This is a genomic window from Luteimonas sp. AC640a (genome assembly GCF_979256585.1).
The window spans coordinates 1-54,905 of sequence record NZ_CEEDOV010000022.1; the positions used below are offsets into that span (position 1 = coordinate 1).

Below are 54,905 nucleotides of genomic sequence, written 5' to 3' on the forward strand. Positions count from 1 at the left end.
GAGTAGGTCATCGCCAGGGTTTTTACCCAAAACCCCCGCCGGTATTCCGGCGGGGGTTTTTCTTTGGGCGCTGTTTGGAAGGACGACATAAGCACCGTGATTAACTCGGCCGCAGGTCCGTTTGCGCGACGCTTGAGTCCGCGCGGACGCGGAGATAATCTCGATCCGAGTGCAGTGCCTCTAGCAGCCGCCGCGCGAGGCTCTTATACGGGGCAGGCGCAGGGAATGGCCTTCCGCAAGTGCTGACCGGATCGCAGATCGCGAGCAAAGACGTGGAAGTATGCGTGGGCCAATCGGGCCGCCACTCGTCTGACGAAAGCGGATCTCACGATTCGCACTGGCGGGCTTTGCACTGCGCGGATGTCGAAATACTGGATATCTGCGCCTTGAGTCGGGTTTTTGCACCGGGCACGCTCACACATAAACCGGAGGAATCGACGCACTATTTGATAAGTTCGCGTATGTGGGTCAGATCGTTGGCGATTGTCTCAACGCAGCGCAGCTGCATGTGGCGATAAGTCGGCGGCTGATCCTCGCCAAGCGAGGTCAATTCGGCGCCGCCGCATCAAATTGATGGATTGCGCGATAAGGCTGCGAAGATGGCGCATTGACCGGGCGCCTCTGAGTGATTGAATTGAGTGGATTTACAAGAGATGCGCCTGTCCGTTGCGTTCCGCTTCTGCTGGGCGAGTTGATACGATTGCCGGCCGCGGGCCTATAGCTCAATGGTTAGAGCAGAGGACTCATAATCCTTTGGTTCCAGGTTCGAGTCCTGGTGGGCCCACCATCTGCTGTCTACGCCGTGAATTTTCCGGCGTTGGCGGGGACACACGTCCGATTGCAAGGTCGCGTTCGCATTCCCACATGGACTCCAGATCGCGGCAGGCTTTTGACCTTGCTGGGAGCGGGCGTAAGGGGCTAATCGCGCCGGCGCACTGCCTCCAGATCCTGACTGTGCGCCCTTGATGCCACGCAGACGGTTCGTGTGTTTCGCAACATCCTTACACCCGCACGGCTACATTGCGTCGGACCTGAATACGATCCGGTGGGCTTTCGGTGCGACGACGCGATGTTCTGAAGACGGCACTGGCTGCTCCCCTGATGGGCGGTTGGTGGCCGATGCTGGCTGTAGCAGCCGAAGGTGTGACGCCCACGTCGTTCGATACCGACACCGTGGTGCAGCTTGCCCGTGGGCTTGCGGCGGGTGCGTATTCGCCACCGGACACAAGCTTGCCGCCGGCGCTCGCCGGCGCGAATTACGACCAATACCGCGACTTCCGCTATCGCGCTGACAAAGCGCTCTGGCGTGACCTGCCGGGTGTCGATTTCCAGGCCCAGTTCTTCCATCGTGGATTCCTGTTCAAGCCGCGCATCGAGATCCATGTGGTCGAAGGGGACGAGTCGCGCGAGCTCCCATTCTCGACCGCTCTGTTCGATTACAGCCCCAATCCGACGCCTGCGCTCGACGAGACCACAGGTTTTGCCGGCTTCCGTCTGCATGCACCGTTGAACAGCCGCGCGTATTTCGACGAGCTATGCGTATTCCTCGGCGCGAGCTACTTCCGTGCGGTTGGCAAGGGGCTCGCGTATGGCCTGTCGGCGCGCGGGCTTGCGCTCGGCAGTGGCGATACCGGACCGGAGGAATTTCCGGTGTTCCGTGCGTTCTGGTTGCACCGACCTGGGCCCGGCAGCACGACGATCACCATCGACGCGTTGCTGGACGGCCCCAGTGTGTCCGGCGCCTACCGCTTCCGGATCCAGCCGGGCGAGGACACCGTGTTCGAGGTCGACGCGCGTCTGTTCCCGCGCGTGGATCTGGTCAACGCCGGTATCGCGCCGCTGACCAGCATGTACCAGTTCGATGCGGCCGATCGCACCGGCATCGACGACTACCGTCCCTCCGTGCACGACTCCGATGGTCTTGGCCTGCTGACCGGCACGGACGAGCAGGTTTGGCGACCACTCCACAACCCGTCTTCGATCCAGCACAGCGGCTTTCAGGACAAGACGCCGCGCGGCTTCGGCCTGATGCAGCGCAAGCGTGGATTCGACGACTTCGAGGACGCCGAGGCTGGATACGAAAGGCGACCCTCCGCTTGGATCGAGCCGCTCGACGACTGGGGCAGTGGTGAAGTGCACCTGGTGGAGATTCCCACGGCCGATGAGTACCAGGACAACATCGTCGCGTTCTGGCGACCGACAGAATCCTTGAAAGCCGGCAGCGAAAGCCGGTGGCGCTATCGACTGCACTGGACTGCGACCAAGCTATGGAAACCGGCGCTCGTGCATGTCGCCGCGACCCGGATCGGCGCGCGTCCCGGCGAGGACCGTTCGATCCGCTTGGTCGTCATCGACTTCGAAGGTGGCGACATCGGCAACGAAGTTCCGCAGATCGAAGTCGCGGCGAGCACTGGGGGTGTCGCCAACCCGGTCGTGCATGCGAGGCCGGGTGGCGGCTGGCGCGTCGGCTTCGAATTTGCGCCGGACGGACGCACGAGCAGCGAACTGCGCGCGCGATTGCATCGTGGCGGTGCTGCCGTATCCGAGACTTGGGTCTACCGGTGGAGCGCATGAGCGTCGTCGACCTGCCGGCGATGCCGCAAACATCACCGGTGCAGATGCCGATCCAGTCGCTGCGCGAGGGGCAACTGACCACGCGACCACTGCCCAGTGCGCCGACCGGTATGGCTTGGCGGCGCGCGTTCATCGTGACGACCGCTGCGGTGTTGACCATCTTCGCGACCTATCAGATCTGGTGGTTGCTGCGCATCGGCGGGATCGATCTGCTCGAGGGCCTGTTGCTGCTGGTGTTCGTGCCGCTGTTCGCGTGGATCGTGCAGTCGTTCGCGAGTTCGCTCGCGGGCTTCGTGCTCGTCCTGATGAAACGCCCGGCGCGCCTCGGCATCGATACGAAGGCGCCGCTGCCCACGCTCACCGTGCGCACCGCGTTGCTGATGCCGACCTACAACGAAGATCCAGAGCGTCTGCTCGCCGGACTGCAGGCCATCATCGAATCGCTGCAGGCGACGGGTCGCGGTGACCACTTCGATCTGTTCGTACTCAGCGATACGCGCGATGCGGACATCCAGCGGCGCGAACTGATCGCCTTCGAGCGGTTGCGCAATGCAATGCCACAGGCGCGGCTCTATTACCGTCTGCGCGAGGATAACCACGAGCGCAAGGCCGGCAACATCGCCGACTGGGTGCGGCGCTGGGGCGGTGCGTATCCGCAGTTCCTGATTCTCGACGCCGACAGCCTGATGACCGGTGACACGCTGGTGCGCCTGGCGGCGGCGATGGAAGCCAACGACGACGTCGCACTCGTGCAGACGCTGCCGGTGATCGTCAATGGCGCGACGGTGTTCGCGCGGATGCAGGAATTCTCCGGGCGTATGTACGGCCCGGTGATCGCGCACGGCGTTGCCTGGTGGCACGGCGCGGAGAGCAATTACTGGGGCCACAACGCGCTGATCCGCACCGCGGCGTTCGCCGCGCACGGTGGGCTGCCGGAACTGCAGGGCCACACGCCGTTCCGCGGCGCGGTGCTGAGTCACGATTTTGTCGAAGCCGCGCTGATCCGGCGTGGCGGCTGGGCGCTGCACATGGTGCCGACGCTCGAAGGCAGCTACGAGGAAGGGCCGCCGACGCTGACCGACATGCTGGTGCGCGATCGCCGCTGGTGCCAGGGCAATCTGCAGCACGGCGGCGTGCTGCCCGCGCGCGGCCTGCACTGGGTCAGCCGCTGGCATCTGCTGATCGGCATCGGTCATTACCTCACCGCGCCGCTGTGGGCGATGCTGGTGCTGATTGGACTGGCCGTGCCCTTGCAACACGGCGCCTTCAGCGAGGGCATGTCGCCGGCCGAATACTGGATGGCGATCGACGACGGCCGTTTTCTCGGTGTGTTCGTGCTGACGATGGTGATGCTGTTCGCGCCGAAGATCCTGGGCTATATCGCGACTCTGGTCGATCCGCGCATGCGGCGTGGCGCCGGCGGCGCGGTGCGCGGCTTGGTGAGCCTGTTGATCGAGAACGTGCTGGCTGCGTTGATGGCCCCGATCACGATGTACGTGCAGTCGCGCGGCGTGGCCGAGGTGCTGGCGGGTCGCGATTCGGGCTGGGACGCACAGCGTCGCGACGATGGCCGCCAGACCTGGGGCGACCTGTGGCGCAATTATCGCGGCACCACGCTACTCGGCGTGGTCATGGGCATGGGTGCGTGGATGATGTCGCCGGGCCTCGCCTTGTGGATGTCGCCGATGATCGTCGGGCTCGTCGGCTCGATTCCTATCGTGCGACTCACATCGTCGCGTCGCGTCGGCCTGGCGTTGCGCAGTGCCGGCCTGTTCTCGACACCAGAGGAGCATTCGCCGCCCGACGTACTGGTGCGCGCTGCAGCGTTGCGTGCCGAAGCACATCCGCCGGAAGTTGCGACGACCTCGCCGGTGGCCCGCAGCTAGGCGCACGCGACGGAGCGCTTACACTGGCGCTTCCGACCGTTTCCCGATTGCGCATGGACTCCCAGACCCCCGCATTGCTCGACTGCATCGAACACGAGACCGGCTCCGCACCGGCGTGGAGCGTGATCTGGCTGCACGGCCTCGGCGCCGACGCCAATGATTTCGTCCCGCTGGTGCCCGAGCTTCTGCGCAAGCATTGGCCGGCGATCCGCTTCGTGTTTCCCAATGCGCCGGTGCGTGCGGTGACGATCAACAACGGCGTGCGCATGCGCGCCTGGTACGACATCGTCGACTTCGATCTCGCCAACCGCGCGGATGAAGCAGGAGTGCTCGAGTCCGTCGCGCAGATCGATGCGCTGATCGATCGCGAAGCGACGCGCGGCATTCCGGCTTCGCGCGTGATTCTTGCGGGCTTCTCTCAGGGCGGCGCGGTGACGCTCGCGGCGGGGCTGTGTCGGACCGTGCCGCTGGCCGGTCTCGTCGCGTTGTCCACGTATCTGCCGGCGGCGCGCAATGCCGGCGCGGCACTGGTCGACGGTGCTGCACGCCAGCCGGTCTTCATGGCCCACGGCACGCAGGACCCGGTGGTGCCGCTGGGCGCTGGCGAACAGAGCGCTGCCTGGTTGCGTCAGGCCGGCTTCGACGTGGCCTGGCAGCAATATCCGATGCCACATTCGGTCTGTGCTGAAGAGATCGTCGCCCTCGGCGACTGGTTCGACGCGCGGTTCGCGGTCGGCTGAGATGGCGGCGCCGGCAGTCGACGGCCTCTGGCTGCCGGACCTGTGCCGGCTGCCGCGTTTGCTGACGATGCTGGGCCTCGCCCAGCTCACCGTACTCGTGGTGCTGCTCGTGCCGAATCCCGCGGCGCCCTGGGATCTGTCCGCCTTCGTCTCCGCGAGCGGTTACGCGTTGTGGCTCGCGCTGTCGGTCTCGGTCTTGCTGTGCGCATGCCGACGACCGCTGTCGCGGTTTCCGGTGCGTCTGGGCGCGCTGATCGCGGTTGTTCTGGCGATGGCGGTCGCGGTGGTCGCCTCGGCGATCGTGCACGGCCTGTTCGCCAGCGTCGGCGGCCCTTCGGCGTTGCCGGGCTTCGGTCGATTCGTCGGCGGCAGTGGCGCAGTGGTCGCGCTGCTCACCGGTATCGCGCTGCGCTATTTCTACGTGATCGATCGCTGGCAGGGCCAGGTCGCCGCGCACGCGCGCGCCGAGGCCGATGCGCTGCAGGCGCGCATTCGTCCGCATTTCCTGTTCAACAGCATGAACATGATCGCCACGCTGTTGCGTCGCGATCCGGTGGTCGCCGAACGCGCAGTGCTCGATCTGTCGGATCTGTTCCGTGCTGCGCTCGGTGCAGGCGAAGGCACGTCGACGCTGTCGGAAGAAGTCTCACTGGCCGAGCGCTACCTTTCGATCGAGCAGTTGCGCCTCGGTGATCGTCTGCACGTGGACTGGCACAAGCAGGATGACCTGCCATGGACCTTGCCGATGCCGCGTCTCGTACTGCAACCGGTGCTGGAAAACGCGGTGCTGCATGGCATCTCGCGATTGCCCGAGGGCGGCACCATCGATGTACGTCTGCGCGTGGATGCGGGCGTGCTCGAGATCGAGGTCGCCAATCCGTCGTTGCCGCCCGACACCGCACCCGCGCAGGGAGCCGGTCACGCCCAGCGCAGCATCGCCCAGCGTCTGGGTTTCGCATTCGGGCCACGCGCACGCATGCGCTACGGGTGGAACGATGGGCGCTATGCGTGCACCATCCAGGTGCCGGTACCGACAGACGGTGCCGCGCCGGTCCCGGGAGGACGCAGGCCATGAAGGTCGTGATCGCCGACGACGAACCGCTCGCACGCGAGCGCTTGCGGGTGCTGCTGGCGCAGCTCGCCGGCATCGAGATCGTGGCCGAGGTCGGCGATGGTCGCAGTGCGCTTGAAGCCTGCGCGGCGCACGATCCGGCGCTGGTGCTGCTGGATATCGCGATGCCGGGCATCGACGGGCTCGAGGTCGCGCGGCATCTCAGTGCATTCGAACCGCGCCCTGCGATCGTGTTCTGCACCGCCTACGACGCGCACGCGCTGAAGGCATTCGAGGCTGCGGCTGTCGACTACCTGGTCAAGCCGGTGCGCCCCGAGCGGCTGCAGGCGGCGGTCGAGCGTGCGCGCACCTTCACTGCCGGGCGTGAAGTCGCCGGCGACGCCGACGGACACGGCGACAAGCGACGGACGCATCTGTGTGCGCGCCTGCGCGGCAGCCTGCGGCTGATTCCGATCGAGGACATCCGCTATCTGCAGGCCGAGGAGAAGTACGTTGTCGTGCATCATGCGCGCGGCGAGGATCTGGTCGAAGAGTCGCTGAAGTCACTCGAGGACGAGTTCGGCGATCGCTTCGTGCGCATCCACCGCAACTGTCTTGTCGCACGGCATGAGCTGGTCGAACTGCGGCGCGATCTCGACGGTCACGTGCACGCGGTGCTGCGTCACGGCGACCGACCACTGGAAGTCAGCCGCCGCTGCGTGTCGCAGTTGCGCGACACCGTGCGTCAGCTCTGATCACGCGGCAAGCGGGCCCGGCGGCGATCGCCGATAATGCGCGGATGGATCGACTGCGTATCGCCACCCGCAAGAGCCCGCTCGCCCTTTGGCAGAGCGAGCACGTGGCCGCCGCCTTGCGCGCGCGCCATCCTGCTCTGGACGTCGAACTCGTGCCGCTGAGCACGCGCGGCGACGAGGTGCTGGACCGTTCGTTGGCGGCGATCGGCGGCAAGGGCCTGTTCCTCAAAGAGCTTGAAATCGCTATGCAGGCCGGCGAAGCCGACTGCGCGGTGCATTCGCTGAAAGACGTGCCGATGGCGCTCGAGCCCGGTTTCGTGTTGCCGGCGATCCTCGCGCGCGCCGACCACGCGGACGGCTTCGTCAGCAATGATTTCGACGGCATCGACGCGCTGCCGCTCGGCGCACGCGTGGGGACGTCTTCGCTGCGCCGTCAGGCGCAGTTACGCGCGCGGCGGCCTGATCTGCAACTCGTGGATTTGCGCGGCAACGTCAACACGCGTCTGGCCAAGCTCGACGCCGGCGACTACGACGCCATCGTGCTCGCCTGTGCGGGTCTGCAGCGGCTGGGTCTGGAGGCGCGTATCCGCGCGCGACTCGACGCGCCCGACTGGTTGCCGGCGCCGGCGCAGGGCGCGATCGCGATCGAGTGTCGCGACGACGCACCACGTCTGCACGCGCTGCTGGCCACGCTCGACGATGCGCCGACGCGTCGCTGTGTCGAAGCCGAGCGCGCAATGAACCGGGCGCTGCATGGCAGCTGCCATGTGCCGGTCGCCGCGTACGCCTGGCTGGATGGCGAACGGCTGCGGCTCGAAGGGCTGGTCGGGTCGGCGCAGGACGGCAGGGCGGTGCGCGCCGGCGGCGAGTCGTCGCATGCCGAGGGCGATGCGCTCGGGGCACGGGTCGCGTCGCTGCTGCTGGAAGCCGGGGCGGGCGCCTTTCTGCCGGGCTAGGAGATCGAACGCCCTCAGAACGTGCGGCGCAGCTTGAGCGAACCTTCGGTATCGGTGCTGCCGCGGCCGCCGTTGCCCAGCGTGTCGTGGCGCAGTTCGAAGTCCGAGCGCAACGTCCACTGCGGAAACAGTTCGTAGTCGAACGCCAGCCTCTGCCGCAGGAACGTGTTCTCGCGCCCGGTCTCCACCTGCACTTCCTGGGTGAAGGACGCGCGGCTGCCGAGTTCCTGCGAGAGCTGCACCTGGCCGGTCGCGATCGGGCCCATCGCCGCGGTGCCGAAATCGGTATAGGGCTCGATCCGGACACCGGTGCCGAACTCGATGCGCAGCAAGGTCTCGGGGCTGCGGATCGCTTCGAGGCCGTAGCGGGTGTCCCACTTCACGTGGTTGCCGCCGGACCGGATGAATTCGCGGCTGGAGAACGGCGAATGCAGCGGTGCAAGGCGCCGGTCGGGCAGCTTCACCAGAGGATGGGCGACGGTCCGTGGGCGCACGCCAGGCGCTTTGGGCGACCAGATGCGCTGACGCGCGACGCCGGCCGTCCATTCCGCGTCCCGGCACGAAAGCCGGTAGCAGGGACGGCGCAGCGGCACCTGCCGCGTTGCGACAGCGGCGATCGCAGGCAGCTCCGGTGCGGCGGGGAGCGGTTGTGTGTAGATCGGCAGGCCCGCGATGGCCAGCCACCAGCCAGCAAGCATTTCAGCCATTCATGTAAGCGGTTACAGCTCGATTATGCCCAAGCCTGCAGGGCAGTTGCCATCACCAGCGGATCGCCGTCGAGGCAGGCTTCAGGAATCGTGACCGGCATCGCGTCCCAGGCCTGCACCTTCGTCGAGGAACAGCCGGTGTTCCAGCGCGGCCGCGGTCAGCAGCGCTGCCGCCGCCAACAGCAACGGGGCTAGTGGCGGCAGCGTTCCCGTCATCGCCAGCAGCCAGCACAGCAGGGGCATGCCGGCGGCGAGTCCCACCACCGTCACACGCGCCCCCCGGAACGGCGGCGGGGCGATGCCGGACGCCGGCATCCGGTCCACCGCGCGCCAGTACAGTCCTTTGCACAGGGCGATGCAGACGCCGAGCCCGGTGAGGGTCGCCAACATCGTGCGACCGTCGTTGCCGGACACGAACAGGCGATCCATCAGCACGTACAGCAGAGCCAGGCCGGTGCTCATCGCGAGCAGCAGATGCACCGGCAGCACCAGCGGTTGCTGCCAGGGCGCGGGCGCTGCCGGCGCGGCAAATCCACTCGCGATCGCGGCCACGGCGCCGAATGCGGCGAGCAGCAACAGCACGCCCAGCGCGGCCAGGAGCGTTGCACGCGTCGTCCATGTGCCCGCGGCCAGCAGCACCAGGAGCAGGACGGCGATCGCCAGCGTGATCAGGATCAAGACCCGTGCACGGCGCGGCGCGGCTGGGGTCGCGGGGCGCGCGAAGCGCCTCGCACACACGCCCGCGACGATCAGCATGATGCCCAACAACAGACCCAGCAGCTGCAACTGGTGGAGGGTCGACGGAGCTTCGGGGCGCAGTTGCAGCAGCGCGGTGGTCATGCCGCTCCACATCAGCAACCCCAGGCCGGCACCCGTCAGCGGCATCGCGGCGATCCTCAGCATCTGGCGCATCCTGCAGTCCGGTCGGGTGGTCGCCGGCCAGCGTGCCACGTGGCCAGGGCGCTGCACAGTCAGAACGGAAAGAAGCGCGGGATCAGCAGCGTCGCGGTGATCAGGAAAATGATGTTGAGCGGCATGCCGATCTTCACGAAGTCGCTGAAGCGGTAGTTGCCGGCGGTGTAGACCATCGTGTTGGTCTGGTAACTGATCGGCGTGGCGAAGCTGGTCGACGCGGCGAAGGCGACCGCAATGAGGAACGGTTTGGGATCCACGCCCAGCGAATCGGCGGTGGCGATGGCGATCGGCACCACCAGCACGGCCGAGGCGTTGTTGCTCATGAACTCGGTCAGCGTCGAGGTCATCAGGTACACCGCCGCCAGCGTGGCCGTCGGGCCGTAATGCCCGACCAGATTGATCAACTGGTTGGCCGCCAGCGCCGCGCCGCCTGTCTTCTGCAGCGCGATGCCGAGCGGGATGATGCCGGCCAGCAGCAGGATCACGCGCCAGTCGATCGCCTCGTAGGCTTCGTCGGGATCGAGCAGGCGCAGCACCACCAGGGCGACGCAGCCCAGCAGCGCGGAGGCCACGATCGACATCCAGCCGAGCGCGGCGGCCGCGATGGCGGCCGTCATGACGATCGCCGACAGCGTGGCTTTCGTCGTATCCACCTTGCGTTGCGCGCGCGCGCCCAACACGATCAGGCCCCGGTCGATACGCAGGTCGTCGATCGCCTTCGCAGGCGCGTCGAGCAACAGCACGTCGCCGACGTTGAGCGGCACATGATCCAGCGGTTGGCGAATGCCGAGCTGACGCCGGTGCAGACCATGCACGCGGGCGCGATAGGTGTGGCCAAAGCGCATGCCCGACAGGGTGTGGCCGATCAGATGCGAGCCTGGCGCCACCATCGCCTCGACATGCAGGCGTTCGGCGTTGACGTCACCGTCGAGATCACGGGCCACGTGGTCGAACTTCAGCTTCAGGGTTTTACGTGCGGCATCGATGTCCTGCCACAGGCCGCGCAGCAGCAGGCGGTCACCCGCCTCGACCCGCACGTCTGGCCCGCGCGCGGCAGCACCATTGCGCAGGACTTCCAGCACCGCTACATCGGCGCTGCCCTCGGCCAGCACCTCGCTGCGCCGACGTCCGATCACCGCAGCGCCGTCTGTCACCAGCAACTCGGCGACATAACGGCCGATGTGGTCGGCAGTGTCGCTGCCGGGCACACCGCGATCGGGCAGCAGCAGGCGGCCGACCGTCATCAGGTAGACCATGCAGATGCCGACGAACACCAGCCCCAGTGGTGCGAACTCGAACAGGGTGAAGCCGACACCCGCCGCCTCGCGCGCCATGGAATCCACCAGCAGATTGGTCGAGGTGCCGATCAAGGTGCACACGCCGGCGGCCTGCGAGATGTAGGACAGCGGGATCAGGAACTTCGACGGCGCCCAGCGGTTTGCCGTCGTCGCGGCCAGCACCAGCGGCAGGAACACCGCCACCGTCGCGGTGTTGTTGACGAACGCGGCCACACCCGCCACCAGAGTCATCATCACCAGCAGGAACAGCCATTTCCAGCGGATGCGCGCGAGCAGATCACCCACCGCGATCAGCGCGCCATTGCGCTGCAGGGCGCCGCTGAGCACGAACATCGCCGCGACCATCACCGTCGCCTGGTTGCTGAAACCCGACAGCGCTTCGGGCAGCGTGACCACGCCCAGTACCAGCAACGACACCGCGACCAGCAGCGCGACCACGTCCACGCGCAGTTTCTCGGTCACGAACAGGAACACCGCGCCGGCCATCACCGCCAGCGTCAACCACAGATCCACGCTGCCTCCTTTGTCATTGCGTTCCCCGACTGCCGCACGGTGGGCAGGCGAGCAAGTCTGCCTGCGCAGCTGCGGGTGCCGGGTGAGGCGCCTTGTGGTCGCCGCGAAGCGTCATGGTACGAAAGCGGATGGGATACTGCGCGTCCCGATGTGTGAGGACCACCCATGACTGCAGCCGCTCCCGGACCCGATACGTCCGGATCCGTCGACGTGCTCGTGATCGGCGGCGGCGCGTGCGGCGCGCTGGTGGCCCTGCACCTGATGGATCAGGACGGCCTGCGAATCGCGCTGGCAGAACCGCGTGCCGCACCTGCCCGCGGCGCGGCGTACTCGACACCGCGCGGCGAGCATCTGCTCAACGTCAATGCCGCGCGCATGAGCGCCTTCGATTGCGCACCAGATGATTTCGTCGCCTGGCTGCGCACGCAGCCCGAGTCGCACGGTCTCGATGACGCGGCGCTGGCCGTCCAGTTCGCGCCGCGGCGCGCGTATGGGCGGTATCTGCAGACCCGGCTCGACGCACATCCGGCGCGCGCGTCGGTGGCGCTGCACGCCGAAGCAGTCGTGGATCTCGAGCGCGACGGCGCGGGTTTCAGCGCCACCTTTGCCTCCGGCGCACACCTGCACGCGGGCGCCGTCGTGCTCGCCACCGGCAACCTGCCTGCGGCGTTGCCGGGCGGCGCGCCTGCCAGAGACACGGTCGACGCCTGGGATTACGCCGCGGTCGCGGCGATCGCGCCCGATGCCGACATCGGCATCGTCGGCGCGGGCCTGAGCATGGTCGATGTGCTGTTGACCTTGCAGGCGAACGGCCATCGCGGACGCGTGCTCGCGATCTCGCGCAATGGACTGATGCCGCTGGCACATGCGCCGGGCACCGTGCCGCAGCCCGGCGGTGTGGATGCGCTGATGCCGCTCGGCGTGCGCGCCCGCATGCGCCTGCTGCGGCAATGGGCGGACGAGGCGGTCGCGCAGGGCCGGCCCTGGCAGGACGCGGTCGAGCGCCTGCGGCCGCACGTGCGCGCGCTGTGGCAGGCGTGGCCCGAGGCCGAACGTCGCCGTTTCCTGCGCCACGCGGTGCGGCAATGGGACATCCATCGCCATCGCATCGCGCCCGGCGTGGCGGCAATCGTCGATGACATGCAGACGTCGGGCCGGTTCTCGTTGCAGGCGGGGCGGTTGTCGCGCATCGAGGCGCGCGACGGACGTGTGTGCATCGACTGGACACCGCGCGGTGGCACGCCGACGTCGACGATGGTGGATGTCGTCGTCAACGCGACCGGCATGGAGAAGCGTCTGACGCGCGCGCCGGGTCGGCTGCTGCCTGCCTTGTACGCGCGCGGTCTGGTCGCGCCCGGGCCACTCGATCTGGGGCTCGCGACGTGCGGCGACGGCGAAGTGCTCGATTCAAACGGTGAGGTCGTGCCGGGCCTCTGGACACTCGGCGCGACCCGCATCGGCGATCTGTGGGAAACCATCGCCATGCCTGAGCTACGCGGGCAGGCCGCGCACGTCGCGGCCGGTGTGCGGCAGGCGCTTGCCGGCGACTGAGCGCTACAGGCAGTACTGCTGCAGGCGCCGGATTTCTTCGCTGGTCAGTTCCGTGTCGCCGCCGGTGCCGAGCTTGGCGATGTTGCGCCTGATCTGCGGGCAGGGGTCCTGCGTATAGCCGGCACCGCCGAACAGCTGACCGATGCCCTTGGCGATGTCCTCGGGTGTGATCGGTCCCCGCATCGCGAAGCGGCCGTCCGCAGCCGGCGGCGGTCGACGCTGTAGCGCGTCATGCGCGAAGTCGACAGTCGGCGCCTGCTGGCGCGCCCAGTCTCCGGCCTGTTCGAGCAACGCCGCAGCGCTCGGCAATGGGGCATCCGCATTGCTTGTGGGGCTCGCAACGTCCACGGCCTGCAGCGCACGGCGCGGCGTGCGCCCGCGTGGCGAAGGTGGCGTCGTGTCGGGTGTGGTGGGTGCGCGTGCCGGAGGCAGCAGATCTGGCGGGAGCGCGGGTGCCGACCGCTCGATCCAGGTCACCGTCAGTGCGTCCGTCTCGCGATCGGGTGCCGTCTGCCGCAGGCCCATCAGCCACCAGGCAAGGCCGACATGCACCAGCACCGTCGCCCCCAGCGCGATGCCGAAGGTCTTGCCGCGCATTCCCTGCGTCATGTCGTTCCGGTCCAACTCCGATGGCGGAGTCTAGAGGCGCGCGCTGGCCCGCTGCGTTAACCACCGGTTATCCGCACGACGGTCACGCCTTCGCTGCCGACTGGCGCCATAATCGGCCGCATGGACCGATACGAACGCATTCTCTCGCTGCATCGCATCCTCAAGACCTCGCGCTACCCGGTGACGGTGGCCAAGTTGCAGGACGAGCTGGAATGCTCGCGCGCGACGGTCTATCGCGATCTGGCCTTCCTGCGCGACGCGTTGATGGCACCGATCATCGGTGACGGCGACGCGGGCTTCCGCTACGACAACGACGAGGGCGGGCGCTTCGAACTGCCGGGCCTGTGGCTCAGCTCGGAGGAACTGCACGCCCTGCTCGCGGCGCAACAGCTGATGTCGCGCAGCAGCGGCGGCGTGCTGTCGAGCGCGCTGGCGCCGCTGCAGTCGCGTATCGAGAAGCTGCTCGACGAGCATTCGGCCGGCAAGCAGTGGCCGGTGCAGCGCGTGCGGGTGATTCCACATCGCGGCCGCCGCATGGACGAGCACGCATTCCGCAACGTCTGTTCGGCGGTGCTGCAGCGCAAGCAGCTGTCGTTCGAATACCGCGCGCGCTCCACCGACGAACGCACCAAGCGCACCGTGTCGCCGCAGCGCATCACCCATTACCGGGACAACTGGTATCTCGATGCCTGGGACCAGGACCGCGACGCGTTGCGCAGCTTCTCCGTCGACCGCATCACCAACGCGCGCGTGCTCGCCGCCGATGCGCGCGACATCGACGACGCCGAACTCGACACGCATCTGGCCGGCAGCTACGGCATCTTTTCCGGCCCGCCGAAGGGCATCGCGACGATCCTCTTCAGCGCCAAGGCCGCGCGCTGGGTCGCCGACGAACACTGGCATTCGCAGCAGCAGGGCCGGTTCCTGCCCGATGGCCGCTTCGAGCTGAAAGTGCCCTACAGCGGTGCGCGCGAACTGTTGATGGACGTGCTGCATTACGGCGCCGATGCCGAAGTGATCGAGCCGGTCGCGCTGCGCGAACAGGCGCGTTCGCTGCTGATGATGGCCCTGCAGAAGTACGAAGGCTGAGCACCTGCTCGATGTCCGACTGCGCTTGCCAGCTGGCGCGCGTGCGGTGCTCGGAATGCTCACGTACCACGCGTACGCTGCGCTTCCTGCGCTCCGCCACACGCCACCTGGCGGCGCTCGCAACGGACCTTGAACAGGTTCTGGAGCCACAGCATGACAATACGTGAGCCTGTCGCCCTGGCGCTGGGCGCCGGTGGTGCGCGCGGTCTGGCGCAGATCGGCGTCATCGAAGTGCTGGAGGAGCGAGGCTTTCCGATCGTCACGATTTCGGGCGCGTCCAGCGGCGCGCTGGTCGGCGGTGTCTATGCGGCCGGGCGCCTGCGCGAGTTCGATGCGCGCATCCGCGCGATGTCGCGGCGGGATTTCATCCGCCTGCTCGATCCCGGCTTCCGTCGCGCGGGCGTGCTCGCCGGCAAGCGGCTGGTCGAAACGATGCGTGAGGTAGTCGGCGATCCGCTGATCGAAACATTGCCTATCGAGTTCACCGCGGTCGCGGTCGATCTGCAGCGCCAGCGCGAAGTCTGGATCCAGGACGGCCCGCTGTGGGATGCGCTGCGTGCCTCGTTCGCGATCCCCGGCGTATTCACCCCGCATGTCGTCAACGGACGGCCGCTGGTGGATGGTGGCCTGCTGGCACCGTTGCCGATCGCCGCGACGCGACTCTCGGACGCGACGCGCCTGATCGCGGTCGATATGCACGGCTGGCCGACACAGCCGCCCGGCACGCCGGCGCGGCAGGGCGAAGCGCAGGACGACACGGACGCCGCGCCGCGCGGCCTGATCGAAGTCATGTCGCGCTCGCTCGACACCATGCAGGCGCAGATCTCGCGCGTGCAACTGGCGCTCGATCCGCCGGAGCTGGTGATCCGCATTCCGCGCGATGTCTGCCAGTTCTACGAATTCTGGCGCGCCGCCGAGCTGATCGACGTCGGTCGCGCCCAGGCGACGCGCGCGCTGGACGAAGCCGGCTACTGAGCGGCTGGCCGGCCGCATGTAAACGGTGAGCATCTCTCCCTCCGGGAGCCGTCGACGCGCATCGCGCGTCGGGTGAGGGCGGGCTTTCAAGGGGTTTCAGTGGTCCGGCTCCAACTCGCCGCGCGAATCTTTTCTTCGGACAGCGCCAAGGGTCGCAGCCCATGAGATGCGCGCCGCACAGACTGCGGCCATGCCCAGCCGGGCCATCGATCACCGCGTCCACAGGAGCTGCGCAGATGTCCCGTATCGCCCAAGTCTTACCCGATGCCGATGTCCCCGCCGACGCCGCCCTGCGCACGCTGCTGGTCGGCGCGTTGTTCCTCGGCGCGGTCGCGCTGCTGTCCTTCCCCGATCTGCGGACCGGTGTCACCGCGGTCGGCTGGCCGCCGCTGTGGCTGATCGGCATGCCGGCGGTCGCCTGGCTCACCCTGTTCCTGCGTCGCCTGCCGCGCCGCCGCAAGCTGGCCTCGTCAGCGGTCTTGCGGCGGCGTCGGCCAGGCCTTGCCCAGGCCCGGCGCCGGCCCACGCCGCGTCGTCGCGGGCGGATTTCGGTCCGCGCGGCCCTGGTCGCGGCCGGGCTGCTGCCGTTGCTGCGCTGAGCCACACCGGCGGCGTGCGGCGTCGCCGGATCGTGACTTTGGTCATGCGGCCCGCGGCCATGCTGCGTGCTAGCGTTGGCGGTTATCCGTCCATGCGCCACCGGAGTCGCCATGTCCCAACTGTCCAAGCTCTGCCTCGCCGCGGCCGTCGCCGCCGGCCTGTCGATGGGCGCCGCATCTGCCCAGGAGGCCGCCGTGTCCGATCCCCACCAGTGGCTCGAAGCCGTCACCGATGAAAAGGCGCTGGACTGGGTCCGCGCGCAGAACGCCCAGTCGGAAGCCGAACTGGCCGCGACGCCCGAATTCAAGCAGCTCGAATCCGATCTGTTGGGCATCTACGATTCCGACGACAAGATTCCCGCCGTCTACAAGCAGGGCGAGTGGTACTACAACTTCTGGCGCGACCGGAACCACGAGCGCGGCATCTGGCGCCGCACCACGCTCGAGGAATACCGCAAGCCGCAGCCGCAGTGGGAGACCGTGCTCGACCTCGACGCGCTCAACACCGCCGAAGGCGAGAATTGGGTGTGGCATGGCGCGAGCTGTCTGCGTCCGGCCTACACGCGCTGCCTGATCGCGCTGTCGCGCGGCGGCGCCGATGCCGACGTCACCCGCGAGTTCGACGTGGCATCCAAGTCCTGGGTCGACGGCGGTTTCTTCCGCGAAGAAGCCAAGGGCGCGCTGGGCTGGATCGATCAGGACAACGTCTACGTCTACACCGATTTCGGCGACGGCTCGCTGACCTCGTCGGGCTACCCGCGCATCGTCAAGCAGCTCGCGCGCGGCCAGTCCATGGACCAGGCCACGCTGGTCTACGAAGGCAAGCCGGACGACATGTACATCGCCGCGATGCACGACGACACGCCGGGCTTCGAGCGTGACTACGTCAGCCGCACGCTGGCCTTCTACAACGACGAGCTCTACCTGCGCGGCGCCGATGGCCAGCTGACCAAGGTCGACGCGCCGAACTCGGCCAACAAGTCCGTCCACCACGACTGGCTGATGCTGGAACTGCGCGAAGCCTGGGAAGTGGGCGGCCGCACGTATCCGGCCGGCTCGCTGCTCGCGACGAACTTCGACGCCTTTATGAGTGGCAAGCGCGAATTCGACGTGCTGTTCGAGCCGAGCGAGACCACCTCACTTGCCGGTGCGACGTGGACCAAGAACCACCTCGTCATCAACGTGCTCGAGGACGTCAAGAACAAGCTCACCGTGCTGACGCCGGGCGCCGATGGTTGGGTGCGCAGTGCCCTGACCGGCGTGCCGGAACTCGGTACGGTCGCGGTCAGCGCCGTCGACAGTGACGAGTCCGACGCGGTGTGGATGACGGTCACCGACTACCTGACGCCGAGCACGCTGATGCTGGCCGAGGTGGGCGGCAACGCCGCGCCGGAAACGCTGAAGACCATGCCGGCGTTCTTCGACGCCAGCACGCATGAAGTCGAGCAGCATTTCGCCACCTCCAAGGACGGCACGCGCGTGCCGTACTTCCTCGTGCGTCCGAAGGACATGCAGCTCGACGGCAGCAATCCGACGCTGCTCTACGGTTACGGCGGCTTCGAGATCTCGCTGACCCCCGGCTATTCTGGCGGCGTCGGCAAAGGCTGGCTGGAGAAGGGCGGCGTGTACGCGGTCGCCAACATCCGCGGCGGTGGCGAATACGGCCCGCGCTGGCACCAAGCGGCGCTCAAGCAGAACCGCCACAAGGCCTACGAGGACTTCGCCGCGGTCGCGCAGGACATGATCCAGCGCAAGATCACATCCCCGGCGCATCTGGGCATCCGCGGCGGCAGCAACGGCGGTCTGCTGACCGGCAACATGCTCACGCAGTATCCGGAGCTGTTCGGCGCGGTCGTGATCCAGGTGCCGCTGCTCGACATGCAGCGCTATCACCAGTTGCTGGCGGGTGCGTCGTGGATGGCCGAGTACGGCAATCCGGACAAGCCGGAAGAGTGGGAATTCATCCGCACCTTCTCGCCCTATCATCTGTTCGATGCCGCGAAGGACTATCCGCCGACGCTGATCCTGACCTCGACGCGAGACGACCGCGTCCACCCCGGCCACGCCCGCAAGATGATGGCGAAGATGTCCGAAGCCGGTAAGGACGTGCGTTATTACGAGAACATCGAGGGTGGCCACGGCGGCGCTGCGAACAACCGGCAGCAGGCGCACATGGACGCGCTCTACCTGACGTTCCTGTGGCAGCAACTGGGCAAGTGATTCGATCCTGCACCGGCCGCTTTCGCGGCCGGTGTTCTTTCTGGCGTTGCATCGGCAGCGAGTGGACCCACCTATGAAGACATCTTTCCCCCGCGCGGCCCTATTTCTGGCGGCGCCGATCCTGACGAGCCTGAGCCTGATGAGTGTTTCTCCTGCTGCACACGCCGCCGCGCCGGCGCCGCCCGACGCCGAACAGCGCCCGCACACCATCAAGGCGCCGCATGGCGCGGCGCGCGAGGACGTCTACTACTGGCTGCGCGACGACAAGCGCGAAGACCCGGCGATGCTGGCCTATCTCAATGCCGAGAACGCCTATGCCGACGCGATGCTCGCGTCGCTGAAGCCGGTCGAGAACACGCTGTACGACGAGATCGTCGGCCGCATCCAGCAGGACGACAGCTCGGTGCCGTACCGCGACCGCGGCTTCTGGTACTACTCGCGCTATGAGACCGGCAAGGACTACCCGGTGCACGCGCGCCGCGCCGATGGCGCCGGTGTCGATGCACTGTCGATCCAGGCCGCGAACGCCAAGGCCGATTTCAGCGGCGAGCAGGTCATGCTCGACGTCAACCAGCTCGCTGATGGCAAGGACTACTACGCGGTCGGCGACTGGGACGTGACCCGCGACAACCGCATCCTCGCCTACGCCGACGACACCAACGGTCGTCGCCAGTACACGATCCGTTTCAAGAATCTGGAAACGGGCGAGCTCTATCCCGAGTCGATCCCGGGCGTTTCGGCCAACCTCGTGTGGGCCGACGACAACCGGACGCTGTTCTACGTCGAAAACGATCCGGAAACGCTGCTGACCGTGCGCGTGAAGAAGCACGTGCTCGGCACGCCGGTCGCCGATGACGTGCTGGTGTATGAGGAAAAGGACGACAGCTTCTACATGGGCATCGACCGCACGCGCGACGACAGGTACATCGTCATCGGCGTCGGCAGCACCGTGTCGAGCGAAACGCGCTACGCGCCGGCCGACAATCCCGAGACCTTCGCCGTGCTCGCGCCGCGCGCGCGCGATGTCGAATACGACGCCGACCATTACGGCGGCCGCTGGGTGATCCGCACCAACGCCGACAAGGCGACGAACTTCAAGCTCGTCACTGCGCCCAGTGATGCGACCTCGCGCCGCCAGTGGACCGACTTCGTGCCGCATCGCGACGATGTATACATCGAAGGCTACGAACTGTTCGACGGTTTCACCGCGATCGAGGAACGCGCCGAGGCGCTGACCCGCGTGCGCGTGCTGAAGACCGACGGCAGCGACGAGTTCGTGCAGGCCGACGAGCCGGCCTACGCGATGGGCCTGGCCGTGAATTCCGAGCCCGACACCGACTGGCTGCGCTACGGCTACACCTCGCTGACCACGCCGGCGACCACCTTCGAGGTCAACACGCAGACCGGCGAGCGTCGCCAGCTCAAGCAGCAGGCGGTGATCGGCTACGAGCCGTCGAACTACGTCACCGAGCGCGTGTGGACGACGGCGCGCGACGGCAAGCGCATTCCGGTGTCGCTGGTCTACCGCAAGGGATTCGAGAAGAACGGCACCGCGGCGCTGCTGCAGTACGGCTATGGCAGCTACGGCGCGTCGATGGATCCGGGCTTCTCGGTCACCAACGTCAGTCTGCTCGACCGCGGCATGGTCTACGCCATCGCGCACATCCGCGGCGGCGAAGAGATGGGCCGCGCCTGGTACGACGACGGCAAGCTGCTCAACAAGATCAACACCTTCACCGACTTCATCGACGTCACCGACGATCTGGTCAAGCAGGGCTACGCCGCCCCCGATCGCGTCGCGGCCTACGGCGGCAGCGCCGGCGGACTGCTGATGGGTGCGATCTCGAACATGGCACCGGAGAAGTACCGCGCGATCCTGTCGCAGGTGCCGTTCGTCGACGTGGTCACGACGATGCTCGATCCGAGCATTCCGCTGACCACCAACGAGTACGACGAGTGGGGCAACCCGGAAGAGAAGCGCTACTACGACTACATCCTCGGCTACTCGCCCTACGACAACCTTGAAGCCAAGCCCTATCCGGCGATGTTCGTCGGCACCGGCCTGTGGGATTCGCAGGTCCAGTACTGGGAGCCGGCGAAATACGTGGCCAAGCTGCGCGACCTCAACACCGGCACGCATCCGGTGGTGTTCCGCACGAACATGGAAGCCGGACACGGCGGCAAGTCAGGCCGCTTCCGTCGCTACCGCGAGTCGGCGGAGATGTACGCCTTCATGCTCGACCAGCTAGGACTCGACGCAGCGTCACGCTGATCCCAGCGTCGCGCCGGAACGCCCGCAGAGATGCGGGCGTTTTGCGTTGGGCAACCACCAGCTCCAGACCGCATGTGGCCCGACTGATCGTTACGTCAGCGATCGAAGCCCGCAGATCGTCCCGGCCGCAATGCCTGCAATGCGTGATTGGACGTGCTGTCGGTGACTTCTTGGCAGCGAGCCGGAAACCGCTGCACGACCGAGGAACGAGGCTCGACGGACCAGACGACGGCAGGGCGCTGCCGCAATGGGTTGTGTCCGACTTCCAGACACAAGGAGGCGGGTGATGGCGTCGGTAAACCATGCGCGCGGATTGACGCAGGCCCGGGGCTTGGGCAGAATGCGCGGCTCGTCGCGGGAACTTCTCGCACGACCGATGGCTATGTAGCTCAGCCGGTTAGAGCACGTCACTCATAATGACGGGGTCGGTGGTTCGAGTCCACCCATAGCCACCAACGCGAAAGCGTTGCCGAAAACCCGCCAGATGGCGGGTTTTTTGTGGCCGCGCATCGGCGTTCAGTTCCGGCTTGTTCCCCGGGGCGGCGCGTGGCAGAGTCGATGCCAGTGACGCAAGTCAATCGCATTAGGAGTCCGCATCGTGATCGATCCGGACGGGTTCAGGCCCAATGTCGGCATCGTGTTGATGCACCCGGATGGTCGTGTCTTCTGGGCGCGTCGGGTCCGGCGTGATGGCTGGCAGTTCCCGCAGGGCGGGATGAACACCGACGAGACGCCGCTCGAAGCGATGTATCGCGAGCTGCGCGAGGAAACGGGGCTGCTGCCGGAACACGTCGCCGTGCTTGGCGCCACGCCCGGCTGGCTGCGCTACCGGCTGCCGCAACGCGCGATCCGCCGCAACGACCGCATCGTTTGCGTGGGCCAGAAGCAGGTGTGGTTCCTGCTGCAGTTCGTCGGCGAGGAAGCGCATCTGCAGCTCGATCTCACCGAGACGCCGGAGTTCGACCACTGGCGCTGGGTGGATTTCTGGTATCCGCTCGAACACGTGGTGATGTTCAAGCGCGGGGTCTACACCAGCGCCCTGAGCCATCTGGCCAAGTACGCCCGTCAGGTCGCCGGTGCGCAGGCGATTCCACAGCCTGCGATCGAGACCCGGCCGCGGAGCCGTCGGCCGCAGCGCCGTGGCGCGCGTCGCGCGCCGGACGTCGTGGTGCGCGGCCGTGACGATGGCGCCGGCTGAACAGTTCTTATTTGACACTGATTCTCGTTTATGGCGGAATGGCGACTCCAGCCCTCCGCCAGGACCACAGCCTTGTACGTGTGCATCTGCAATGGCGTCACCGACTCCCAGATCCGTCAGGCCGCGGCCAATGGCTGCCGGGAAGTCAGTGAACTGACGATGCGCACCGGCTGCGGTGCGACCTGCGGCAGCTGCCTGGACATGGCCTCGGGCCTGCTCGACGACTTCCACGCCGCGCGTCGCGCGCCGGTCATCGATCTCCCGCTGATCGCCTCGGCCGCCTGAGGCTGCACCCGCACGACGCCGGTGCGCGCCGACTAATGATCACGATTCGCGTTCCGTCATCGCCATCGACGGATCGCTAGAGTGTGCGCATTCCGCGATATCAGGAGCATCCCTCGATGAAGGGCGACGCGCAGGTCATCCGCTTTCTCAACCAGGCGCTCTACAACGAGCTGACGGCGATCAACCAGTACTTCCTGCACGCCAAGATGCTGAAGAACTGGGGCCTCAACGAGCTCGGCAAGCGCGCCTACAAGGCGTCGATCGACGAGATGAAGCATGCCGACAAACTGTCGGAGCGGATCCTGTTTCTCGAAGGTCTGCCGAACTTCCAGGCGCTGGGCAAGCTGCGCATCGGCGAGGCGCCGGTCGAGACGCTCGAATGCGATCTCGCACTCGAGATGGACGGTCTGCCGACGTTGCGCGAGGGCATCGCCCACTGCGAAAACGCCGGCGATTTCGTCAGCCGCAAGCTGCTGGTCGATATCCTCGAATCGGAAGAGGAACACGTCGACTGGCTGGAGACCCAGCTCGATCTGGTCTCGCGCATTGGCGTCGAGAACTATCTGCAGAGCCAGCTCGAAGAAGACTGAGCCTGGCCCGGTTCGCACGCCCGCATGCAGCGGGCGGCGACCTCAGGTGATCCCCGTGACCCGGCCTTCGCGCAGCATCCGACGCGCACGCGCGAATTCGTTCGACACCAGCGCCACGGCCACGGCTGGGCGTTCGAGACTGCGCTCGCGGGCGCCGGCTTCGATCCGGCGCGCGGCTGCCGACAACGACATCGCACCGAGATTCGCACTCGACGACTTCAGCGAATGCGCGGCATCGCGCAGGCCGTCGTAATCCGGACCATCGACCGCGTTTTCCAGCGCCGACAGCAGGCGCGGCGTGTCGTCGAGGAACACGTCAATCAAGCGGTCGACTTCGTCGCCGAGCACGCTGCGCAGATCGTCGAGCACCTCGTGATCGATGACCGGCGGCAGCGGGCCTCGGTCCACGACCGGTGACGGCATCGGAATCGCGATGGCCATCTGTTCGGCTTCTGCTTGGGCCTCGTCCGGAGACTGCGGACGCTGCTGCGTTGGCGCCATCCATTCCGCGGTCGACATCGGCTCGCTGACCGGGGCGTGCGCCGGCGCCGCGGCTTCAGCGACTGCGGGCGCGGCGTCAGGATCCCACCAGCGATAGATGCAGCGCTCGAGTTCGCTGCGCGTGACCGGCTTGGCGAGGTAGTCGTCCATGCCCGCGTCGAGGCATTTCTGGCGGTCACCGGCCATCGCATTGGCGGTCATCGCGATGATCGGCAGGCGGCGCGTGATGCGCTCGGCGGCTTCGTGCTCGCGCCAGCGACGCGTCGCGGTGTAGCCGTCCATGACCGGCATCTGGCAGTCCATCAGCACGATGTCGTAGCGCGAGGCGGCGATCCGCAACAGCGCGGCCTCTCCGTTGCTGGCGGTGTCGCAGCTGATGCCCAGCACCGACAGCAGCCGCTGGCCGACCATCAGGTTGACCGGGTTGTCCTCGACCAGCAGCACGCGCGGCTTGCGCGGCCCGCTGCTGCGCGCCTCATCGGTGGACGCCTCGTTGTGCGCGGATGTCACGGGCGCGGACACCAATGCCGGTGACGGCGTTTCGTAGACCGGCTCTGGCCCAGCGTCGTGGGCGGCGGGCGTGACCGGCGCAGATGTATAGCCGTCGAGCGATGGCGCGTCAGGCGATTCGACTTTCGCTTGCGGCACACTTTCAGTGCCGAGCACGGCTTCGCGCAGATCGGCGTCGGGCGACTGCCGGCTCAGCAGCGTCGCACCCTGGCGCAGTTCTTCGGAGACCGACTCATCGCCGTACAGGCACACCAGACGCAGATCGCCATAGGCGGCTTGCCGGGTCACGTTGCGATACAGCGCGACCGCGGTGTTGCGCATGCCGGCGAGATCCGCGACGACCACCGAATAGGCCCACGGCGGCCCCTGGTTCGCGGCGGTGCGCAGACGGTCGAGTGCTTCCTGCGTGGTCTCCACCGAGCTCACGCGCAGGCCCCAGTTGGGCAAGAGCATGCTCAGGCGCAGACGCAGGCGCGGATCGGCGCTGAGCAGCAAAGCGCGGCCGTCGCGTGGGCTTGCGTCCTCGACCGGCATGTCGCCCTGCGCCTTGCGCAGCGGAACCTCGAACCAGAACGTCGAGCCCGCGCCGGGCTCGGAGTCCACACCGATGCGTCCGTCCATCAGTTCGACGATGCGTCGCGAAATCGCCAGGCCCAGGCCGGTGCCGCCGTACAGGCGCGTCGTCGATGCGTCGGCCTGGCTGAAGGCCTGGAACAAGCGCGAGCGGCCTTCGGTGGTGATGCCGATACCGGTGTCGCGGACCTCGAATCGCAGCTGATGCTGGGCGGCGGTTTCGCCGAGACGGCGCACCTGCACCGACACGTTGCCACGCTCGGTGAACTTCACGGCGTTGCTGATCAGATTGCCCAGCACCTGACGTAGACGGACCGGATCCCCGCGCACCGACAGTCGCACCGATGGGTCGAGTTGCAGGCCCAGGCGCAGGCCCTTGGTCTGCGCGGCGCGCTCCATCACCTGGATCACGCTGTCCATCAGTTCGCGCAGGTTGAAGCCGGTGACTTCGAGCTCGAGCTTGTTCGATTCGAGTTTGGAGTAATCGAGGATGTCGTCGACGATGCGCTGCATCTGCTGCGACGACAGAAACGCGGTGCGTACAAGTTCGGCATGATCGGGCGCGAGCTTTGCGTGCATCAGCAGGTCGAGCATCGGCGTGATGCCGTTGAGCGGCGTGCGGATCTCGTGGCTCATCGTGGCGAGAAATTCGCCCTTGGCCATGACCGCCGATTCGGCTTCATTCTTGGCCTGGCGGAGTTCCTTCTCCAGTTCGGTGCGCTCTTCGAGTTCACGCTGAAGCTCGCCCAGTGCCAGCTCGTCCTGGCGCAGGCGCTCATCCGCTGCTTCGAGCTCGCGGACGCTCTGGTGCATGTGCACGCTGACGCCGATCGAGGCGACCACCGCGATCAAGGCCAGCACCAGCGCGAGAACCTGCCACGGGCCGGGCACCGCGAGCGCGGCCAGCACCATCGTCAAAGCGGCGCCGCCGGCGGCCCCGAGCGCGAGCCAGCGCAGCACCAGGGCGGAGGGGCGGCGGCGCGCGATCATGGACGTGGACAGGTCCTAGAGGACGGAGTGGTGGAAGTCGAAGTCGAGCACGTTCGCCACGCGCTGGACCAGATTGCCCTGGATGAAATCGATGCCGCTCATCCAGAGCGTCGCGGCCGCCTGCGGGTCTTCGACCTGCTGGCCGATCACCTGCAATCCGAGCCGATGCGCGCGCTCCACCGCCACACGCATCTCGTCGCGCACGCGCGGCTCATCGAGCTGGCGCGAGTAACGCGCCGCCAGGCGCACGAACCCGAGCGGCAGTTGCGCGAGCAACGCGTCGGCTTCCTCGCTGGCGCTGTACTGGCCCAGACACAGCTGCACGCCGGCGGGCACCATGCGCGCGCAGAAATCCTGCAGCGACAGCGCGTGGATCAGCGCATCGTCCTGGCGCACGTCGATGACCAGGGACGCGCCCGGCACACCGGATACCTCGATCTGCTGCAGCAGCCAGTCGGCATAGCCGCCCTGAATCAGGCTGCGCGAAGACTGGGACACAAACAGCCGCATCGTGCTGCCGATACGCTGGCGTTCGATCAGCGTGGTGATGGCCAGTTCGATGACGCGGCGATCGATCTCGAGCAGCAGACCTGCGAGCTCGGCGGCCGGCAGCACGCGTGCGGCCATGTGCAACTCACCATCGCGACCACGCAGGCGCAGCAGCGTCTGGTACTGGGCCTCGTCGCCGCCGGCGACGGCGACGATCGGCTGGAAGGCGAGTTCGATGCGCTGTTCGGCGAGCGCATCGCGCAGGTCGTCGGCCAGGCCGCCCGCGGCTTCACCGGGCGCGACGGTCGGCGCCGGAATGTGCACGGCGATGCCCACCGGTGTGCCGCGCGATTCGCGCAGCGCCTGTTCGGCGGCGGCCAGGGCGCTGCCAGGGTCTTCGTAACCGTGCGCGAGATCGGCATAACCGACCAGTGCGCGCAGGCGGATGGTCTGGTCGGCGAGCGGGAACGGATGACTGCCGACGCCGTCGCGCAGGCTGCGAGCCCAGGCGTCGAGATCGACGCGTGCCACGTCCGGCGCGAACACGAGGAAGGTATTGTCGTTGAGACGCGTTGCCGACGCCTCGCCAGCCAAAGTGCGCAGATGGCGGCCGGCGTCGGTGAGGACGGTTTCCAGACCCGCGTAGCCGTAGCGGTCACGCAGCGCCGTGATGCCTTCGACCTCGATGAAGCCGAGCGCGCCACGCGGCAGCGCAGGGATCGCCTCGGCCAGATGCTGCAGCAGCTGCAACCGGCTGTTGAGGCCGGTCAGCGGATTGCGACCGGGATCGGACATCTGCTGCAGTGCGCGGGCACGGCGGATGCGGTTCTGCACTGCGGAGATCAGATGCCGCGGGCGCACCGGTTTGGTCAGGAAATCGTCGGCGCCGACTTCAAGCGCTTCGAACTGGCGCTCCGGATCGGCGTCGCCGGTCAGGAAGACGACCGGGATGTGCGAGAACGCAGCCTGGCCACGCAGCTGCGCAGTCAGCTCGGAACCGTCCATGCCGGGCATGTGCAGGTCCATCAACACCAGGTCGGGCTGGAACTCGCCCAGCGACGCCATGAACTCGGTGGCGACCGACACCACGCGCGCCTGCAGGCCGGCGCCGTTGAGCACACTCTCGGCGAACAGCGCCTGGCTCGGATCGTCCTCGACGATCAGGACGCGATCCGGCGCTGCGACCGCGTCGCCCTTCACGACGCTCGCGGTTTTCGATTCGCCAGCGGCCGCGTCGGCGGGATCGCCGGGCAGCGAAGGTTGACCGGCATCGGCCGCCCAGCGCCGCCAATAGGCTGCGGGCGGAAACTCGGCGCGTTGCTTGCTGTCGGCTTCAGACATAGGTGCGGCACTGTGACGCGATGTGGGGGAACAGGCAACTCTAACCCGTCGCCCTCGAATCGCGTCCGCCGCCGCGGTCTTTTGCGTCTGCCGCGCCGCGTTCGATCAACTTCGCGCGGGCTGTGGCGCGCGACGTACCAGGCGTCGCCAGAGCCACCAGACGGCGACTGCGCACGGCAGTACGCACGCGGCCACCAGCGCGAGTGCCAGCCACGGCGATATCAATGCCAACGACAGGGCGCCGACGGTAACGACATCCTCGGTGGCCGATGCGGCAAGGTTGCTGATCGGCTCGGGCGAGGCATTGAGCAGCAGTCGGCTGCCGGCCTTGAGTGCGTGGCTGGTCAGGGCCACGCCGGCGCCGGTGGCGAGCATGCCGGCGCCCAGGTCGCCATCGGGCGACAGTGTGGCCGCGGCGAGAAACGCGCCGGCCGGCACGCGCGCCAGGGTCTGCAGCAGATCCCAGCCCGAGTCGACGCCGGGAATCTTGTCGGCGAAGAATTCCACCAGCGCCAGCGCGCCCGACACGCCCAGCACCCACGGGGACGTCGCAGCCTCGAGCGCCGGCGGCAGGTCCAGCCAGCCGAAGACGCCCGCCAGGCCGACGCCGAACACCGTCAGGTACGCGCGCACGCCGGCCAGCCAGGCGAGCAGCACACCAGCAGCGAACAGATGGGCTTCGGACATCGCGACGCTCCGTGGCGAACGACAACGGGTGCACAACGCCGGCGAGTATAGGACCGGCTTCGCCTTGACGCGGCGCGACGGCGCTGGCTATACCGTGACGATGAACGACACTCCGCCTCCTGTGGCCAAGCCGCCCTCGGCCACCCGCCGCGCGCGTGGTCCGCGCATCGTCATTGCCCTGGCAGTCGTGGTCGCGCTCGCGCTGTTGTTCGGTCTGTGGGGTGCCTGGCAGGCGTTCTCGCCGACATCCGGCAACCCGGAGCGTCAGCTGGCCTCGCAGCAGATCGAACTCGAGGGTCTGCAGCAGCAGGTGTCCACGCTGACCCGGTCCGACCAGATCAGCCGCGACGCCAACCGCGAACTGCAGGGCACGCTGGCCGAGCGGGATGAGGAGATCGCCGCGCTGCGCGCCGATGTCGCCTTCTATGAGCGTTTTGTCGGTGCGACCGCGCAGCGCAAGGGGCTGACCGTGCACGAGCTGCGCATGCAGCCGCGCACCGACCAAGGCTGGCACTACACCGCGACGCTCACCCAGAGCCTCAGTCGCGAAGCGGCGAGCGTCGGCACGATGCGCCTGTCGGTCGAAGGCACCCGCGACGGGCGACTGGAGACCCTGGAGTGGGACCAGCTGCGCCAGCGCGACGATGCTGCCCGCGTGGCGTACTCGTTCAAGTACTTCCAGCAGGTCGAGGGCGACATCGTGCTGCCGCCGGGCTTCCAGCCGTTGCGCGTGGTGGTGCGGCTCGAGCCGGAACGGGGCAGCACGGTCGAGCGTCCGTTCAGCTGGGCCGATGTGACGCCGCGTTCCGCACCCGGCGCTTGAAGCGGGGGGCACGCAGCCCCATCCTGTGTGCCATGAATGACGTGCTCACCATCGAAGGTCCCGGTTACCAGTCGCTGGAGCGTCCGCTGGATTTCACCCCTGCGGCTGCGGCCAAGGTGCGCGAGTTGATCGAGGGTGAGGGCAATGCCGCGCTCAACCTGCGTGTCTACATCCAGGGCGGCGGGTGTTCGGGCTTCCAGTACGGCTTCGAGTTCGACGAGCAGCGCACGGACGACGACCTCGCCGTGGTGACCGACGACGTGACCCTGGTCGTCGATCCGCTGAGCCTGCAGTACCTGATGGGCGCCTCGGTCGACTACGTCGAAAGCCTGCACGGCGCGCAGTTCACGATCCGCAATCCGAACGCCAAGTCGACCTGCGGCTGCGGCAGCAGCTTCAACGTCTGAGCCGCGTCGCCCGGGTGTCGCCATCGCGACACCGTACGGGGGGATAATCGGCGCATGGACTTCAGCTTCGTCGACGCGCCGCTCGATCGCGCAGAACATCTCCGGACCGATTCCGACGCACTGGCCCACCTGTGGCCGGAAGCGCGCGTGCTGGTGCTCGATGCAAAAGGCGATGCCCGCGTCGACGCGCACGGCATGCCGCCTGCACTCGACGGTACCGTCGTCGGCAAACGTCCGGCATCGGCTGTGTTCCTCGGCCTGCAGGACGCGCAGGGGTGGTTCGCCGTGCCGGCGGTCGATGCGCCCGCCACGCTGGACGTGCACGCAACGATCGATCTGCGCACCGCCGCCGCCCAGTGGCCGGTCCGTGAAGCGACCGCGTTCGCGCAGGCGCGCGCGGTGTTGCACTGGCGCGATCGCCACCGCTTCTGTGGTGCCTGTGGCGCGCCGCTCGAATACGCACGCGCCGGCTGGCTGGGGCGCTGCACCGGCTGCGGTATCGAGCATTACCCGCGCACCGACCCGGCGGTGATCGTGGCGGTCACGGATGGCGCGCGTCTGTTGCTGGGTCGCCAGGCCGCGTGGCCGCCGGGACGCTATTCGACGCTCGCCGGTTTCGTCGAGCCGGGCGAGACGCTCGAGCAGACGGTCGTGCGCGAAGTCTTCGAGGAAAGCGCAGTGCGGGTGACCGGCTGTCGCTATCTGGCCTCGCAGCCGTGGCCGTTTCCGGCATCGCTGATGCTCGGCTTCATCGCCGACGCGGGCCCGGACGCGCCGCAGGTGACCGACGAACTGGAAGACGCGCGCTGGTTCGACGTCGACACCATCGGCGCCGCGCTGCGCGACGCGCATCCGGAATTGAAGTTGTCGCCGAAGTCGTCGATCTCGCGCTGGTTGATCGCGCACTGGCATGCGCAGCAGACGGGCGCGACGACCGGTTGAATGCGTCGATCAGCCCGGCGCGAGCAGGGTGAACGGAACCCACGGCAGGTTGCGCGCGATCCAGTAGACCAGCACCAGCGCGATCCACGGTTTCGGATCGGAGGCGATGCGCGCGAGGCGTTGCAGCCAGGGCGGCCGCCAGCCCAGATGCCAGACCGCGAACAGCGGTGCCAGCGCGAGCAGCACGAACAGCAACGGGTTCATCGAGAACGCACGCGGCAGGTCGCCGTGGGCGAGCGCGTGGAGACAGCGGGTCAGGCCACAGGCCGGGCAATGCCAGCCTGTGGCGCTGTAGAACATGCACGGCGGAAACGGATTGCCGGGCGCGTTCGGATCGAACGTGCGCAGCAGCCATACGCCGCCCGCCGCCAGTGCCACGCCGCCGCCCGCGAGGGCGAAGGTCGGAGCACGGATGCGGCGCGGCGCGTGGCTGCCGGCCAGCGACATCAGCTGCCGGCCTGCATCTGATCCATGATCATCTGCCACTGCGCCATGCCGCCGCCGAGGGTGAATGAGTAGATCGTCCACAACAGGCCGATGACGCACAGGCCGGTGGTGACCCAGCACCAGGTCTTGGCAGTGTTCGACGCACGCTGCGCACCGGGCAGATCGCCCTGGCCGAGCAGCGTGTTGACCTTGGCCGAGAACACGATGGCGACGATGCCGGGAATCGTGCCGACGATGCAGCACAGGCACAGCGACAGCACGGTCACGACGATGGACCATGCGAGGTAATTGGGCACGGTGCCCGGGGCGATCGGCGACCCGGGAAGCGGGGCCTCCGGAATGCCGTACGAGCCGGGTGGCGGCGGCGGAATCGAACTCATCGAGAGATCTCCTGGATGCTGGGACGGTTGGGCAATTTCGAGGACCGCCGTTCGTGAACGGGGGCGCCGTACTGTAGCGCCAGACACGCACGATGCGGTGTCAGCGCGTGCTCAGGCGGCGTCGCCACGCAACATCCGGACCTGTGCTTCGAGCGCGCCGACATCGATCGTGGCGCCGTCCTCGATCCGCGGGCCGGCGACGACATCGATGTGCGCCCGGACCCGGCGAGGCACGCGCATGCGTCCCATGCGGGAGTCACGATGGCTCCACATGCTCGACCACATGCCGCGCAGCGCCATCGGCACCACGGGCACGCGCTGGCCGCGCGCAGCGGCGCGTTCGAGGATGCGTTCGACACCCGACTTGAACGCGGCGATCTCGCCGTCGCGGGTCAGTTTGCCTTCGGGAAAAATGCCGACCAGCTCGCCTTCGGCCAGCGCCGCATCCACCGCATCGAACGCGCGCTGCATCAGCTCGGGATCTTCCTTCGCACCGGCGATCGGAATCGCCTTCGCATTGCGGAAGATCCAGTGCATGCCGGGCACGTTGTAGATGCGGTGATACATGACGAAGCGCACCGGCCGCGGAATCGCCGCCGACAGGATCAACGCGTCCATGTAGCTGACGTGGTTGCAGACGATCAGCGCCGGGCCGTCCGACGGTACCGAGGACTCGATGTCGCGCAGCCGCAGCCGGTAGAGCACGCGCACCAGCAGCATGCTGACGAAGCGCATCAGGAACTCGGGGACGATCGTGAAGATCCACAGGGCGACGAGTCCGTTGGCAATCGCCAGCGCCAGGAACACCTGCGGAATGCTCAGCCCGGGCAGCGGAATGCGCATGCCGCCAAACGCGAGCTCGTCCATCTGCAGCAGCACGCCGAGGATCGCGGCGGTGACGATGAAGAGTGAGTTCTGGATGTTGAGTCCGGCGATCACGCGCGACAGTTCCGACTTCGGCGTGCGGCTCTGGATCAACGCGAACAGCGGCACGACGAAGAAGCCGGTGAACATGCCGATGCCGGTCAGATCGATGACGATGCGCCAGCCGGCCCAGTCGCCGAGGAACTGCGCGATCGTCAGGCCGGTGGCCGGCGGTGCGCCCGGACGCGCGAAGTACAGATCCAGCAGGAACGCGGTGATGCCGAATGCGCCGATGGGCACGAGGCCGATTTCGACCGAGCGGCCCGACAGCTTCTCGCACAGCAGCGAACCGACGCCGACGCCGATGGAGAACAGCGCGAGCGCAAAGATGTACAACGCGGTGTCGTTGGCGACGCCGCCGAGATGCAGTTCGGCGTAGGTCGGCAACTGTGCGGTCAGCACCGTGCCGACGAACCAGAACCACGACACGCCGAGGATCGCGTTGCGCACCGCGAGCTGGCGCTTGGCCAGGCGCATGATCGCCCGCGATTCCGGAATCGGATTCCAGTTGACCTTGAGCTCGGGCGCGCCGGCGTCGACTTTCGGAATCATTCGCGCGACCACATTGCCCGCTACCGCCAGCGTGACCACCGACAGCGCCGCCGCTTCGGGGCCGTAACTGCCGGCGATCTTGAATACGAGACCGCCATAGATCATGCCGGCGAGGATCGCGATCGACGTGCCCATCTCCACCAAACCGTTGCCGCCGGTGAGTTCTTCCGGGCGCAACACCGAAGGCAGGATCGAATACTTCACCGGGCCGAACAGCGTGGACTGCGTGCCGGTCAAAAACAGCGCGACCAGCAGCACCGGCATGCTCTCGAGCAGGAAGCCCGCGGCCGCGACCGACATGATCACGATCTCCATCGTCGTCGTGATGACGATGAGCTTCTGCTTCTCGACCTTCTCTGCAATCTGCCCGGCGATCGCCGAGAACAGGAAGTAGGGCAGGATGAAGAGCGCCGGCGCGAGGTTGGCGTAGAGCGTGCGCTCGGACATGCTGACGCCGAGAAAGAGCAGCAGCGCGATGATCGACTGCCGGTAGACGTTGTCGTTGAACGCGCCCAGCGCCTGGACGGTGAAGTAGGGCAGGAAGCGACGTTGTTTGAGCAGCGCGAACTGGGACTGGCCGGCCATGCGGGCTCCTCGACGAATCCGCGGAGCCTAGCAAAGCCGCATGGCGGTGGGTGGTGGATCAGTCGGGCGTGTCGGGAAAAGTCTCGCGCACAGCGCGATAGCGCTGCTCCAGTTCCTGTCGGATCTCCCGCCGCTGGCGGCCCTGCTCGAAGCGGCGATGCTCTTCCGGCGTCTGCGGCTCGCGCGGCGGCACCGGTGTCGTGCGGCCATCCTCGTCCATTGCCACCATCGTGAAGAAGCAGCTGTTGGTGTGGCGCACGGCGCGGTTGCGGATGTCCTCGGTGATGACCTTGATGCCGACTTCCATCGACGTGCGGCCTGTGTAGTTCACCGAGGCGAGGAAGGTCACAAGCTCGCCGACGTGGATCGGTTCGCGGAACGTCACCTGGTCGACCGACAGCGTCACCACGTAGCGGCCGGCGTAGCGGCTGGCGCAGGCGTAGGCCACTTCGTCGAGGTACTTCAGCAGCGTGCCGCCGTGGACGTTGCCGGAGAAGTTCGCCATGTCCGGCGTCATCAGCACGGTCATGCTGAGCTGGGCGTTGCCTGGGATCACGATCAAAGCCTCGGCGGAAGAGAAGGGTCAGGCGTCGCCGCGTTCACGTGCGATCGCGCGCCAGCCGATGTCGCTGCGGTGAAACGCGCCGGGCCAGGAGATGCCGGCGAGTGCGTCGTAGGCGCGCGTCTGTGCATCGGCGACGGTCGCGCCCATCGCGGCCACGCACAGCACGCGTCCGCCGGCGGTCACGGCCTGGCCGTGCGCGTCCAGTTTCGTGCCGGCATGGAACACCTTGGTGTCGGTCGACGGCGACGTGACCCCCGTGTGGATGACGTCGCCGGTGCGCGGCGTGTCGGGATAGTGTTCGGCGGCCATCACCACGCCGAGCGACGGACGCGGATCCCACCGCGCCTCGACGCCGTTGAGCTGGCCGTCGATCGCGGCCTCGACCAGATCCAGCAGATCGGACTGCAGACGCAGCATCACCGGCTGGGTTTCCGGGTCGCCGAAACGCACGTTGAACTCGATCACTTTCGGCGCGCCCTGCGGGTCGATCATCAGGCCGGCGTAGAGAAAGCCGGTGAACGGCACGCCGTCTTCGATCATGCCGCGCACGGTCGGCTCGACGACCTCGCGCATCACGCGCGCGTGCACCTCCGGGGTCACCACCGGCGCGGGCGAATACGCGCCCATGCCGCCGGTGTTGGGACCCGTGTCGCCGTCGCCGACGCGCTTGTGATCCTGGCTGGTGGCCATCGGCAACGCGGCCTTGCCGTCGACGATCGAAATGAAGCTGGCCTCTTCGCCTTCGAGGAATTCCTCGATCACCACGCGCGCCCCGGCCGCGCCGAACGCGTTGCCCGACAGCATGTCGGTGATCGCAGCTTCGGCTTCTTCAAGGGACATCGCGACGATGACACCCTTGCCCGCAGCGAGGCCGTCGGCCTTGATGACGATCGGCGCGCCGTGCTGGCGCACGTATTCGATCGCGGTGTCGGCATCGGTGAATACCGAATAGCCCGCGGTCGGGATTGCGTGCCGGGCGAGAAAATCCTTGGCGAATGCCTTGCTGCCTTCCAGCTGCGCTGCAGCCGCGGTGGGCCCGAAGATGCGCAGCCCGGCTTCACGAAAACGATCGACGACACCCGCAACCAGCGGCGCCTCGGGGCCGACGACGGTCACATCGATACCTTCCGACTGCGCCAGTGCAAGCAGCGCATCGAGATCGGTCGCCGACACGTCGACGTTGCGGCAGCCGGCTTCGTTCGCCGTGCCGGCATTTCCGGGCGCGACCAGTACTTCGCCGACCTGCGGCGACTGCGCGAGCTTCCACGCCAGCGCGTGTTCGCGACCGCCGGCACCGATGACGAGGACCTTCTTCATGCGCAACAGACCGGATGCAAAGGGGATGCCAGTTTACGGCGTCGCGGCGCGCCTCGCTGCGCGCGTGCCGTCCCTGGTCTTGATGCAGACGGGTCGGTCCGGACCCGGTTGCTAGACTCGGTTGTTTCGCCGCAACGGAGTCGTGACCGCCGATGGATCTGGTTCAGCTGATCGAGAACGTCCTCTCACCCATCGTCGGTGGCATCAACGGCGTGTTGTGGAATTACCTGCTGGTCGGCGTGCTGCCGCTGGTCGGCATCTGGTTCAGCGTGCGCCTGGGTTTCATCCAGTTCCGGCGGTTCCCGAAGATGATCTCCGGCCTCGTGCGCGGGACCGGCGACGACAACGCGGGCATTTCGCCACTGCAATCGCTGTGCACGAGCCTGGCGTCGCGTGTGGGCACCGGCAATCTCGTGGGCGTAGCGATCGCGCTGACGGTCGGCGGCCCGGGTGCGATCTTCTGGATGTGGCTGGTCGCCTGTTTCGGCATGGCGACGGCGTACGTCGAAAGCGCGCTGGCGCAGTTGTACAAGCGTCGCGACGCCGACGGCCACTATCGCGGCGGTCCTGCGCTGTACATGGCCTATGGCCTGCGCAAGCCGTGGCTCGGCGCGATCTTCTCGGTGTGCCTGATCCTCGCCTTCGGTTTCGTCTTCAGCGCGGTGCAGGCGAACTCGATTTCGGAAGCGGTCAACGGCGCCTGGGGCATCTCGCCGGTCTGGACCGCGGTCGTGCTGGTGGTGGTCGCGGCGCCGGTGATCTTCGGTGGACTGCGTCGCGTGGCGCGGCTGTCGGAGCTGGTCGTGCCGGCGATGGCGCTGGCGTACTTGGCCCTTGCGGGCTGGGTGGTCGTCAGCAACATCACTGAGGTGCCTGCGATGCTGGCATTGATCGTGCGCAGCGCGTTCGGGCTGGACCAGGCAGCGGGCGGCGTGCTCGGCGGCCTCGCGGTCGCGCTGCTCAATGGCGTCAAGCGCGGATTGTTCTCCAACGAGGCGGGTATGGGCAGCGCGCCCAATATCGCCGCCTCCGCGACGCCGGCGCCGCACCATCCGGCCAGTCAGGGTCTGGTCCAGGCGTTCGGCGTATTCGTCGACACCCTGGTGATCTGCACGGCGACCGCGCTGATGATCCTGCTGTCGGGCGCGCTCGACACCGCAGGCGGTGATGGTGCAGTGCTCACGCAACAGGCCATGGCGGTGCATTTCGGCGGATGGGGCCCGGTGTTCATCGCTGTGGCGCTGTCGTTCTTTGCGCTGACCTCGATCCTGGGCAACTACGCCTATGCCGAAAGCGCGATGGTCTTCTTGCGCGGCGGCCGCGTCGGCGTCCTGCTGCTGCGTCTGGGTTGTCTGGCGATGGTCGCCTGGGGCGCGTTCGCGAAGCTCGACATCGTCTGGAGCACCGCCGATGCGGCCATGGGTCTGATGGCGACGGTGAACCTGATCGCGGTCGTGCTGCTGTCGGGTGTGGCGATCAAGCTGACCCGCGACTACGACCGCAAGATCCGCGCTGGCGATGCATCACCGAGACTGGACGCGGCGGATTTTCCCGAGCTGGGCCACGCGATCGATCGCAGCATCTGGACAGCGCAGAAAACCGTGGCGCCGGTGACGAACGCGAGGTAGGGCCACCGCGACGCGATCGTCTGCGACGTGATCAGTCGCAGCGTTCGCGCTGCAGTGCGGCCGGCACGGTCCAGGTGCCGGTCGCCGCATTGAACGGCACCTCATGCGTGCGGTCGACGCGACGTCCACAGGCCTCGCCCTGCTCACGCACCCGTAGCGGCCATGCCGCTGCAGAGGCGTCGCGGTCGTCGATCGCGAGTTCGAACGCGAGGTCGTAGGTGGCATCCGGCGCGCAGTCGTCGCGCTCTTCGCAGCCTTGCATCGCGCCGAGATTGTCGAGGCTGCTTCGCAGCGTGGCAGCCACCTGAAAGCTTGCACCGTCCGGCAGCACCAGACTGGTGTTGCCGATCGTGATGCCCTGGCCGGTGAACCCGTCTTCGACGACGAAGCCGTACAGACGGGGACCGAACCGGCGCACGGCGACATCGGCGACATCGCCGGTGCTGCCGAAGCTGTCCATGTGCGCGCGCGAGGCCGCGAGGACGGCATCGCCATCCTGTCGCAACAGGAAGAAGTCGGTCAGCGCACTGGTCACGTGGCCAGCGCCATCGGGCACGCCGCAGACGGCGAGGAGTTCGGCGGGTGCGTCCGGCGTACCGATCGCCTCACGCGCGCAGACTTCGCGCGAGGCGCCGTCGCGGCCAAGTCCGTCGGCGACTGGGGTGCCCGGCCAGTCGCCCGCGAGCTGTGCGAGTTCTCCGTACTGGCCGACCAGAAACGTGCGGACCGCGCCGCCGCTCAATCCCGTGACCGGCACCGCGGCAGCGTGCGCCGCGTCATCGGTGCGGGTCGCGACCGCCTCGGGCATCGACGCCGGCATCGCAGCCGCGGGCGGTGGCGCAGGCGGCTGCCCGCAGGCGCCGAGCGCGAACAACAGACAGGCCGGCAGCGCGGCACGCGACAACGTCGGGCGGGGCAACACCATCGGCGCATCCTGCGAGAAAGATGCGCGGGACTCTAGCAGCGGCGTCGGCGCGATCCATTCACGCCGACGTGCATGCGAATCGATCAGTGGCGAAAGTGACGCACGCCGGTGAACACCATTGCGATGCCGTGTTCGTCCGCGGCGGCGATCACCTCGCTGTCGCGCATCGAACCGCCCGGCTGGATCACCGCCTTGATGCCGGCTTCCGCCGCCGCGTCGATGCCGTCGCGGAACGGGAAGAACGCATCGGAGGCCATCACCGAACCCGGCACGACCAAACCGGCATCACCCGCCTTGATGCCGGCGATGCGGGCCGAGTACACGCGGCTCATCTGGCCGGCGCCGACGCCGATCGTGCGGTGGTCCTTCGCATAGACGATCGCGTTCGACTTCACGAACTTCGCCACCTGCCAGGCGAACAGCAGATCGCGCAGCTGGGTGTCGGTCGGCGCGATTTTTGTCACGACCTTGAGTTCGTCGGCGGTGACCGCGCGGATGTCCGCGGTCTGCATCAGCAGGCCCGAGCCGACGCGCTTGATGTCGATACTGTTTCCCGCCGCCTGCCCCGGATTTGATCCGGGGTCGCCGTGCGGAATGCGCAGCACGCGCACGTTGGCTTTCCTGGTCGCGTAGTCGAGTGCGCCGGCGTCGTAATCGGGCGCGATCAGCACTTCGACGAACTGGCGGTCGAGAATCACTTTCGCCGTGGCCGCATCGAGCGTGCGGTTGAACGCGATGATGCCGCCGAATGCGGACGTCGGATCGGTCGCGTAGGCGAGTTCGTAGGCATCGCCGCAGGCCGCACCGACGGCCACACCGCAGGGATTGGCGTGCTTGACGATCACGCAGGCCGGCGCATCGAACTGGCGCACGCATTCCCACGCTGAATCCGCATCGGCGATGTTGTTGTACGAGAGTTCCTTGCCCTGCAGCTGCTCGAACGTCGCCAGCGTGCCCGGCGCCGGATGCAGGTCGCGATAGAACGCCGCCTGCTGGTGCGGGTTCTCGCCGTAACGCAGATCCATCACCTTGACGAAGTTGCCGTTGCTCTGGCCGCCGAACGGCGCGCGCTGCGCGGCGCCGGCATCGGAGGGTTCGGCGATCGACGACAGTACGTCGCTGATGCGCGCGTCGTACTGCGCGACGCGATTGAATGCGGCGACCGACAGCGCGAAACGTGTCTGCGCCGACAGCGCGCCGTCGTGGGCGTCGAGTTCGGCCAGCAGCGCGTCGTACTGCGCCGGATCGGTTGCCACTGCGACATGGGCGAAGTTCTTTGCCGCCGCGCGCAGCATCGCCGGACCGCCGATGTCGATGTTCTCGACGATGTCGTCGAACTTCGCGTCGGGCGCGTAGGCCACGCGCTCGAACGGATAGAGGTTGAGCACCAGCAGATCGATCGCGTCGATGCCGTGCTCGGCCATCACCGCATCGTCGGTACCGCGGCGACCGAGTAGGCCGCCGTGCACCTTGGGGTGCAGTGTCTTGACCCGGCCGTCCATGATCTCGGGAAAACCAGTCACGTCGCTGACGTCGCGCACCGGCAGGCCGGCCTCGCGCAGCGCCTTTGCGGTGCCACCGGTCGACAGCAGTTCGACGTTGCGCGCGGCGAGCGCGCGGGCCAGATCGAGCAGGCCGGTCTTGTCGGACACGGACAGCAGGGCGCGGCGGATCGCGGTGGGCGCGCCGGACGGAACGGAGACGGTCATGGAAGTCGACTGCGGGCGAGGGAGCCCGCAATTATAACGGCCGCAGACCAGCGGCCTGGAATCTGCTGGAGGCGTCACGCATGCCAGCGTACGCGGCGCTCTCAATGCTGATGTATCGCGCAGGCGCGCTGCGCTTGCGGCTGATCCCGAACCGGTCTCAGACCAGCGCGTACTCGCGCAGTTTCTTGCGCAGCGTGGCGCGGTGGATGCCGAGCATCGCCGCGGCGCGGCTCTGGTTGCCGTCGCAGAAATTCAGCACTTCGACGAACAATGGAATCTCGAGTTCGCGCAGCGCGACCTCGTAGAGGTTGTCGGTGTCGTTGCCGTTGAGATCGCCGAGGTAGCGCTGGATCGAGGTCGCGACGTGTTCGCGCAGGGGCGTGCGCGGTGCTTCGCGCGTGCTGCTGTCGGTGCGGTCTGCGTTCAAGTCGAGTCTCGGGATGGCGGCGTCGCGGTCGCGGCCGGAAGTCGAGGACGACGGCTGTGCGGACGGCGGAGCGGCAGGCCAGTCTAGCGCGGGCCCCCGGCGGCTGCCAGCGTGGTTTCAGAGAAAATCGAAGGCAAACGAGACCGCCCGCGCGTCCGGTTCGACGAGGCGCAGACGTACCTGTGCGCTGTCGCCGGCGGCCAGCGTCGGCTGGTCCGGCGCGTTTTCCAGATAGTCCTGTGCGGTAAACACGCGAGTGCCGACGGCGCGCCCATCGATGTCTGACAGCGTCAGCCGCATTCGCGGCCATGCCTGCGCCCAGCGGGCATCGTTGCGGAACGTCGCGGTGGCGAGAAGCTGCGCGGGACGCGCGTCATCGGGCCGCACATCGCGCGCGAGCACGGTCAGCGCGGTGGGCTCGCGCCATGGCGGCAGGCTGCAACGCAGCACGCCGCACAGACGCGCGAGCGTCGGACGCCAGCCTGGATCGGCCGCGAGCCGCGCGCGATCGGCCAGCAGGACCTGCAGACCGAGCAGCAGGGTCAGCGCGGCGACAGCGCCAGCGAGCATGCGATGTTGCCGACGCATGCGCGCATCGAGCGGACCGCGCGCGCCGCGCCGCGCGAAGCTCGGCGATGTGCGTGCCGGCGCGGGTTTTGGTGCGGAAGTTGCGGCAGGACTGTCGACGCGCGGGGATGGCGGGGCGTGCGTCGTCTCGATCGCGACCACCGTGCTGTCATCGACGGCCGTGATCGCGGCAGGTGCGCCGTGCGGCACGGGTGTCGTGGCGACGTCTCCCGGCGCCGTGATCGGCGATGCGGATGTCTCTTCCCGAGGCGTCTCGCGTTCCGCCGGCGCATCGATCGCCGGCTTCTCTGGCTTGACGGGTCCGGACGTCTCCCGCGCTTCGAAAGACGGCAGCGCGATGTCCGCAATCGGCGTTGGCGCCTTCAGTAACGACGCCACCGACACCGGCGGCGTGGCGCTGCGCAGCACGCCGCGGCAACGTGGGCAGCGTTCCGGCGGCTGGTCGGTCGCGGGTTCGGTGGCGACCAGCGAACCGCAGTGCTTGCAGTTGATGAACATGCGGCTATTGAATCACGCCGCCGCGCTGCCGGATGCGGCGCGTCAGGCCTGCTTGCGGACGCCGTCGATGCGGACCCAGTCACCTTCGCGGGTGACCGCCAACTGCTCGAACCACGGCCGGTAGCGACGGAGCAGCTCCTCTTCCTGGCCGTCGAGAATGCCCGACAGCGCGATGCGGCCACCGATCGCGACGCGCTCGGCCAGCGTTTCGGCCAGCGCGTCGAGCGCGGTCGCGAGGATATTGGCGACCACGACCGGATACGTGCCCTGCGGCGCTTCGGCCGGCAGGAACACGTCGAGCGCGGCGCCGACCTCGTTGCGGTCGGCGTTGTCGCGCGAGGCGATCAGCGCCTGCGGATCGTTGTCGATACCCACCGCACGCGCGGCGCCGAGCTTGAGCGCAGCCAGTGCGAGGATGCCGCTGCCGCAGCCGTAGTCGAGCACGTCGGCGCTGGCGAGCACGCCCTCGGCCGACAGTGCATCCAGCCACTGCAGGCACAGCGACGTGGTCGGGTGCGTGCCGGAGCCGAACGCCAGGCCTGGATCGAGGCGGATCACCACCGCATCGTCGCCGGCGGCCTCGGGCAGTTCGGCATTCCACGGCACGATCCAGGTGCGCGCACCGAACTGCAGCGGCGCGTACTGGTCCATCCACGCGCGTTCCCAGTCCTGGTCCTCGACCTTGCGGAAGCTCGCGCGGCTCCAGTCCAGGCCGGCGTCGAACGCCTCCAGCGCCGAGAGCACCAGCAGCGCGTCGGTGTCGTCCTCGAACAGCGCGGTCAGCACGATCGCATGCCACAGCGGCGTCTCGCCGACGCCGGGTTCGAGGATCGCCTGCTCATCCGTGGTGTCGGCATCGGCGTCGATCATCGTCACGGCCAGCGCGCCGATGTCCTCGAGGGCGTGGGCGTAGCGCGGCTGCTCGGCTTCGGTGCAGCGCAGGCTCAGTTCGAGGAAGGGCATCGGGGGGTCCGGGTGGGGCTGGGGGTCGGGCATCTTGGTGCCCCCGTCGGGGCGCGTAAAGGGGAGAACGGTGCGCCGTGCCGCACCCGGCCTGTGCGGCGCGCAGCGGGATGTGCGCGCCGTCGCGCTGCTAGCGCGCATCGGCGCGCAGTTCGGACCTGCCGCGCTGCGTCGGCCGTGGAAGCGACCGCCGTCAGCTAGAATCCGCGCTTCAAAGCCGCGCCATCGCCACCGCGACGGCGCCTGCCGGCCCACCGATCACGGTGGCCGGATGCCGCAGGATCCGACGTGACCGTCCGAGTGTTCGCCGCCATCGCACTGTTGGGAGCTCTCGTCGCCGCCTTGGCGATGTGGCGCCCGGCTGTGCCCGGCGTCGATGTCGGCGATCCCGATGCGGCATGGGATGCCGGCGTGGAGACGCGCGGTTTCGTCGATGCGTCCGCGCCTGACGCAGCAACAGTGCCGGAGACGGACCGTGTCGCCGTGTGGTCGACGGCCCCGACGCGCCCGCTGCAGCGCGCGTTCGAGCAGGCCGACGACCTGTTCGCATTCCGGCAGGGACTGCAACCGCTGGCCGATGCGGGCGACGCCGACGCGCGCTGGGTGCTCAGCCGGGTCGACGAATACTGCGCGGGCTACGCGCGCGATCCGGCCGGTTTCGCACGCGACAGCGCGCTGATCGATGGCCTGCAACTCGATGCGGCGCGTGCGCTGGGTGCGGCCCGCAGCCGGATCGGCACGCGCTGCGGACGGTTCGTGCCCGGCGATGCACCGACGTTCGTGCAACTGGTCGAGCGGCGCCAGGATGCGGCCGAGGCCGGCAGTCTTGCCGCCGAAGCCGCGCTGCTGGCGATGGGCGCACCGCTGCAGGACGACATGGACTATCGACGCGGGCTGGTCGAGCGCGTGCAGGCCTCACGCGATCCCGAAGCTTTTGTCGCGCTGTCGCCCGCCATGGGCGTCGCGGCGAGCGGCGACGTGGCGCTCGCCGAGACGGTCGCCGGCACCCAGGCCAGCGAACTCGCCTGGCTGCTCGCCGCCTGCGATCTGGGTCTGGACTGCAGTGCAGACGGCGCGCTGATGACCGAGCACTGCGCCAACGGCGGCATCTGCGCACGCGATGCGCGACAGGATTTTTCCGCTTTCGTGCGTGACGCGGCGGTGCCGCGCCAGGGCGTGGAAGAACTCGATCGAATGAAGAAGACCCTGGTCGAGGGCGCCCCCGCGTCCGGCCAACTGCTCGGAATGGTGACACGATGAAACGCATGCTCCCCCGCAAGCTTCGCTTCTGGCTCTGGGCGACCCTGTTTGTCGGCTACTCGGTGGCGGTCGCCGGTGTGGTTGTCGACGCGGTCGGTGAGAACTACCGGCGCCTGACTCAGGTCGCGAAGACCACCGCCGGCGCGCCGTTGGAACAGCGCCAGCTCGGCGCCGCGCAGATCGCCGCGCTGTATCGCGCGCAGAGCGCGACACCGTTCCTCGCGCTGCCGCCCGGCAATACATTTCGCGTGGTGTGGCCGGACGGCTCGACCGAACTGGTGCGCATCGTCAGCCAGTCGAGTCCGCATGGCGCGGTGCCTGTCGACGGTAGCCAGATCGAAGCCGCGCCGTTGCGCGACGGCACGCAGGCCGAGCTGCAGGTGGTGCCGGTGTCGCTCGCGCCACGCCAGGCCGCCGCAGTCGCGGAGTAGACGGCTCAGCCCGCGCGGTTGCGCACGACCCGCGCGTGGCGACGCTGCTCGGCGACGCCGGCCCAGAACATCGCCGAGTGGAACTGCGCGACACACAGCGCGAGCAGGGTCCAGACCACGTCCAGATTGAGATACACGCCGGACGCGCGGTTCAGCGCGGCCCATTCCGAACGGCGCATCGACAGATTGCCTTCGCCGAACAGCCGATGCAGCGTCTGGCCAGTCGACAGCGACTGCCAGTCGCCATAGCGCAGCAGGCCGGACGCGCCCAGGCCGATGCAGGCCACGATGCCCAGCGCCCAGACGACCGCCAGCCACATCGACGCGCTGTGCAGCACACGGGTGCGTTGCGACAGCTGGACAGCACCGAAGCACCACGCCAGGAGCAGAAACACGGAGACCTGGAGAAACACCATCGACGGCTTCCTGCGCGCAGGGGGAGGGCGCCACAGGATGACCGGCGCGCGCAGGCTGCGGCATGAAGTCGCGGGGCGCCGTGTATCCTGACGCCCCGTCGCGGCGGGCGGCCCGTGCGCCACCGGCCTCGATGCGACCCGCTCCACGCGCGCCTTCCCACCCCACAGACACATGACCGGATCCACGCCTCCGTCCTACGACGCGCACGCCGATGCCTACATGGCGTCGCTGCGTCTGTCCGTCGCGCCGATGATGGACTGGACCGATGCACACTGCCGCGAGTTCCACCGGCTGCTGGCGCCGGGCGCGCGGCTGTACACCGAAATGGTGCATGCGAAGGCGGTGATCCATGGCGACCGCAAGCGGCTGCTGGCGAAGACACCGCTGCAATCGCCGCTCGCGCTGCAGCTCGGCGGCAGCGCGCCCGACGCACTCGCGCAGGCCGCGCGGATCGCGGCAGATCACGGCTTCGACGAGATCAACCTCAACTGCGGTTGCCCGTCCGATCGCGTGCAGGCCGGGCGTTTCGGCGCGTGCCTGATGCGCGAGCCGGCGCTGGTCGCCGACTGCGTCGCCGCGATGGCGCAGGCGAGCGACGTGCCGGTGACGGTGAAGTGCCGGCTCGGTGTGGACAACGACGACGATTACGACGCGTTCGCGAGCTTCGTCGACAGCGCGGTGGCCGCGGGCGCGTCGATGATCGTCGTGCATGCGCGCAACGCATGGCTCAACGGCCTGTCGCCGAAAGAGAACCGTGATATCCCGCCACTGCGCTACGACTGGGCGCACCGGCTCAAGCGCGAGCGGCCGGCGCTGCCGGTGGTGCTCAACGGCGGTATCGCCACGCAGGCGCTCGCGTTCGAGCAGTTGGCCCACGTCGACGGCGTGATGCTGGGGCGCGCTGCGTACCACGACCCCTACCTGTTGCACGCGGTCGACGCGGCGCTGTCCGGCGCGTCGCTGCGGCCGCGCGCCGAACTGCTGCGCGCCCTGCGGCCCTACGTCGAAGCGCGCATGGCCGAGGGCGTCGCCCTCAAGCACATTGTCCGGCACGTGCTTGGCCTGTTCCACGGCCAGCCCGGCGGCCGCCTGTTCCGGCAGGTGCTCAGCGAAGGTGCGCATCTGCCCGGCGCCGACTGGTCGCTGGTCGAGCAGGCGCTGGCGGCGACGCAAGCCGCCGCGGCGCGGCGCGCAGCTTGACGGCGATTTGTCGCTCGGTGCGCTGCGATTGGCTTCGTAGTGCGTTTCAAGGTGAACAAATACAGCGTTGTCAACGAAATGTTAAGGACGGATTCACTGCCTCGGGCAGACCATCGGGCGTCTACCCGATCGCCTGTCCCGCCAGGAGTGGATGTGTCCGTCCCGTCGTACCGCCGTTCGTTCTGCGTCCCGATCGCCGCGCTGCTGTGCGCTGCAACGTCGTTCGTGGCTGCACAGGCGCCGCCGCCGCAGGGCCCCGCGATGCGCGCGCCCGACGTGCGGGCCTCGGTACAGCGGCCTGAGAACGGTCGCCAGCGCGCGCAGGACTCGATGACGGAATCGGTGCGGCGTATCGAACGCACTACCCGTGGCCGCGTGCTCAGCATCGAACAGATGCATTCCGACGGCCGTGACCTCAACCGCGTCAAGGTGATGGACGACAGCGGTCGCGTGCGCATCTACGTCGACGACCCCGGTCAGCGCGCCCGGGCGTCCCGTGCACGCGGCGACGACGATTGATCCTGCATCCTCGCCCCCATTCACGGCCGGGCCGGCCGTCAGACCGGAGTTGACCCATGCGAATCCTGCTCGTCGAAGACGAAGCTCCCCTGCGCGAGACCCTTGCTGCGCGCCTCAAGCGCGAAGGCTTCGCCGTCGATGCTGCTCAGGATGGTGAGGAAGGCCTGTACATGGGGCGCGAGGTCCCATTCGACGTCGGCATTATCGATCTGGGTCTGCCGAAGATGTCGGGCATGGAACTGATCAAGGCCTTGCGCGAAGAGGGCAAGCAGTTCCCGGTGCTCATCCTCACTGCGCGTTCGAGCTGGCAGGACAAGGTCGACGGCCTCAAGCAGGGCGCAGACGATTATCTGGTCAAGCCGTTCCATGTCGAAGAGCTGCTCGCGCGCATCAATGCGTTGGTCCGCCGCGCGGCGGGCTGGAGCAAGCCGACGCTCGAATGCGGCACGGTCACCCTCGATCTCGCTGCCCAGACTGTCAGTGTCGACGGCAAGAACGTCGATCTGACCAGCTACGAGTACAAGGTGCTTGAGTATCTGATGATGCATGCCGGCGAACTGGTCTCGAAGGCCGATCTGACCGAGCACATCTACCAGCAGGATTTCGACCGCGATTCGAACGTGCTGGAGGTCTTCATCGGCCGCCTGCGCAAGAAGCTCGATCCGGAAGGCGCGCTCAAGCCGATCGAAACCGTGCGCGGCCGTGGCTACCGGTTCGCGATCCCGCGCAACGGCGAGGGATGAGTTGGCGACGCCGGCGGCGGATTTCCGCGCTGGCGCCGCGCCTGTCCGCCGTGACCCGACGCAGGCGGACAGCGTTTCAGGTTTGACCGATGGCTGATACCCGACTCACCGCACGCCTGCGTCCGCGTTCCCTGCGGGCGCGTCAGCTGCTGGCTGCGAGTATCGGCCTGCTCGCGTTTCTGGCACTCGCTGGTTATGCGCTCGACCGCGCCTTCATCGACGTCGCCAGCGAAGGCCAGCGCGATCGCCTGCGCAACTATGTCTACGCATACGCTGGCGACATCGAGTTCCTGCGCAGCGGTGACATCTACCCGTCCGAATCGCAGCCCGACGATCGCTTCATTCGCCCCGGCAGTGGTCTGTACGCCCAAGTCGTGTTGCCGTCTGGATATTCCTGGACCTCGCCTTCCGCCTCGGGCCCGCAATTGCCTGACGCGACGATGCTGTCGGCGCGCGAGGAAAAGTTCGAGGGGCCGCTGTCGATGGTGCGCAGCGACGGCACGCCCGGCGAGGCTTACCGGTACGGCCTCGGCCTGGTGTGGTCACCCGATGGCCGCAGCGACACCGAGTTTGCCTACACCATCTACGTCATCGAGGACGCCGGCATCGTGCCGCGCCAGGTGCGCGTGTTCCGCGCGGCGCTGTGGGTGAATCTGGGCGTGGCCGGTGTGATCCTGCTGCTGCTACAGGGGCTGATCGTGCGTTGGAGCCTGTGGCCGCTGCGGCGCGTGGAGCACGAACTCGTGCGTGTGCAGCGGGGCCAGTCCGAGCGCATGGGCGTGCAGCATCCGCACGAGCTGCAGCCGTTGACCGAAAGCATCAACGCGCTGATCGACAGCGAGCGCGAACATCTCGCGCGCCAGCGCAACACGATGTCCGATCTCGCCCACAGTCTGAAGACACCGCTGGCGGTGCTGCGCTCGCGTCTGGATGCGGGCAGCGGCGATGCCGAATTGCGCGAGGAAGTGGAAACCCAACTGCAGCGCATGAATGATCTGGTGACCTACCAGCTCGCGCGCGCGGCCTCGAGTGGTCATCAATTGTTCTCCGCTGCGATCGAGATCGAGCCCAGCGCCGAGCAGATCGTGCGCGGGCTGGAAAAGATCTACGCGGCCAAGGGCGCGGTGTGCGAATTCGAGATCGATCCCGCGGCGCGGTTCCACGGCGAGCAGGGTGATCTGCAGGAACTGCTGGGCAACCTGCTCGAGAACGCGTTCAAGTGGGCGAAGTCACGCGTGCTGCTGACCGTGCGTCCGGGCGAGACCGCACCCAACCGGCGTCCGGGTCTGGTGCTGATCGTCGAAGATGATGGCCCGGGCATTCCGGCCGATCGTGTCGCATCGATCCTGCAACGTGGTGTGCGCGGCGACGAACGCGTGCAGGGCCACGGCATCGGCCTGTCGATCGTGCAGGACATCGTGCACAGCTACCGCGGCGAACTGCATGTGGGCCGCTCCGAGGAACTCGGCGGCGCCTGCTTCTCGGTGCGTCTGCCGCCGGGTTTCTAGCGTTTCGCCGCGAACGGCGAGGGGCCGTAGAACCGCGCCAGGTGCCCGGCGACATCCGGGAGTACCTCGCGCAGCAGCGCCGGCGCGCTGAAGTGGTACTCGCTGCAGACGGCGAAGAATTCTTCGGGTGCTTCGGCCGCATACGGATCGATCGGCATCGCCTCGCCGGCGCCCACGCGTTCGACGAAGGCATCGAAACTGCGCTGGAAATCCGCGGCCCACGCGCGCTGCCAGTCGCGCGGCAGCGGGGGAGTGCCGTCGAGCAGACCGTCAAGCGCGTCGATCTTGTGCGCCATCTCGTGCACCGCGACGCAGAAGCCCGCATCGGGCTCGGCGATATCGGATTCGACGTCCGCCCAGGACAGCACCAGCGGGCCGCTTTCCCACGATTCGCCGATCAGGTCGTCGTCCCATTCGTGCATCACGCCCGCGGCATCGACATGGCTGCGGTTGACCCGGAACGCTTCGGGATACACGATCAGCTGCGACCAGCCGTGCAAGCCTTCCTCGCCGAATTCGAGCAGTGGCAGGCAGCACAGCGCGGCCAGCGTGAGGCGCGCGCGGTCGTCGAGTTCCAGGCCGGCGACCGGGGTGATCGTCTTGCGGTGCAGGAACAGCGCGGCGAGCACACGCAGTTTCGACTGCGCGGGCACATCGAGCGCGCGCACCCAGGGCAGCCGGTCGAGCGTGGCCGACCAGTCGCTATCGGGAATCTGCAGGGGCGCGCCTGCGAACAGGCGGCGGATCAGCGAACGCACGTGCCAGCGGTATCCGTCAGCGGAACATGCCCGGTAGGAAGCTGTGCCAGCGCGGGCCGCGCGTTGGACCGTCGGTCTCGCCACCACCACTGACGGCCGGGCGGGTCTTCGAGGCGCTGCCGGCAGGTGCCCGGCGCGCAGCGCCGGCGTCGAGCGCTGGCGCGATCTGGTGCGGGCTCGCGGCCGGCGTGCAGGGTGTATCGGCGACCGTATCCGTGATCGCGTCGCGCGCGAAGCCCGGCAGGCTCGCGCCCAGCAACAGCAAGCAGACCATCAGACGTGCGGACATCGGAATACCCCGGAAGGAAGCAGGACGCACAGCCCGTCGATGATAGCGCACGTTCCGCCGGGGCGACGCTGCATCGCGCCAATGCGCGACACCCGGCGCCGGGCTCGCCGATAATCGGAACATGTCCTCGTCTCCACCTATCGCGCGGCCCGCGCCGCAACCGTCCGAGCGCGCGCTGCTGCAGCGCCTGATCAAGGGCCCGGTGTCGGGCGATGCACTGGCCCAGGAATCGGGCCAGACCCGCGCGGCGGTGTGGAAACGGATCGAACTGCTGCGCGAGGCGGGGGTGCCGATCGTCGCGCGGGCCCGCGTCGGATACGCCCTCGCGCAGCCGCTGGCGCTGCTCGACGCCGACGCGATCCTCGACGCGCTCGGCGCCGCGGACCGCGCGCGCATGGCATCGCTGGATGTCGCGTGGAGCATCGATTCCACCAATGCCGAACTGTTGCGCCGGCCGATGCCGGGCGCCAACGCCGAAGTGCTGCTGGCCGAACGTCAGACCGGTGGCCGCGGCCGACGTGGGCGCAGCTGGCAATCACCGCTGGCGGCGCACTTGTATCTTTCGTTGCAGCGTGGCTTCGAAGGCGGTCTCGCGCGTCTCGGCGGGTTGAGCCTGGTCGCGGGCATCGCCGCCGTCGAGGCGCTGCGCGCGCTGGGCATCGAGGCCGCGAAGCTGAAATGGCCGAACGATCTGGTCGTCGTCGATGCGGACGGGCTGCGCAAGCTCGGCGGGATTCTGGTCGAGGGCGGTGGCGAACATGCCGGGCCGGTCCGCGCCGTGCTCGGCATCGGCATCAACGTGCGCATGCCCGAGGCCCAGGCCGCAATGATCGACCAGCCGTGGACCGATCTGGCGACCTGCTGCGCGGACGCGCCGCCCACGCGCGACGCGCTCGCCGCCGCGCTGCTGGGCGCCTGGCTGCAGGCGCTGGACCTGTTCGACCGCGAAGGTCTGGCACCGTTCCGCGATCGCTACGCACGCATCGACGCGCTAGACGGTGCAGCGGTGGCGGTCCACAACGGCAATGAAACGCTGCACGGCATCGCTGCCGGCATCGCGGACGACGGCGCGTTGCGCGTGCACGTGGACGGCGTGCCTCGCGCCTTCCACGCGGGCGAAGTCAGCGTGCGCAAGGCGGGCATGGCATGAATACCTGGCTGTTCGATCTGGGCAATACCCGGCTGAAGTTCGCACCGCTCGACCGCGATGGCCGCATCGGCGCGGTGCAGGGCACGTCGCACGTGGAAGGCGGTTTCGATCCCGCGTGGCTCGAAGCACTGCCGGCGCGCATCGACATCGCGATCGTCGCCAGCGTCGCCTCGCCGGCGCTGCGGATGATCCTGCTCGACGCGCTGGCCGCCCGCGGCGCGCAGGTGCAGCTGGCGCAGACGCTGCCCACGCTCGATGGCCTGACGATCGCCTACGCCGATCCGGCGCGCTTCGGCGTCGACCGGTTCCTCGCGCTGCTGTCCGCCCACGCGGATGGCGCGCCGGCGCTGGTCGTCGGTGTCGGCACTGCACTGACCATCGATCTGATCGATGGCGAAGGACGCCATCTCGGCGGCCGCATCGCGCCGTCGCCGACGCTGATGCGAGAGGCCCTGCACCGGCGCGTGGCCCAGCTCGCACCGAGCGGTGGCGTCTACGTGGAATTCGCCGACGACACCGACGACGCGCTGGTCTCCGGCTGCGAAGGCGCCGCGCTGGGCCTGATCGAGCGCAGCCTGTCGGAGGCGAGTGCACGAATCGGCACGCGGCCGCGCCTGCTGCTGCACGGCGGCGGTGGGGATGCGCTGCGAGGGCGCTTGCCCGATGCGCAGTGGCGTGCCGACCTGGTGCTGCACGGACTCGCGCGCTGGCATCGCGCGAATGCCGGCGCCGCGTCGCCGGAAGGTTAGGATTCGCTCATGCTGCTGCGCGCGACTGTCGTCCTGCTGGTGATCCTCAACTTTGGCGTTGCGGTGTGGTGGGCGTTGCGCGGTGATCCGGGTGATGCCGCGGCGCTGGTCGATGCGGGCCCGTCGACGCTGCAGCTGGTCGGCGAGCCTCCAGTGGATGGCGCCGCCACGCCGGCGTCCGTCGAACCCGACGCGGATCCATCCGACTCGACACCGACACCGGCCGAGTCCGGCGAAGGCCCGGTCGTCGACACCGCGCTGCGCGCGGCCGATCCCGCGCAATGCGTCGCGCTGGGGCCGTTCGCCGATGCGACGAGCCGGGATGCTGCGTTGGCGCAGCTGGCGCCGGTGGCCGTGCAGGTCGCTGCGCGCGATGTCGGCGAAACGCCGCGCGGCTGGCGCGTCTGGATGGCCCCGTTGCCGGACCGCGCCGCGTCCGATGCGATGGTTGCGCGCCTGCTTGCGGCCGGCTTCAACGACTACTACGTGATCGCAGACGGCGCCGAGGTCAATGGCATCGCGCTGGGCCGGTTCGGCAGTGAGCCAGCGGCGCGCGCGCGCGCGCAGGCGTTGCGCGATGCCGGCTTTGAAGCCGATGCCGCGCCGCTGGGCAGCACACTGACGCGCCACTGGATCGACGCGACGCTGGCCGAAGGCGACACCGGCGACGCGCTGCGGTCCCGCGTTGGCGCAGCACGTGTCGAGACGCGGGACTGCAACGCGCAACGGGTTGCAGGTTAGAATTCCGCCGCGGCTCCGGCCGCATGCCATGCCGGCATAGCTCAGTTGGTAGAGCAACCGCCTTGTAAGCGGTAGGTCCCCAGTTCGAATCCGGGTGCCGGCACCAGTTCCGATGTCGTTCTGCGTGCGCCCGCGCCTGCCTGGCGCCTCCCATGGCCACCCCGGCGTCGATGCCATCACCGCCATCGCCATGCGCGCGATGGCCGCGCATTCGCTCAGGAGAGGTCATGCAGCAGACAAATTCCCAGGTGTCGATCTTCGGCGTGCCCACCGACGTGGGCGCCGGTCGCCGCGGTGCATCGATGGGGCCCGAAGGCCTGCGCGTCGCGGGACTGGTCGAGGCACTGATCGCGCGCGGCGTCGATGTCGACGACCTCGGCGATCTCAAGGGTCCGAAGAATCCGTGGACCGGCCCGCGCGAAGGCTATCGCCATCTCGACGAAGTGGTCGCCTGGAACCGCGCGGTGCTCGAGGCGTCCAGTGCGGAACTCGCGCGCGGGCGCATGCCGATCATGCTCGGCGGCGACCATTGCCTGGCGATCGGCTCGATCGCCGCGGTCGCCAACCACTGCCGCGCGACGGGCCGCAAGCTGCGCGTGCTGTGGCTGGACGCGCACACCGACTTCAACACCTCGCAGATCACCCCGTCGGGCAACGTGCACGGCATGCCGGTGGCCTGCCTGTGCGGTATCGGTCCCGATGAACTGACCGGGCTGGGCGGCGTGTCGCCGTCGATGCAGGTCGCGCAGTTCCGCCAGATCGGCATCCGCTCGGTCGATCCCGACGAGAAGCGTCTGGTCAAGGAACACGGCCTCGACATCTACGACATGCGCTACATCGACGAGGTCGGCATGCGTCGGGTGGTGGAGGAGGCGCTGGAGGGTCTCGACGATGACACACACCTGCATGTCAGCTTCGACGTCGACGTGCTCGACCCGACCATCGCGCCCGGCACGGGCACGCCGGTGCCGGGCGGCATCAACTATCGCGAGGCGCAGCTGGTGATGGAAATGATCGCTGACAGCGGGCGTCTGGGCTCGCTGGACATCGTCGAGGTCAACACGGCGCTCGATCAGGGCAACACGACCGCGGAACTGGCGGTGGATCTGGTCGAGAGCCTGTTCGGCAAGTCCACCTTGATGCGCGACTGAATCGAACGTCTTCACGCCACGCGCGCATCGTTGAACGCGCGATGCGGACGTTTGAATCGGTGCACACGGCTTTCACAAGGCAGGTTTCTATAGTCGCGCCATGGTTGCGGAAGTCCGCAGCTGTTCGCAACGAAACCGGAATCCCTGGAGAATCCCATGAAGCGTTTGACCGCACTGATGCTGCTCGCCATGTTCACCGTTGGCACCCTGACCGCCTGCAACACCATGAAGGGTGCTGGCCAGGACGTGCAGAAGGTTGGCGAGAAGGTGGAAGACAGCGCCAACAACACCGGCGGCACCACCACGCGTCCCTGATCCACGCAGTCCATCGCACGAAAAGGCCGGCATTGCCGGCCTTTTTTTATGCGCGCAATCCGAGGTCGACGCGTGCTCGCTCAGCGACGTGACGACGCGACTTACGAATTCTCGACCCGGGTTTGATGGCCGCGATGCGAAGGTGGCTTCGCGGCAACGGAATACGCATGCGCCAATGCATCCGCGCCGCATCCACCCGAAGACAGGATCGATCGCCATGAACAAAGACATCATTGCCGGCAAGTGGACCCAGGTGAAGGGCAAGGCGCAGGCCAAGTGGGGCGACCTGACCGACGACGTGTTCGATGTCGCGGCCGGTGACAGCAAATATCTCGCGGGCAAGTTGCAGGAGAAGTACGGCTGGGAGCGCGATCGCGCCGAGCAGGAAGTCAAAGACTTCGAGAAGACGCTCGACGGCTGATGCCGCACGCCGTGCGTTGCGACGCACGGAACCCGCGCAACCAGAACGGACCGGCCTGTGCCGGTCCGTTTGCATGAGCGGAGTCTCGGAATCCGGATGGATCAGGGATCCGGTACGAAGCCGCCCGGAAACGCTTCGGGACGACGTCCCTGTGCCCAGGCGTGATGTCGCGGCAGCACGCCGCGCGCCACCAGCGCATCGACGCTGTCGTAGCGCAGCGTGGTGATCTGCACGGGCGTGCGCGCGGCGCGCTCGAATGCGGTCGACGCCACCGGCGCCCACTCGCGTGCGCCATGGCCGGTGCCCATGCTCTGGGGCTCGGCGCGCATGTCCGACGTGGTGGATTCGGATGCAATCGAATCCGAGGAAGCGGACGCCGAGCGTCCCCGGGCAGATGACCCAGACGGCGCCGGTGGTGCCGGGTAGGGCGCCCGCGATACCGCGACAGGCGGCTGTGCCGCACGTTCGCCGAACACCGCGATGCCGATCGTGCCGACGTTGTCCGGACGGCCGGTGCGCGCCGCATAGCTGTCGCCGAGCGCGGCGAACTCGAAACGTGCGACGTCGTCGTGCGACTTGCGCCAGCCGGTGATCTCGGTGGTCTGCCAGGGCGCAAGCACATAGCCGGTCTGCGATGGCGCGGCGGTCTCGCCGCTGATCGCATTGACGCCGTCGACCGACAGCACGACGAGGACGCGCGCGCCGGTCGTGTTGGTCAGGCGGATCGCATACGGCGCGCCCGGCGTGCCGGCGATCCAGCTGTCGCCACGATGCGACACGGGCTGCGCCGTGCTGCCGGTATCGCGATCGACGACCTCGATGCGGACACGCTCTTGCGCCTTCCAGGCGCGGGCCGCGTGCGCAACAGGCATCGTGAGCAGGCTGGCCAGCACCAGCCAGGCGGTGGCAGAACGGAAGGAACGGGATGCGGACATGGCGGGATTCTCGCGGGGTGGTGGGATGACGAACGGCCCCGCGTCGCGAACGGGGTTACGGCCGGCCCCGCACCGGCCAGCGGTTAGACTTACAGCCTGTTTTCCGCAGTCGCCAGCCCATGTCCCAGCGTCCCCTCCGTGTCCTGACGGGTATCAAGCCTTCAGGGGCTCCCCACATCGGCAATTACGTCGGTGCCGTACGCCCGGCGGTGAACGCCAGCAGGGCGCCGAACACTGAAAGTTTCTATTTCCTTGCCGACCTGCACAGTCTCGTGAACACGCAGGACGCCTTGCGCGTGCAGCGTTCGACGCTGGAAGTGTCGGCGGCGTGGCTCGCGGCCGGACTCGATCCGTCCAAGGTGTGGTTCTACCGTCAGAGCGATGTGCCGGAGACGACGGAGCTGATGTGGCTGCTCACCTGCGTGGCGGGCAAGGGCATCCTCAATCGCGCGCATGCCTACAAGGCCGCGGTCGACAAGAACCGCGCCGACGGCGAAGACGACGATGCCGCGGTGACGGCCGGTCTCTTCATGTATCCGGTACTGATGGCCGCCGACATCCTGATCTTCAATGCCGATCGGGTGCCGGTGGGCCGCGACCAGATCCAGCACATCGAGATGGCGCGCGATTTCGCCCAGCGCTTCAATCACGTCTACGGCCGCGACTGGTTCAACCTGCCGGAAGCCGCGATCGACGACAACGTGGCGACGCTGCCGGGTCTCGACGGCCGCAAGATGAGCAAGAGCTACGACAACACCATTCCG

At 67.9% G+C, this 54,905-nt stretch carries 54 protein-coding genes and 3 tRNA genes (1 of these 57 running past the window's edge); 36 read left to right on the forward strand and 21 right to left on the reverse strand.

The genetic code is table 11. The features are described from left to right. Positions 1-711 precede the first annotated feature (711 nt). The 7 genes from ACZ9YD_RS15890 to hemC all read left to right on the forward strand — a co-directional run bounded on the left by ACZ9YD_RS15890 (position 712) and on the right by hemC (position 7,962). A tRNA-Ile gene (locus ACZ9YD_RS15890) sits at positions 712-787 on the forward strand. A 332-nt stretch (positions 788-1,119) separates the two neighbouring features. Beyond that, positions 1,120-2,574, forward strand: coding sequence for an OpgD/OpgG family glucan biosynthesis protein (locus tag ACZ9YD_RS15895; protein ID WP_465076251.1), 1,455 nt, complete (start codon positions 1,120-1,122; stop codon positions 2,572-2,574). Further along, positions 2,571-4,460 carry a glucans biosynthesis glucosyltransferase MdoH gene (gene mdoH, locus ACZ9YD_RS15900; protein WP_465076252.1) on the forward strand — a complete coding sequence of 630 codons (1,890 nt, stop codon included), beginning with the start codon at positions 2,571-2,573 and terminating at the stop codon, positions 4,458-4,460. Before ACZ9YD_RS15895 ends, mdoH begins: the two co-directional genes overlap by 4 nt. A 53-nt stretch (positions 4,461-4,513) precedes the next feature. Continuing rightward, on the forward strand, positions 4,514-5,200 hold the full coding sequence (locus ACZ9YD_RS15905) for an alpha/beta hydrolase (protein ID WP_465076253.1): 687 nt from the start codon (positions 4,514-4,516) through the stop codon (positions 5,198-5,200). Position 5,201: 1 nt separating this feature from the next. Further along, entirely contained in the window at positions 5,202-6,275 is a 1,074-nt protein-coding gene (locus tag ACZ9YD_RS15910) for a sensor histidine kinase (protein WP_465076254.1), read from the forward strand. Further along, positions 6,272-7,006, forward strand: a complete 735-nt coding sequence (locus ACZ9YD_RS15915) for a LytR/AlgR family response regulator transcription factor (protein WP_465076255.1) — start codon at positions 6,272-6,274, stop codon at positions 7,004-7,006. Before ACZ9YD_RS15910 ends, ACZ9YD_RS15915 begins: the two co-directional genes overlap by 4 nt. Before the next feature lie 44 nt (positions 7,007-7,050). Next, positions 7,051-7,962 (forward strand): hydroxymethylbilane synthase, encoded by a 912-nt coding sequence (hemC, locus tag ACZ9YD_RS15920; protein ID WP_465076256.1) that lies wholly within the window; start codon positions 7,051-7,053, stop codon positions 7,960-7,962. A 14-nt stretch (positions 7,963-7,976) separates the two neighbouring features. On the opposite strand, the gene ACZ9YD_RS15925 is transcribed toward hemC, so the two are convergent. From ACZ9YD_RS15925 to ACZ9YD_RS15935, 3 genes are all read right to left on the reverse strand, one after another. Continuing rightward, the gene (locus ACZ9YD_RS15925; RefSeq protein ID WP_465076257.1) at positions 7,977-8,660 is read right to left on the reverse strand and encodes a DUF481 domain-containing protein; all 684 of its coding nucleotides are present in this window, start codon (positions 8,658-8,660) and stop codon (positions 7,977-7,979) included. Positions 8,661-8,750: 90 nt separating this feature from the next. After that, positions 8,751-9,581: a hypothetical protein gene (locus ACZ9YD_RS15930; RefSeq protein WP_465076258.1), complete on the reverse strand. Its 831-nt coding sequence runs from the start codon at positions 9,579-9,581 to the stop codon at positions 8,751-8,753. A 59-nt stretch (positions 9,582-9,640) separates the two neighbouring features. After that, entirely contained in the window at positions 9,641-11,395 is a 1,755-nt protein-coding gene (locus ACZ9YD_RS15935; RefSeq protein ID WP_465076260.1) for an SLC13 family permease, read from the reverse strand. 165 nt (positions 11,396-11,560) lie between these two features. Here ACZ9YD_RS15935 and ACZ9YD_RS15940 point away from each other — a divergent pair, with 165 nt between their 5' ends. Then, complete coding sequence (locus tag ACZ9YD_RS15940; protein WP_465076261.1) at positions 11,561-12,946, forward strand: FAD/NAD(P)-binding protein; 1,386 nt, start codon at positions 11,561-11,563, stop codon at positions 12,944-12,946. 3 nt (positions 12,947-12,949) lie between these two features. On the opposite strand, the gene ACZ9YD_RS15945 is transcribed toward ACZ9YD_RS15940, so the two are convergent. Continuing rightward, positions 12,950-13,555, reverse strand: coding sequence for a hypothetical protein (locus ACZ9YD_RS15945; RefSeq protein WP_465076262.1), 606 nt, complete (start codon positions 13,553-13,555; stop codon positions 12,950-12,952). A 120-nt stretch (positions 13,556-13,675) separates the two neighbouring features. Between ACZ9YD_RS15945 and ACZ9YD_RS15950 the strand changes: the two genes are divergently transcribed. The 9 genes from ACZ9YD_RS15950 (at position 13,676) to bfr (ending at position 22,783) form a co-directional block, all read left to right on the forward strand. Continuing rightward, positions 13,676-14,644 carry a helix-turn-helix transcriptional regulator gene (locus tag ACZ9YD_RS15950; protein ID WP_232138052.1) on the forward strand — a complete coding sequence of 323 codons (969 nt, stop codon included), beginning with the start codon at positions 13,676-13,678 and terminating at the stop codon, positions 14,642-14,644. Positions 14,645-14,797: 153 nt separating this feature from the next. After that, a complete protein-coding gene (locus tag ACZ9YD_RS15955) occupies positions 14,798-15,619 on the forward strand; it encodes a patatin-like phospholipase family protein (protein WP_465076263.1) in 822 nt (273 codons plus the stop codon). A 236-nt stretch (positions 15,620-15,855) separates the two neighbouring features. Continuing rightward, the gene (locus ACZ9YD_RS15960; protein WP_465076264.1) at positions 15,856-16,218 is read left to right on the forward strand and encodes a hypothetical protein; all 363 of its coding nucleotides are present in this window, start codon (positions 15,856-15,858) and stop codon (positions 16,216-16,218) included. A gap of 111 nt (positions 16,219-16,329) precedes the next feature. Then, on the forward strand, positions 16,330-18,438 hold the full coding sequence (locus tag ACZ9YD_RS15965; protein WP_465076265.1) for a prolyl oligopeptidase family serine peptidase: 2,109 nt from the start codon (positions 16,330-16,332) through the stop codon (positions 18,436-18,438). Positions 18,439-18,577: 139 nt separating this feature from the next. Next, the gene (locus ACZ9YD_RS15970; protein WP_465076266.1) at positions 18,578-20,710 is read left to right on the forward strand and encodes a S9 family peptidase; all 2,133 of its coding nucleotides are present in this window, start codon (positions 18,578-18,580) and stop codon (positions 20,708-20,710) included. 378 nt (positions 20,711-21,088) lie between these two features. After that, a tRNA-Met gene (locus ACZ9YD_RS15975) sits at positions 21,089-21,165 on the forward strand. Between the two features lie 143 nt (positions 21,166-21,308). Next, entirely contained in the window at positions 21,309-21,908 is a 600-nt protein-coding gene (locus ACZ9YD_RS15980; protein WP_465076267.1) for an RNA pyrophosphohydrolase, read from the forward strand. A 72-nt stretch (positions 21,909-21,980) separates the two neighbouring features. Then, positions 21,981-22,193, forward strand: coding sequence for a (2Fe-2S)-binding protein (locus ACZ9YD_RS15985; RefSeq protein WP_232138046.1), 213 nt, complete (start codon positions 21,981-21,983; stop codon positions 22,191-22,193). Positions 22,194-22,309: 116 nt separating this feature from the next. Next, positions 22,310-22,783 (forward strand): bacterioferritin, encoded by a 474-nt coding sequence (gene bfr, locus ACZ9YD_RS15990; RefSeq protein ID WP_465076268.1) that lies wholly within the window; start codon positions 22,310-22,312, stop codon positions 22,781-22,783. A gap of 42 nt (positions 22,784-22,825) precedes the next feature. On the opposite strand, the gene ACZ9YD_RS15995 is transcribed toward bfr, so the two are convergent. The 3 genes from ACZ9YD_RS15995 to ACZ9YD_RS16005 all read right to left on the reverse strand — a co-directional run bounded on the left by ACZ9YD_RS15995 (position 22,826) and on the right by ACZ9YD_RS16005 (position 27,874). Continuing rightward, positions 22,826-25,357, reverse strand: a complete 2,532-nt coding sequence (locus tag ACZ9YD_RS15995; protein ID WP_465076269.1) for a hybrid sensor histidine kinase/response regulator — start codon at positions 25,355-25,357, stop codon at positions 22,826-22,828. Positions 25,358-25,372: 15 nt separating this feature from the next. Beyond that, complete coding sequence (locus ACZ9YD_RS16000) at positions 25,373-27,187, reverse strand: EAL domain-containing protein (RefSeq protein ID WP_465076270.1); 1,815 nt, start codon at positions 27,185-27,187, stop codon at positions 25,373-25,375. 105 nt (positions 27,188-27,292) lie between these two features. Continuing rightward, entirely contained in the window at positions 27,293-27,874 is a 582-nt protein-coding gene (locus ACZ9YD_RS16005) for a DUF4126 domain-containing protein (protein WP_465076271.1), read from the reverse strand. A gap of 100 nt (positions 27,875-27,974) precedes the next feature. Between ACZ9YD_RS16005 and ACZ9YD_RS16010 the strand changes: the two genes are divergently transcribed. From ACZ9YD_RS16010 to nudC, 3 genes are read left to right on the forward strand one after another with little or no spacing between them, the layout of a single operon-like run. Beyond that, entirely contained in the window at positions 27,975-28,697 is a 723-nt protein-coding gene (locus ACZ9YD_RS16010) for a DUF6776 family protein (RefSeq protein ID WP_465076272.1), read from the forward strand. Positions 28,698-28,729: 32 nt separating this feature from the next. Then, positions 28,730-29,104 (forward strand): iron-sulfur cluster insertion protein ErpA, encoded by a 375-nt coding sequence (gene erpA, locus ACZ9YD_RS16015; RefSeq protein WP_232117933.1) that lies wholly within the window; start codon positions 28,730-28,732, stop codon positions 29,102-29,104. A 54-nt stretch (positions 29,105-29,158) separates the two neighbouring features. Next, positions 29,159-30,046 carry an NAD(+) diphosphatase gene (gene nudC / locus ACZ9YD_RS16020; RefSeq protein WP_465076273.1) on the forward strand — a complete coding sequence of 296 codons (888 nt, stop codon included), beginning with the start codon at positions 29,159-29,161 and terminating at the stop codon, positions 30,044-30,046. Between the two features lie 9 nt (positions 30,047-30,055). On the opposite strand, the gene ACZ9YD_RS16025 is transcribed toward nudC, so the two are convergent. The 5 genes from ACZ9YD_RS16025 to purD form a co-directional block, all read right to left on the reverse strand. After that, complete coding sequence (locus tag ACZ9YD_RS16025; protein ID WP_465076274.1) at positions 30,056-30,493, reverse strand: DUF2752 domain-containing protein; 438 nt, start codon at positions 30,491-30,493, stop codon at positions 30,056-30,058. Beyond that, positions 30,493-30,873 (reverse strand): CD225/dispanin family protein, encoded by a 381-nt coding sequence (locus tag ACZ9YD_RS16030; RefSeq protein ID WP_465076275.1) that lies wholly within the window; start codon positions 30,871-30,873, stop codon positions 30,493-30,495. Before ACZ9YD_RS16030 ends, ACZ9YD_RS16025 begins: the two co-directional genes overlap by 1 nt. Before the next feature lie 111 nt (positions 30,874-30,984). Further along, a complete protein-coding gene (locus ACZ9YD_RS16035) occupies positions 30,985-32,934 on the reverse strand; it encodes an MFS transporter (protein WP_465076276.1) in 1,950 nt (649 codons plus the stop codon). Between the two features lie 58 nt (positions 32,935-32,992). Beyond that, positions 32,993-33,463 carry an acyl-CoA thioesterase gene (locus tag ACZ9YD_RS16040; protein WP_465076430.1) on the reverse strand — a complete coding sequence of 157 codons (471 nt, stop codon included), beginning with the start codon at positions 33,461-33,463 and terminating at the stop codon, positions 32,993-32,995. A 54-nt stretch (positions 33,464-33,517) separates the two neighbouring features. Next, positions 33,518-34,816, reverse strand: a complete 1,299-nt coding sequence (gene purD / locus ACZ9YD_RS16045; RefSeq protein WP_465076277.1) for a phosphoribosylamine--glycine ligase — start codon at positions 34,814-34,816, stop codon at positions 33,518-33,520. 152 nt (positions 34,817-34,968) lie between these two features. On the opposite strand from purD, the gene ACZ9YD_RS16050 reads away from it, so the two are divergent. Beyond that, positions 34,969-36,444 (forward strand): alanine/glycine:cation symporter family protein, encoded by a 1,476-nt coding sequence (locus ACZ9YD_RS16050; protein WP_465076278.1) that lies wholly within the window; start codon positions 34,969-34,971, stop codon positions 36,442-36,444. Between the two features lie 31 nt (positions 36,445-36,475). Here ACZ9YD_RS16050 and ACZ9YD_RS16055 read toward each other — a convergent pair whose 3' ends face one another. The 4 genes from ACZ9YD_RS16055 to ACZ9YD_RS16070 all read right to left on the reverse strand — a co-directional run bounded on the left by ACZ9YD_RS16055 (position 36,476) and on the right by ACZ9YD_RS16070 (position 40,075). Continuing rightward, the gene (locus tag ACZ9YD_RS16055; RefSeq protein ID WP_465076279.1) at positions 36,476-37,369 is read right to left on the reverse strand and encodes a hypothetical protein; all 894 of its coding nucleotides are present in this window, start codon (positions 37,367-37,369) and stop codon (positions 36,476-36,478) included. An 83-nt stretch (positions 37,370-37,452) separates the two neighbouring features. Next, the gene (purH, locus tag ACZ9YD_RS16060) at positions 37,453-39,078 is read right to left on the reverse strand and encodes a bifunctional phosphoribosylaminoimidazolecarboxamide formyltransferase/IMP cyclohydrolase (RefSeq protein ID WP_465076280.1); all 1,626 of its coding nucleotides are present in this window, start codon (positions 39,076-39,078) and stop codon (positions 37,453-37,455) included. 157 nt (positions 39,079-39,235) lie between these two features. Next, positions 39,236-39,505, reverse strand: a complete 270-nt coding sequence (fis, locus tag ACZ9YD_RS16065; RefSeq protein ID WP_159677666.1) for a DNA-binding transcriptional regulator Fis — start codon at positions 39,503-39,505, stop codon at positions 39,236-39,238. A gap of 117 nt (positions 39,506-39,622) precedes the next feature. Next, complete coding sequence (locus tag ACZ9YD_RS16070; RefSeq protein WP_465076281.1) at positions 39,623-40,075, reverse strand: DUF3426 domain-containing protein; 453 nt, start codon at positions 40,073-40,075, stop codon at positions 39,623-39,625. Positions 40,076-40,091: 16 nt separating this feature from the next. Here ACZ9YD_RS16070 and ACZ9YD_RS16075 point away from each other — a divergent pair, with 16 nt between their 5' ends. Next, complete coding sequence (locus ACZ9YD_RS16075) at positions 40,092-40,715, forward strand: hypothetical protein (protein WP_465076282.1); 624 nt, start codon at positions 40,092-40,094, stop codon at positions 40,713-40,715. Here the strand turns inward: ACZ9YD_RS16075 and prmA are convergent. Beyond that, positions 40,634-41,554: a 50S ribosomal protein L11 methyltransferase gene (prmA, locus tag ACZ9YD_RS16080; protein WP_465076283.1), complete on the reverse strand. Its 921-nt coding sequence runs from the start codon at positions 41,552-41,554 to the stop codon at positions 40,634-40,636. The genes ACZ9YD_RS16075 and prmA overlap by 82 nt on opposite strands. Before the next feature lie 288 nt (positions 41,555-41,842). Here prmA and ACZ9YD_RS16085 point away from each other — a divergent pair, with 288 nt between their 5' ends. Both ACZ9YD_RS16085 and ACZ9YD_RS16090 read left to right on the forward strand, forming a co-directional pair. Beyond that, positions 41,843-42,814, forward strand: a complete 972-nt coding sequence (locus ACZ9YD_RS16085) for a hypothetical protein (protein WP_465076284.1) — start codon at positions 41,843-41,845, stop codon at positions 42,812-42,814. Further along, positions 42,811-43,245 carry a hypothetical protein gene (locus tag ACZ9YD_RS16090; RefSeq protein WP_465076285.1) on the forward strand — a complete coding sequence of 145 codons (435 nt, stop codon included), beginning with the start codon at positions 42,811-42,813 and terminating at the stop codon, positions 43,243-43,245. The genes ACZ9YD_RS16085 and ACZ9YD_RS16090 overlap by 4 nt, the downstream gene beginning before the upstream one ends. Before the next feature lie 5 nt (positions 43,246-43,250). On the opposite strand, the gene ACZ9YD_RS16095 is transcribed toward ACZ9YD_RS16090, so the two are convergent. Continuing rightward, positions 43,251-43,661, reverse strand: a complete 411-nt coding sequence (locus tag ACZ9YD_RS16095; protein ID WP_465076286.1) for a hypothetical protein — start codon at positions 43,659-43,661, stop codon at positions 43,251-43,253. A 172-nt stretch (positions 43,662-43,833) separates the two neighbouring features. Between ACZ9YD_RS16095 and dusA the strand changes: the two genes are divergently transcribed. The 4 genes from dusA to ACZ9YD_RS16115 all read left to right on the forward strand — a co-directional run bounded on the left by dusA (position 43,834) and on the right by ACZ9YD_RS16115 (position 47,632). Beyond that, entirely contained in the window at positions 43,834-44,862 is a 1,029-nt protein-coding gene (dusA, locus tag ACZ9YD_RS16100; RefSeq protein WP_465076287.1) for a tRNA dihydrouridine(20/20a) synthase DusA, read from the forward strand. Between the two features lie 153 nt (positions 44,863-45,015). After that, positions 45,016-45,381, forward strand: a complete 366-nt coding sequence (locus tag ACZ9YD_RS16105) for a PepSY domain-containing protein (protein WP_465076288.1) — start codon at positions 45,016-45,018, stop codon at positions 45,379-45,381. Between the two features lie 56 nt (positions 45,382-45,437). Continuing rightward, positions 45,438-46,124, forward strand: coding sequence for a response regulator transcription factor (locus ACZ9YD_RS16110; RefSeq protein WP_232138017.1), 687 nt, complete (start codon positions 45,438-45,440; stop codon positions 46,122-46,124). Positions 46,125-46,213: 89 nt separating this feature from the next. Beyond that, positions 46,214-47,632, forward strand: coding sequence for an ATP-binding protein (locus ACZ9YD_RS16115; RefSeq protein WP_465076289.1), 1,419 nt, complete (start codon positions 46,214-46,216; stop codon positions 47,630-47,632). Here ACZ9YD_RS16115 and ACZ9YD_RS16120 read toward each other — a convergent pair. Continuing rightward, positions 47,629-48,309 carry a M90 family metallopeptidase gene (locus ACZ9YD_RS16120; RefSeq protein ID WP_465076431.1) on the reverse strand — a complete coding sequence of 227 codons (681 nt, stop codon included), beginning with the start codon at positions 48,307-48,309 and terminating at the stop codon, positions 47,629-47,631. The two genes, ACZ9YD_RS16115 and ACZ9YD_RS16120, sit on opposite strands and share 4 nt — an antisense overlap. A 97-nt stretch (positions 48,310-48,406) precedes the next feature. Next, positions 48,407-48,679 carry a hypothetical protein gene (locus ACZ9YD_RS16125; RefSeq protein ID WP_465076290.1) on the reverse strand — a complete coding sequence of 91 codons (273 nt, stop codon included), beginning with the start codon at positions 48,677-48,679 and terminating at the stop codon, positions 48,407-48,409. A 121-nt stretch (positions 48,680-48,800) separates the two neighbouring features. Here ACZ9YD_RS16125 and birA point away from each other — a divergent pair, with 121 nt between their 5' ends. The 7 genes from birA to ACZ9YD_RS16160 all read left to right on the forward strand — a co-directional run bounded on the left by birA (position 48,801) and on the right by ACZ9YD_RS16160 (position 53,206). After that, positions 48,801-49,829, forward strand: coding sequence for a bifunctional biotin--[acetyl-CoA-carboxylase] ligase/biotin operon repressor BirA (birA, locus tag ACZ9YD_RS16130; RefSeq protein ID WP_465076291.1), 1,029 nt, complete (start codon positions 48,801-48,803; stop codon positions 49,827-49,829). Next, positions 49,826-50,578, forward strand: a complete 753-nt coding sequence (locus ACZ9YD_RS16135) for a type III pantothenate kinase (RefSeq protein WP_465076293.1) — start codon at positions 49,826-49,828, stop codon at positions 50,576-50,578. Before birA ends, ACZ9YD_RS16135 begins: the two co-directional genes overlap by 4 nt. 9 nt (positions 50,579-50,587) lie before the next feature. Further along, positions 50,588-51,319: an SPOR domain-containing protein gene (locus ACZ9YD_RS16140; protein ID WP_465076294.1), complete on the forward strand. Its 732-nt coding sequence runs from the start codon at positions 50,588-50,590 to the stop codon at positions 51,317-51,319. Positions 51,320-51,349: 30 nt separating this feature from the next. After that, positions 51,350-51,425, forward strand: a tRNA-Thr gene (locus ACZ9YD_RS16145). Positions 51,426-51,546: 121 nt separating this feature from the next. After that, on the forward strand, positions 51,547-52,470 hold the full coding sequence (gene rocF / locus ACZ9YD_RS16150; RefSeq protein ID WP_465076295.1) for an arginase: 924 nt from the start codon (positions 51,547-51,549) through the stop codon (positions 52,468-52,470). 156 nt (positions 52,471-52,626) lie between these two features. After that, positions 52,627-52,785, forward strand: coding sequence for an entericidin A/B family lipoprotein (locus tag ACZ9YD_RS16155; RefSeq protein WP_465076296.1), 159 nt, complete (start codon positions 52,627-52,629; stop codon positions 52,783-52,785). A gap of 217 nt (positions 52,786-53,002) precedes the next feature. Next, positions 53,003-53,206, forward strand: coding sequence for a CsbD family protein (locus ACZ9YD_RS16160; protein ID WP_465076297.1), 204 nt, complete (start codon positions 53,003-53,005; stop codon positions 53,204-53,206). Between the two features lie 101 nt (positions 53,207-53,307). On the opposite strand, the gene ACZ9YD_RS16165 is transcribed toward ACZ9YD_RS16160, so the two are convergent. Then, on the reverse strand, positions 53,308-54,141 hold the full coding sequence (locus tag ACZ9YD_RS16165) for a hypothetical protein (protein ID WP_465076298.1): 834 nt from the start codon (positions 54,139-54,141) through the stop codon (positions 53,308-53,310). A gap of 119 nt (positions 54,142-54,260) precedes the next feature. Here ACZ9YD_RS16165 and ACZ9YD_RS16170 point away from each other — a divergent pair, with 119 nt between their 5' ends. Further along, positions 54,261-54,905 carry the 5' end (the start) of a tryptophan--tRNA ligase gene (locus ACZ9YD_RS16170; RefSeq protein WP_465076299.1) on the forward strand. The gene runs 675 nt beyond the window's last position, so only the first 645 of its 1,320 coding nucleotides appear in the window; it begins with the start codon at positions 54,261-54,263; the stop codon falls past the right edge of the window.

What these genes read in the sequence shown, in the direction of transcription:
- ACZ9YD_RS15895 (WP_465076251.1), top strand. Translation starts at nt 1,120, where the DNA reads ATGCTGGCTGTAGCAGCCGAAGGTGTGACGCCCACGTCGTTCGATACC.
- mdoH (WP_465076252.1), top strand. Translation starts at nt 2,571, where the DNA reads ATGAGCGTCGTCGACCTGCCGGCGATGCCGCAAACATCACCGGTGCAG.
- ACZ9YD_RS15905 (WP_465076253.1), top strand. Translation starts at nt 4,514, where the DNA reads ATGGACTCCCAGACCCCCGCATTGCTCGACTGCATCGAACACGAGACC.
- ACZ9YD_RS15910 (WP_465076254.1), top strand. Translation starts at nt 5,202, where the DNA reads ATGGCGGCGCCGGCAGTCGACGGCCTCTGGCTGCCGGACCTGTGCCGG.
- ACZ9YD_RS15915 (WP_465076255.1), top strand. Translation starts at nt 6,272, where the DNA reads ATGAAGGTCGTGATCGCCGACGACGAACCGCTCGCACGCGAGCGCTTG.
- hemC (WP_465076256.1), top strand. Translation starts at nt 7,051, where the DNA reads ATGGATCGACTGCGTATCGCCACCCGCAAGAGCCCGCTCGCCCTTTGG.
- ACZ9YD_RS15925 (WP_465076257.1), bottom strand. Translation starts at nt 8,660, where the DNA reads ATGCTTGCTGGCTGGTGGCTGGCCATCGCGGGCCTGCCGATCTACACA.
- ACZ9YD_RS15930 (WP_465076258.1), bottom strand. Translation starts at nt 9,581, where the DNA reads ATGCGCCAGATGCTGAGGATCGCCGCGATGCCGCTGACGGGTGCCGGC.
- ACZ9YD_RS15940 (WP_465076261.1), top strand. Translation starts at nt 11,561, where the DNA reads ATGACTGCAGCCGCTCCCGGACCCGATACGTCCGGATCCGTCGACGTG.
- ACZ9YD_RS15945 (WP_465076262.1), bottom strand. Translation starts at nt 13,555, where the DNA reads ATGACGCAGGGAATGCGCGGCAAGACCTTCGGCATCGCGCTGGGGGCG.
- ACZ9YD_RS15950 (WP_232138052.1), top strand. Translation starts at nt 13,676, where the DNA reads ATGGACCGATACGAACGCATTCTCTCGCTGCATCGCATCCTCAAGACC.
- ACZ9YD_RS15955 (WP_465076263.1), top strand. Translation starts at nt 14,798, where the DNA reads ATGACAATACGTGAGCCTGTCGCCCTGGCGCTGGGCGCCGGTGGTGCG.
- ACZ9YD_RS15960 (WP_465076264.1), top strand. Translation starts at nt 15,856, where the DNA reads ATGTCCCGTATCGCCCAAGTCTTACCCGATGCCGATGTCCCCGCCGAC.
- ACZ9YD_RS15965 (WP_465076265.1), top strand. Translation starts at nt 16,330, where the DNA reads ATGTCCCAACTGTCCAAGCTCTGCCTCGCCGCGGCCGTCGCCGCCGGC.
- ACZ9YD_RS15970 (WP_465076266.1), top strand. Translation starts at nt 18,578, where the DNA reads ATGAGTGTTTCTCCTGCTGCACACGCCGCCGCGCCGGCGCCGCCCGAC.
- bfr (WP_465076268.1), top strand. Translation starts at nt 22,310, where the DNA reads ATGAAGGGCGACGCGCAGGTCATCCGCTTTCTCAACCAGGCGCTCTAC.
- ACZ9YD_RS15995 (WP_465076269.1), bottom strand. Translation starts at nt 25,357, where the DNA reads ATGATCGCGCGCCGCCGCCCCTCCGCCCTGGTGCTGCGCTGGCTCGCG.
- ACZ9YD_RS16000 (WP_465076270.1), bottom strand. Translation starts at nt 27,187, where the DNA reads ATGTCTGAAGCCGACAGCAAGCAACGCGCCGAGTTTCCGCCCGCAGCC.
- ACZ9YD_RS16005 (WP_465076271.1), bottom strand. Translation starts at nt 27,874, where the DNA reads ATGTCCGAAGCCCATCTGTTCGCTGCTGGTGTGCTGCTCGCCTGGCTG.
- ACZ9YD_RS16010 (WP_465076272.1), top strand. Translation starts at nt 27,975, where the DNA reads ATGAACGACACTCCGCCTCCTGTGGCCAAGCCGCCCTCGGCCACCCGC.
- erpA (WP_232117933.1), top strand. Translation starts at nt 28,730, where the DNA reads ATGAATGACGTGCTCACCATCGAAGGTCCCGGTTACCAGTCGCTGGAG.
- nudC (WP_465076273.1), top strand. Translation starts at nt 29,159, where the DNA reads ATGGACTTCAGCTTCGTCGACGCGCCGCTCGATCGCGCAGAACATCTC.
- ACZ9YD_RS16025 (WP_465076274.1), bottom strand. Translation starts at nt 30,493, where the DNA reads ATGTCGCTGGCCGGCAGCCACGCGCCGCGCCGCATCCGTGCTCCGACC.
- ACZ9YD_RS16030 (WP_465076275.1), bottom strand. Translation starts at nt 30,873, where the DNA reads ATGAGTTCGATTCCGCCGCCGCCACCCGGCTCGTACGGCATTCCGGAG.
- ACZ9YD_RS16035 (WP_465076276.1), bottom strand. Translation starts at nt 32,934, where the DNA reads ATGGCCGGCCAGTCCCAGTTCGCGCTGCTCAAACAACGTCGCTTCCTG.
- ACZ9YD_RS16040 (WP_465076430.1), bottom strand. Translation starts at nt 33,463, where the DNA reads ATGACCGTGCTGATGACGCCGGACATGGCGAACTTCTCCGGCAACGTC.
- purD (WP_465076277.1), bottom strand. Translation starts at nt 34,816, where the DNA reads ATGAAGAAGGTCCTCGTCATCGGTGCCGGCGGTCGCGAACACGCGCTG.
- ACZ9YD_RS16050 (WP_465076278.1), top strand. Translation starts at nt 34,969, where the DNA reads ATGGATCTGGTTCAGCTGATCGAGAACGTCCTCTCACCCATCGTCGGT.
- ACZ9YD_RS16055 (WP_465076279.1), bottom strand. Translation starts at nt 37,369, where the DNA reads ATGGTGTTGCCCCGCCCGACGTTGTCGCGTGCCGCGCTGCCGGCCTGT.
- purH (WP_465076280.1), bottom strand. Translation starts at nt 39,078, where the DNA reads ATGACCGTCTCCGTTCCGTCCGGCGCGCCCACCGCGATCCGCCGCGCC.
- ACZ9YD_RS16070 (WP_465076281.1), bottom strand. Translation starts at nt 40,075, where the DNA reads ATGCTCGCTGGCGCTGTCGCCGCGCTGACCCTGCTGCTCGGTCTGCAG.
- ACZ9YD_RS16075 (WP_465076282.1), top strand. Translation starts at nt 40,092, where the DNA reads ATGCGCGCATCGAGCGGACCGCGCGCGCCGCGCCGCGCGAAGCTCGGC.
- prmA (WP_465076283.1), bottom strand. Translation starts at nt 41,554, where the DNA reads ATGCCCTTCCTCGAACTGAGCCTGCGCTGCACCGAAGCCGAGCAGCCG.
- ACZ9YD_RS16090 (WP_465076285.1), top strand. Translation starts at nt 42,811, where the DNA reads ATGAAACGCATGCTCCCCCGCAAGCTTCGCTTCTGGCTCTGGGCGACC.
- ACZ9YD_RS16095 (WP_465076286.1), bottom strand. Translation starts at nt 43,661, where the DNA reads ATGGTGTTTCTCCAGGTCTCCGTGTTTCTGCTCCTGGCGTGGTGCTTC.
- dusA (WP_465076287.1), top strand. Translation starts at nt 43,834, where the DNA reads ATGACCGGATCCACGCCTCCGTCCTACGACGCGCACGCCGATGCCTAC.
- ACZ9YD_RS16110 (WP_232138017.1), top strand. Translation starts at nt 45,438, where the DNA reads ATGCGAATCCTGCTCGTCGAAGACGAAGCTCCCCTGCGCGAGACCCTT.
- ACZ9YD_RS16115 (WP_465076289.1), top strand. Translation starts at nt 46,214, where the DNA reads ATGGCTGATACCCGACTCACCGCACGCCTGCGTCCGCGTTCCCTGCGG.
- ACZ9YD_RS16125 (WP_465076290.1), bottom strand. Translation starts at nt 48,679, where the DNA reads ATGTCCGCACGTCTGATGGTCTGCTTGCTGTTGCTGGGCGCGAGCCTG.
- birA (WP_465076291.1), top strand. Translation starts at nt 48,801, where the DNA reads ATGTCCTCGTCTCCACCTATCGCGCGGCCCGCGCCGCAACCGTCCGAG.
- ACZ9YD_RS16135 (WP_465076293.1), top strand. Translation starts at nt 49,826, where the DNA reads ATGAATACCTGGCTGTTCGATCTGGGCAATACCCGGCTGAAGTTCGCA.
- ACZ9YD_RS16140 (WP_465076294.1), top strand. Translation starts at nt 50,588, where the DNA reads ATGCTGCTGCGCGCGACTGTCGTCCTGCTGGTGATCCTCAACTTTGGC.
- rocF (WP_465076295.1), top strand. Translation starts at nt 51,547, where the DNA reads ATGCAGCAGACAAATTCCCAGGTGTCGATCTTCGGCGTGCCCACCGAC.
- ACZ9YD_RS16155 (WP_465076296.1), top strand. Translation starts at nt 52,627, where the DNA reads ATGAAGCGTTTGACCGCACTGATGCTGCTCGCCATGTTCACCGTTGGC.
- ACZ9YD_RS16160 (WP_465076297.1), top strand. Translation starts at nt 53,003, where the DNA reads ATGAACAAAGACATCATTGCCGGCAAGTGGACCCAGGTGAAGGGCAAG.
- ACZ9YD_RS16165 (WP_465076298.1), bottom strand. Translation starts at nt 54,141, where the DNA reads ATGTCCGCATCCCGTTCCTTCCGTTCTGCCACCGCCTGGCTGGTGCTG.